General features: G+C 41.2%; 32 protein-coding genes, 1 tRNA gene and 1 pseudogene. 20 read left to right on the top strand and 14 right to left on the bottom strand.

Features of this window, described 5'->3' with window-relative positions; all coding sequences use genetic code 11:
* Positions 1 to 139 precede the first annotated feature (139 nt).
* A complete protein-coding gene (locus L6773_RS18515; protein WP_439653434.1) occupies positions 140 to 1417 on the bottom strand; it encodes a glucose-1-phosphate adenylyltransferase in 1278 nt (425 codons plus the stop codon).
* A gap of 4 nt (positions 1418 to 1421) precedes the next feature.
* Entirely contained in the window at positions 1422 to 2858 is a 1437-nt protein-coding gene (locus tag L6773_RS18510) for a glycogen synthase (protein ID WP_237856022.1), read from the bottom strand.
* Positions 2859 to 3301: 443 nt separating this feature from the next.
* On the opposite strand from L6773_RS18510, the gene L6773_RS18505 reads away from it, so the two are divergent.
* Positions 3302 to 4228: an ABC transporter ATP-binding protein gene (locus L6773_RS18505; protein WP_237856021.1), complete on the top strand. Its 927-nt coding sequence runs from the start codon at positions 3302 to 3304 to the stop codon at positions 4226 to 4228.
* On the top strand, positions 4225 to 5517 hold the full coding sequence (locus tag L6773_RS18500) for an ABC transporter permease (protein ID WP_237856019.1): 1293 nt from the start codon (positions 4225 to 4227) through the stop codon (positions 5515 to 5517). Before L6773_RS18505 ends, L6773_RS18500 begins: the two co-directional genes overlap by 4 nt.
* A gap of 74 nt (positions 5518 to 5591) precedes the next feature.
* Here the strand turns inward: L6773_RS18500 and L6773_RS18495 are convergent, their stop codons facing one another.
* Both L6773_RS18495 and hisN read right to left on the bottom strand, forming a co-directional pair.
* Complete coding sequence (locus L6773_RS18495; protein WP_237856017.1) at positions 5592 to 7898, bottom strand: hypothetical protein; 2307 nt, start codon at positions 7896 to 7898, stop codon at positions 5592 to 5594.
* Between the two features lies 1 nt (position 7899).
* A complete protein-coding gene (hisN, locus tag L6773_RS18490; protein ID WP_237856016.1) occupies positions 7900 to 8676 on the bottom strand; it encodes a histidinol-phosphatase in 777 nt (258 codons plus the stop codon).
* 178 nt (positions 8677 to 8854) lie between these two features.
* On the opposite strand from hisN, the gene L6773_RS18485 reads away from it, so the two are divergent.
* From L6773_RS18485 to argJ, 9 genes are all read left to right on the top strand, one after another.
* Entirely contained in the window at positions 8855 to 9616 is a 762-nt protein-coding gene (locus L6773_RS18485; RefSeq protein WP_237856015.1) for a hypothetical protein, read from the top strand.
* Between the two features lie 113 nt (positions 9617 to 9729).
* Positions 9730 to 11904: a Tex family protein gene (locus L6773_RS18480; RefSeq protein WP_237856014.1), complete on the top strand. Its 2175-nt coding sequence runs from the start codon at positions 9730 to 9732 to the stop codon at positions 11902 to 11904.
* Between the two features lie 146 nt (positions 11905 to 12050).
* Positions 12051 to 12245 carry a hypothetical protein gene (locus L6773_RS18475; RefSeq protein ID WP_237856013.1) on the top strand — a complete coding sequence of 65 codons (195 nt, stop codon included), beginning with the start codon at positions 12051 to 12053 and terminating at the stop codon, positions 12243 to 12245.
* Positions 12242 to 12676, top strand: a complete 435-nt coding sequence (locus L6773_RS18470; protein WP_237856012.1) for a type II toxin-antitoxin system VapC family toxin — start codon at positions 12242 to 12244, stop codon at positions 12674 to 12676. Before L6773_RS18475 ends, L6773_RS18470 begins: the two co-directional genes overlap by 4 nt.
* Positions 12677 to 13570: 894 nt before the next feature.
* On the top strand, positions 13571 to 14470 hold the full coding sequence (gene argB / locus L6773_RS18465; protein WP_237856011.1) for an acetylglutamate kinase: 900 nt from the start codon (positions 13571 to 13573) through the stop codon (positions 14468 to 14470).
* Positions 14471 to 14663: 193 nt separating this feature from the next.
* A complete protein-coding gene (locus L6773_RS18460; RefSeq protein ID WP_237856010.1) occupies positions 14664 to 15914 on the top strand; it encodes an aspartate aminotransferase family protein in 1251 nt (416 codons plus the stop codon).
* Positions 15901 to 16938 (top strand): N-acetyl-gamma-glutamyl-phosphate reductase, encoded by a 1038-nt coding sequence (gene argC / locus L6773_RS18455; protein WP_237856008.1) that lies wholly within the window; start codon positions 15901 to 15903, stop codon positions 16936 to 16938. The genes L6773_RS18460 and argC overlap by 14 nt, the downstream gene beginning before the upstream one ends.
* Before the next feature lie 59 nt (positions 16939 to 16997).
* The gene (locus L6773_RS18450) at positions 16998 to 17234 is read left to right on the top strand and encodes a hypothetical protein (RefSeq protein WP_237856007.1); all 237 of its coding nucleotides are present in this window, start codon (positions 16998 to 17000) and stop codon (positions 17232 to 17234) included.
* Positions 17228 to 18439, top strand: a complete 1212-nt coding sequence (argJ, locus tag L6773_RS18445; RefSeq protein ID WP_237856006.1) for a bifunctional glutamate N-acetyltransferase/amino-acid acetyltransferase ArgJ — start codon at positions 17228 to 17230, stop codon at positions 18437 to 18439. Before L6773_RS18450 ends, argJ begins: the two co-directional genes overlap by 7 nt.
* 195 nt (positions 18440 to 18634) lie before the next feature.
* Here argJ and L6773_RS21515 read toward each other — a convergent pair whose 3' ends face one another.
* The 3 genes from L6773_RS21515 to L6773_RS18435 all read right to left on the bottom strand — a co-directional run bounded on the left by L6773_RS21515 (position 18635) and on the right by L6773_RS18435 (position 20903).
* Positions 18635 to 18763, bottom strand: coding sequence for a hypothetical protein (locus tag L6773_RS21515; protein ID WP_255727794.1), 129 nt, complete (start codon positions 18761 to 18763; stop codon positions 18635 to 18637).
* 125 nt (positions 18764 to 18888) lie between these two features.
* A complete protein-coding gene (locus L6773_RS18440) occupies positions 18889 to 19905 on the bottom strand; it encodes a threonine aldolase family protein (RefSeq protein WP_237856005.1) in 1017 nt (338 codons plus the stop codon).
* A gap of 149 nt (positions 19906 to 20054) precedes the next feature.
* Positions 20055 to 20903 (bottom strand): 3-hydroxyacyl-CoA dehydrogenase family protein, encoded by an 849-nt coding sequence (locus L6773_RS18435; RefSeq protein ID WP_369431600.1) that lies wholly within the window; start codon positions 20901 to 20903, stop codon positions 20055 to 20057.
* Positions 20904 to 21023: 120 nt separating this feature from the next.
* On the opposite strand from L6773_RS18435, the gene L6773_RS18430 reads away from it, so the two are divergent.
* From L6773_RS18430 to L6773_RS18395, 8 genes and pseudogenes are all read left to right on the top strand, one after another.
* On the top strand, positions 21024 to 23468 hold the full coding sequence (locus tag L6773_RS18430) for a penicillin acylase family protein (RefSeq protein WP_237856003.1): 2445 nt from the start codon (positions 21024 to 21026) through the stop codon (positions 23466 to 23468).
* 22 nt (positions 23469 to 23490) lie between these two features.
* Positions 23491 to 26394, top strand: a complete 2904-nt coding sequence (locus L6773_RS18425) for a serine hydrolase domain-containing protein (RefSeq protein WP_369431599.1) — start codon at positions 23491 to 23493, stop codon at positions 26392 to 26394.
* Positions 26352 to 26519: pseudogene (locus tag L6773_RS18420) on the top strand (hypothetical protein); the annotation flags it as partial. The gene L6773_RS18425 and the pseudogene L6773_RS18420, both read left to right, overlap by 43 nt.
* A 72-nt stretch (positions 26520 to 26591) precedes the next feature.
* Positions 26592 to 27095 (top strand): cytidine deaminase, encoded by a 504-nt coding sequence (locus tag L6773_RS18415; RefSeq protein WP_237856024.1) that lies wholly within the window; start codon positions 26592 to 26594, stop codon positions 27093 to 27095.
* A gap of 14 nt (positions 27096 to 27109) precedes the next feature.
* Positions 27110 to 27712 carry a hypothetical protein gene (locus L6773_RS18410; protein ID WP_237856002.1) on the top strand — a complete coding sequence of 201 codons (603 nt, stop codon included), beginning with the start codon at positions 27110 to 27112 and terminating at the stop codon, positions 27710 to 27712.
* A gap of 144 nt (positions 27713 to 27856) precedes the next feature.
* Positions 27857 to 28039 carry a BF3379 family histone-like protein gene (locus L6773_RS18405; protein ID WP_237856001.1) on the top strand — a complete coding sequence of 61 codons (183 nt, stop codon included), beginning with the start codon at positions 27857 to 27859 and terminating at the stop codon, positions 28037 to 28039.
* Between the two features lie 275 nt (positions 28040 to 28314).
* Positions 28315 to 28389 (top strand) — tRNA-Asn (locus tag L6773_RS18400).
* A 791-nt stretch (positions 28390 to 29180) separates the two neighbouring features.
* Positions 29181 to 31010, top strand: coding sequence for a hypothetical protein (locus tag L6773_RS18395; RefSeq protein ID WP_237855999.1), 1830 nt, complete (start codon positions 29181 to 29183; stop codon positions 31008 to 31010).
* 911 nt (positions 31011 to 31921) lie between these two features.
* Here L6773_RS18395 and L6773_RS18390 read toward each other — a convergent pair.
* Complete coding sequence (locus tag L6773_RS18390; RefSeq protein WP_237855998.1) at positions 31922 to 32359, bottom strand: hypothetical protein; 438 nt, start codon at positions 32357 to 32359, stop codon at positions 31922 to 31924.
* 172 nt (positions 32360 to 32531) lie between these two features.
* Here L6773_RS18390 and L6773_RS18385 point away from each other — a divergent pair, with 172 nt between their 5' ends.
* Positions 32532 to 32804, top strand: coding sequence for a GIY-YIG nuclease family protein (locus L6773_RS18385; protein ID WP_237855997.1), 273 nt, complete (start codon positions 32532 to 32534; stop codon positions 32802 to 32804).
* A gap of 982 nt (positions 32805 to 33786) precedes the next feature.
* Here the strand turns inward: L6773_RS18385 and L6773_RS18380 are convergent.
* The 6 genes from L6773_RS18380 to L6773_RS18360 all read right to left on the bottom strand — a co-directional run bounded on the left by L6773_RS18380 (position 33787) and on the right by L6773_RS18360 (position 41005).
* Positions 33787 to 34311 (bottom strand): contractile injection system tape measure protein, encoded by a 525-nt coding sequence (locus L6773_RS18380; RefSeq protein WP_237855996.1) that lies wholly within the window; start codon positions 34309 to 34311, stop codon positions 33787 to 33789.
* A gap of 118 nt (positions 34312 to 34429) precedes the next feature.
* Positions 34430 to 34663: a PAAR domain-containing protein gene (locus L6773_RS21825; protein ID WP_369431598.1), complete on the bottom strand. Its 234-nt coding sequence runs from the start codon at positions 34661 to 34663 to the stop codon at positions 34430 to 34432.
* A 45-nt stretch (positions 34664 to 34708) separates the two neighbouring features.
* Entirely contained in the window at positions 34709 to 36493 is a 1785-nt protein-coding gene (vgrG, locus tag L6773_RS18375; protein ID WP_237855995.1) for a type VI secretion system tip protein VgrG, read from the bottom strand.
* A gap of 2 nt (positions 36494 to 36495) precedes the next feature.
* Positions 36496 to 36972, bottom strand: a complete 477-nt coding sequence (locus L6773_RS18370; RefSeq protein WP_237855994.1) for a phage tail protein — start codon at positions 36970 to 36972, stop codon at positions 36496 to 36498.
* Positions 36973 to 37817: 845 nt separating this feature from the next.
* Positions 37818 to 39797, bottom strand: a complete 1980-nt coding sequence (locus L6773_RS18365) for a trypsin-like peptidase domain-containing protein (RefSeq protein ID WP_237855993.1) — start codon at positions 39795 to 39797, stop codon at positions 37818 to 37820.
* Between the two features lie 785 nt (positions 39798 to 40582).
* Entirely contained in the window at positions 40583 to 41005 is a 423-nt protein-coding gene (locus L6773_RS18360; protein ID WP_237855992.1) for a hypothetical protein, read from the bottom strand.
* Positions 41006 to 42018 lie beyond the last annotated feature (1013 nt).

The raw sequence follows: 42018 nt of genomic DNA, 5'->3' as shown, positions 1-42018 counted from the left end.
GTAACCAGTAACCAGTAACCAGTAACCAGTAACCAGTAACCAGTAACCAGTAACCAGTAACCAGTAACCAGTAACCAGTAACCAGTAACCAGTAAAAGTTTAGTTATTTAGTTCTCTACTCCAAAACTCCATTCGAAGCTTAGATACTGTACCCATCCGGTATCACTTCGCCCTTTTGGATGATGACGATGCCATCAACGACAGAGTGTTTATCATATTCTCCATCTTGGAGGTGATGTCCACCCGTGATTTTTACATCGTTACCAATCCGGACGTTTTTATCGATAATGGCCCGGCTGATAAAACATCGTTGCCCGATTCCCATTAGTGGTCGATTATCAGATTGATGATCGATATCATCTTTTGTAGCAAACGTATCATTCCCCATCACAATGGAATTTTCGATGGTTGTACCTTTACCAATTCTAGCCCGGATTCCGATGACGGACCGTTCAATTCGGCTGGCCTCTATGATACATCCTTCTGCAATCAATACTCGTTCCAGGTTGGTTCCCGTCAATTTTGATGCCGGCAAATACCGAGCACGGGTATAGATCACCTGGTCATTATCATAGAGATTGAATTCAGGGACCGTTTTTGTAAGATCCAGATTTGCATCAAAGAAAGAACTGATGGTTCCGATATCTGTCCAATAACCGTCAAAAGAGTAGCTGGACACTTTGCTTCCTTCACCGATTGCTTTGGGAATAATTTCTTTTCCAAAATCTGTAGCATCGGGATTTTCATCAAAAAGCCTGAGCATAATTTCTTTACTGAACACATAGATACCCATTGATGCCAGGTACACGCGGCCCTGTTGCTGCATTTCAGGTGAGGTTTCAGAGGACCATTCGCTTAACTCATCATAAGAGGGTTTTTCGACAAAACTTTCGATCATTCCCTCTTCGTTGGTTTTCATGATGCCAAATCCGGTAGCTTCATCTGCTGTCACCGGCAAGGTGGCGATGGTCACATCCGCATCTTCCTCTTTATGAACATTCAATAAATTTCTGTAGTCCATTTGGTAAAGCTGATCGCCCGATAAAACCAAAACCTGGTCGTAGTCATAGTTTGACAAGTGATGCAGTGATTGACGAACCGCATCGGCCGTACCCTGGAACCAGTTTGTACTTTTGGGTGTCTGTTCAGCGGCCAGGATATCAACAAAGCCGTGAGAAAACAGGTCGAAATTGTACGTGTTCTTAATGTGTCGATTTAACGATGCTGAATTAAACTGGGTAAGAACGTAAATCTTTCGGATCCATGAGTTCAAACAGTTGGAAATTGGAATATCAACCAACCGGTATTTGCCTGCTATAGGCACCGCCGGTTTACTTCTGTGGCGTGTTAACGGATCCAAACGGGTTCCTCTCCCGCCCCCTAAAATAATCGCAATAGTTTTGTTTTCCATACTCATAGTTCTACGATTTCATTGATTTATACATTGAGATATAATTTTCTGCGGCTTTTGTCCACGAAAAATCTAATTTCATTATGTGTCTTCTTTTGCTTGCAAATAAGCGCTTTTTGGAAAATAATTCCACTGCTCTTTCCACGGCTTCAACTGCTTCCTGTAGTTTAAAATCTTCAAAAACAAATCCATATCCATCCTCTTCATCTACATCTATCACCGTATCTGCCAATCCACCGGTTTTACGAACCACCGGTATTGTTCCGTATCTCATACTATAAAGCTGGTTAAGGCCACAGGGTTCCACTCTTGACGGCATTAAAAGAAAATCGCTGCCTGCATAGATTAGATGAGCCAACCCCTCATTGTACTCCAGCCGGGAATCAAAATAACCGGTGTATTGATTTTCAAGATTTTCGAAAATTTCATGAAGACGCGGATCGCCGGTTCCCAGAACGATAAAATTTGCATCTATTCCTTTCTCATGGGCTTTCATGATCAGGTCCGGCAGCAGATCTGCCCCCTTCTCACGAACCAATCGCCCAATAAAAGAGAACAGAGGGTTATCCGGGTTCAAATCAAATTCTTTACAGAGCTCTTCCTTATTTCTTGATTTCCCCACCTTGTAATTTCTCAGTGAATAATGCTCTTCCAGGTAAGTATCGGTTGAGGGATCCCAAATTTCCGTATCAATACCATTCAGAATACCGGTTGTTTTAGCACTTTCAGCCAATAACAGATATTCTAACCCGTGACAAAATTCCTGGAGCTCATCCATATACCCTTCTGAAACAGTTGACACTTTCCATGCTGTTTTGATCCCGGCAGCTAAAGAGTTCAGCTTTCCGTCCCAGTCAAGCAGTCCGGTTTTGTAATGATCAAAATCGGGCAGGAGTTGTGCACTTTCAATATCGTATTTACCCTGGTATTCCCCGTTGTGGATCGTCAGAACAGTTGGAATGTTTTTTAGCAATTCGTACCGAAAAGATTGAGTCATCATGAAGGGAACCAGTGCAGTATGATGATCGTGGCAATGAACCACATCCGGCTTCTCTTCCTGGTGATTGATCCAGTCCAGTGCTGCAATCTGAAAACTAAAAAACCGCTCTTTTTCATCCCAGTAGCCGTGTCCCGTCCACGGATCAAGGTAAACACCGGGCCGATCAAACCGGCCGGGAATGTCTACCAGGAAAAGGTCGAAGCCCAAACCGGGGTTTACAAGCTTACTGATCCTGTATGCAAATGATGCCTGGCCGAAGGGTGCGCGCTCTTCGTACAACAATTCAGTTTCGGCATCCTGCAACCAATTATTGTGATAGTGAGGCATGATAACCGAAGCTTTATGCCCGGCTTGGTTAAGATATTTAGGCAACGCCCCAACAACATCCCCTAACCCACCGGCTTTCGCTACCGGGTAACACTCCGCGGAAATGTGAACTATTTTCATATATTTTTTTTCTCCAAGTAACAATAAATCAGGTTCTTCGTACTCAGAAGAAATAAAAAGATCGAGTCACCTGCAACGAAGTTTATGGTTTGATAACACAAAAAACATCAACATCGTAAATTCATGAAAAACTAAGGTTACCTATACAACTAAATATTCATCTCAATAGAATAATCTCCTTGCGCATATTTCATTGCACAATTCTTTTTAACGGGGACTTTTTGGGTACTTGAACATTCCAAAATTTCAATTTATCGCCCCGTTTACCCGGATTAAATCACCAAATTTATATGTATTTAATTTATTCAAAATTGCAAAAAATGAGTAGATATTAATTGTTTTTCACTTTAGCTGGCTTTTAATAAATTCAGATTCTTCCTATAGTAACTGCTTCAATAAAAGCAGTTTCAAATCTTCAACAAAAACATGACTCTACATTAGAGATGGCTACAATAGAAGTAGAAAATTTAAGTAAGACATTCGGAAAAACTGTTGCGGTTGATGACGTGTCTTTTGAGGCACAAAGAGGGCGCATTTTTGGGCTATTGGGTCCAAACGGGGCCGGTAAAACCACCACGATCCGCATGATCAACTATATCATTCCTCAAGACTCCGGTAAAATTACCATCCAGGGAGTACGAGTAAGTCCGAAAACTCAAAAAATGATTGGCTACATGCCGGAAGAGCGCGGACTCTATAAAAAAATGAAAGTTGGCGAACAGTTGATGTATCTCGCTCAACTCAAGGGGCTCGACGCCTCAACCGCTAAAAAGCAGATCCGTTATTGGCTGGAGCGGTTTAGTGCCAGTGACTGGCACTCAAAGGTGGTGGGTGAACTTTCAAAAGGTATGAGCCAAAAGATCCAGTTTATCTCAACAATTGTTCATGATCCTGAAATTTACATTTTTGATGAACCCTTCAGCGGTCTCGACCCCATCAACAGTGAATTATTAAAAGAGATCATAATTGAGCTCCGTGAGAAAGGGAAAACAATTCTCTTTTCTACACATCGAATGGAGCAGGTGGAGCAGATGTGTGATGATATCTGCCTGTTTAATAACGGGAAAGTAGTTTTGACCGGGAACCTGAGAAGTATCAAAAAAGAGTTTGGAAAAAACACTGTACTCCTGGAGTTCCAGGGCGACGGTACTTTTTTGGATGAATTGGATGATATTCGCATCAACAACCGGTCGACCAATTTTGCTGAGATCAGAATATTAAACGGGTTGGATCACCAGGAGATTCTGAAAAAAGCGATGGAACGAGCTGAAATTCACAAATTTCAACTGGTTGAACCTTCTCTCAATGAGATTTTCATCTCTACGGTAGGCGAAGACAACATCAAAAATAAAGAAGAATTACAAGCATGAGTTGGCGACAAGTATATTTGGTATTACGAAGGGAATACATCACCCGTGTTAAAAGTAAAGGATTTATTGCAGCAACGATTTTGGTTCCTGTTGGCTTTGTAGTCTTGTTTGGAATCGGAATTTTGATCTCAGTTTGGGAAAGCGATATTACGTTCGAAATTGGGGTTATTGACCAGACTGAAGTCTTGGCCCCCTCGCTGGAAGAAATGAATGAAGAAAGATACACCGACTATTCAGATCTGGCTGAAGATTCTCTCCGAACACTCGTTCAGCAGGAGCAGATTACAGGATATATGATACTGGACGAGGAGCATATCACTTCGGATAAAACCCTCGAACTGATCTACAGCGGAAGTGGTGGAATTCAGCTCTTGAATTCTATTCAGTCTGACATGAGAGAGGTTATTCGCGAAGAACGCCTTCAGAGGGCAGAAGTATCTCAGGATATCCAAAACATATTTGAAACGAGCGTCTCACTGAATTCCCGGAGATTAACAGCCGAAGGTGAAGAGACTGAAGACGATACGGCATTTTTTACAATTGTAGGGATGGCGATGGGCTTCATCATCTTCTTTGCAATTTTTGGATATGGCGGTTATATCATGCGAGGTGTTATTGAAGAGAAAACCAATCGAATAGTTGAAGTTATTACCTCATCCGTTAAACCCATTGAACTTTTGTCGGGGAAAATGGTGGGTGTTGGGGCACTTGCCATCACTCAATTCGGAATATGGATTATTGCTCTTGTCGGATTGTCGAGCATTGCCGGGCCGTTGGCAGCTTCGATGATGAGTGATCAGTCAGCACAAATGCAAGCGATGGGTGCACCCGAACAAGCAGAATTACCTGCTTTTCTGGATATACCAACCATTGAAACGTCCCTGATTGTTTACTTCATACTGTTTTTCCTATTAGGGTACATTCTTTACAGCTCTCTTTTTGCTGCAATTGGATCGGCCGCTGATTCAGAAACAGACACTCAGCAGTTGATGATGCCTGTTACCATTCCCATTATGCTGGCCTATTTCATCATGTTCCATGCATGGAGAAGTCCGGACAGTATGTTGTCGGTGATCAGTTCACTTGTTCCGTTCTTCTCTCCTATCGTCATGATTACGCGGATTGCAATCACCGAGGTTCCCTTCTGGCAAATTGGGTTATCGATGCTTTTGATGGTGCTTACATTTGTTGGGACGATGTGGCTGAGTGCTAAAATCTACAAAGTGGGAATCCTCAGCTACGGGGGTACAGCCAGTTTCAAGGATATTGCGAAGTGGATTCGCCAGTAATAATAATTTAGCCTCAGAAACAGATAGATTTAAGGTTAAATCTGAGCCTTCTGTGTTTCTGGGGCAATCCTAATTTAATTCATAGCACTTTCAAGTACTCTTCTCACTCTCTCGTCATACTCTTCCATCATAAACTGCTCTGCGAGATCGTTTCGCGTTCCTGAATTCACATATTCAAGGGCTGAGGCCGACATATACCGAATTCCGGGATGAATATCAGAAAAGAGTTCAGGCAATCTCTCCTCCCAGTTCGATGAGGATCGATCGTAATCCAGCACAATAGCAAGGGCTTCTTTTCGAATTTCATATGGAAATTGATCCGTTATAAATGTAGAGGCCATCTCCACAGCGGACTCGGTTTCGCCCTTTTCAGCAAGTAATTCGAGCAATAGCGGCACATTGTTTAAAACCGGTTCGCGTGAAACGAGATTTCCTGCAATTATATTAAAACGATCTGCTTCAGTAACTTCCGCAAGAGATTGAATGGCTGCTTTTTGAAGATTTGAGGGGCCTGACTGAACAATAATATTCTGCAGCCGACCAATAATCTGTTCATTATTTGGAAAATCAGCCAAAGCTTCAACAGCAGCTAAACGAACTTCAGAGTGTCTCTGAGAGGATGAATACTCCAGGAAACGCTGATCCATCCCGGAGGCGCCGGCCGTTAACCTGGAAAGTGAACGGACAATTTCTGCATAGACCTGCGGGTTAGATTCTACTCGTAGAATATCATCTAAAGCAAGTTGCAGATCTGGATTTTCCGTATAGTTGGCAAGACCTTTTGCTGCTTCGACCCGCTCATCCGGCTCCATATCGTTTCGCAGTTGATTGATCCAGAACATGAACGGTTTTTGAACATTTAAATTAATGTCATCCCGTTCCTCGATCGTCAGTTTAAAATTTTCAATTCCGGATGAAACACTGATCACGGAACTCTCGGATGCCCCGGTAAATGTTACTTCATGTTGATTTGTGCCCTGGAATGTGATCTCTTCAACAGCAACGGTCACTAATTCGTCTACCATTTGATCAGCTGCCTCAAAATTGATCTGCACAGTATTATCCGTCTCATTCCACTCTACTTCGGCCGTATACTCAATAGTATCCTTTTCAGATACTTCGAGTTCACCGGGTTCGAATCCTTCAAAAAATGGTTGGCCGGATTCATTATAAATGATTTCTGAAAGATCACTCCACCCCAAAATATTTTGTCCATTGTTCAAGATATTATTCAGAGAAGATTGAAGGGATGCTTTAAAACGTGGCAATTGATTTTCAGCAAAGAAATCAGACCATTTTGAAAAGCTGTGGAGAGTAAAAACATTATATGGCTCTTCCCCGGTTTCAGTTACCGGCTCAAATTCAAACATCTGGTTTGCCAGGATTGCATGGGCAGCATGAATGGCATCGGCATCGCTCCACTGCTCTTCCCTTATTTGGGTACCTATCCACTGACTCAACACACCTCTTTGTATCTGCTGCTCAAAATCTCCATGATCTCTATACACAAAAACTGTACCGGCTGCGTATGATTTAGTCTCCCAGAAATCATTATCCAGTACAACTATACTCAAATCCTGGTACGGATAGGCTGTGCGTTCTTTATCACGAATTGCCTGAAGAGTATTCGCACCCAATTCAGCCAAATTGGTTTCAGTATTCAATACCGACTCCGTGTAGACCCGTACACGGATGGGAGCTTGAGTTCCGCTTGTTCGACTCCGATTAACCGTAGCCGATGAATGCTCAGTCAATTCCCCCAGGACCCAACTCAGTGATGTAGCCGGTATAGGGTTGCTCGACGTGTAAGTGGTTCTCTCTTCCTCTACACTTACAACTTCAGATTCAACTCTTTGGCCATTTGCTACCAATATTTGACCCGAAGGATGTGTAACAAGTAACTCTGTAGTAAACTGGACCCGGGGATGATCCATCACCGGAAGCCAGTGTCGTGTAGTTTTTGGAAGTTGGGAGGTCCATGTGGTTCGATTTACATTTCTCAAGACCCCATATTTAGGATTTGCTTCATATTGAATCCTGATGTTCAGTACAGATTCCTCAGCAAAAACTTCATCCAGGTAGATTACAAGCTGATCATTTGACGCGGAGAACTCTTTTTCAGTCTCATTCACTGAAACCCCCAGTATATTCAGTCGGCTCGCATCAAAAACCAGGGAATCGGGATCATCGATGTTAACCGTTGCCCGGTACAAAACATCTCCTTCAATAGCACCAAATTCATCAATATGAAGGTCTGCATTTAAATGCTGAAGGGTAACATCCATTTTTGGGTATTTTGGATAATCCCAATCTTGTGCATGTAAGAGGTTTGCAATCCCAAAATAGAGAACAATAAAAAAGAGTAGATTTAATTTTTTCATATCAGGATTCTTCATCAAATAATTGAATAATTTTCTTCGCTAGCGTTGTATTGGTAGTAATAGCATTTCCTGTTTCGATGGTTTTTTCACCGTGTACATCTGTAAATGAGCCACCCGCCTCCGAAACAACAGGCAACAGTGCCGCCGCATCCCAAATACTTAGAATGGGGTCAATCATAATATCAGCTCTTCCGGATGCAACCATCATATGTCCATATGCATCCCCCCAGGTGCGGTGAATGCGAGTCGATTTCAATAAAGATTCAAGTGGTTTTTGGAATCCATGTTCCTCGTAGGTTGTAACATCCGTACTCAAAAATGTGGCTTTAGACAGATCTTTACACTCTCTAACCTCTATCTCAGAACCATTCAACGTACATCCTAAATCCGTAGCAGCTGCAACCATTTCATCCAAAGCTGGAGCGTAAATCACACCAACCTCAGGCTGACCCTCCACCAGGATACCAATAAGCGTGGTATAGAAAGGAATACCGTGAATGAAAGATTGGGTACCATCAATAGGATCGAGAACCCAAACCACATCGGCATCTTCATTTTCAGTGCCAAACTCCTCACCGATTATGCCGTGCTCCGGGTAGTACTTGTTGATCTTTTCACGAATTACTTTTTCCGCATTTCGATCGGCATTGGTTACCGGCGTGTCGTCTGACTTGAATTCAAGGTCAAATGATTTCTTATAATATTTAAGCGTTGATTTTCCACCTTCTTCGGCAAAATCAACAGCAGCGCTCTGTAGTTCTTGTAGTGATATTTTCATACTTCAATTGTTAGCTTGCCTTTTCATTTGGGCAATTTTAATATATACTTAATTTTAAAAATGATCAGGTTTAAGCATCACCAATTAAATCACACCCGAACTCCCTTCCATTCAAATCAAAAAATAATCTATTCATCTCAAAACATCTCTCTAAATCCATAGTCAAGGTTATTTAATTATGAAGAAATTACACACCATTCCATTATCTATTTTTCTCTTAATTCTTTTCTGTGTTGATTTGAAAGCACAAGTAGGGCCTGAGGAAACAAGTGCTTATGATCTTTCAGAGATGACTCATCTTGGAGGGACTCGAATCTACTCAGTCAATTCAACCGATATTGAAGGTACCCCACTTTTAAATGATGAATTTAAAAAGGGCCGTTTTCTTTTTACCTCTGGCAACCAAAGTGAAATAGTACCCATCAATTATGACCTTGAACAGAATCTAATTTTATTCAAAAAAGATGACCAGATAATGATTCTTGAGAACGTAGATGTAAAAGGCTTCTCTTTTGAACCGCCCCGGGATTATGATCGATCTGAAAACGTTCAGGAAAAATACACGTTTCGAGTTTCTGACAGCGAATTTGATTTTACCGAACCCACCCCTGTTCAGGTGTTGTACGATCAAAACGGGGCCATTAAACTTTTTGCCATCCACAAAGTAAAATTTGTTAGAGGAAACAGGCAAGATCCATTCACGGGAAAAATAACCAACCGGTATAAAAGTGATACTGAGTATTTTCTAAAAATACCTGGCAATGAAATGCATAAACTGCGTAGGTTACGAGCAAAAGAGATTATAAATGCACTCGGTGGCGATTCCAAAAAAGAGTTATATACGTTTATTGATGAAAATGACCTTGATGATAAATCAGAAAGAGATTTAGTACGACTTCTTGCCCATTATGAATCAAAAATCACTGCCGGCAACGAGTAATCAATATTCGAATATTTCTTTATGAGATTAACTCGCCAGATGTTTAATTTCCCTCCCTTTCAAATCACGAAATCAACAGAAATTTTTTTTAGAAGAGAAGTGATATAATTTTTATGACAGAAGCCCAGATCATTAAACAAATTTCCAATACGCTTTCCCTTTCCGAGAAACAGGTAAAAACAACAGCAGATTTAATTGATGAAGGAGCCACCATTCCTTTCCTCGCACGATACAGGAAAGAGGCCACTGGCGGCCTGGATGAGGAGCAACTACGTTCCATACGAGACATGCTTGAATTCCATCGAACACTTGAAGATCGCAAGAAAACGATCCTGAAGGCGATCAAAGAGCAGGATAAACTCACACCGGAACTTGAGGAGAAGATTAAAGCCTGTAAAGACATGCAGACTCTCGAGGATCTTTACCTTCCCTACAAGAAGAAGCGAAAAACAAAAGGTGATATGGCCAAAGAGAAAGGTCTTGAGCCGCTTGCAGAGCTGATTTGGGCTCAGGAGATTGAAGATGGAAATCCGCTTGAATATGCCCGAGAGTACATCAGCGAAGATAACGAAATTCCGGATGCAGATACAGCTTTAACGACATCGTTAGATATTGTGGCCGAATGGATCAACGAGTCTGTGGATGTGCGTGATACTCTTCGTGTAATTATGAGAAAACATGGTGTGATCAGCTCAAAGAAAAATCCGGCTGTAAAAGAGCGAACAAATTTTGAGGATTACTACGAATTCAACAATCGTGTGCAGTACATCAAACCGCACCAAACACTGGCGTTAAATCGCGGTGAAAGGGAAAATGTTCTTTTTGTGAATGTGGAGTTAAATACAGATCGAACACTGGATAATCTGGATGATGTAGTGATCGAAAATGATCTTTCCATTTTTACTCCCTATTTGCAGGATGCGGTCGAAGATGCTTACAAGCGGCTGCTGTTTCCATCACTTGAACGTGAACTTAGAAATGAACTCACCGAACAAGCAGATGAACACGCTATTCAAACATTCGCAACCAACCTCAAAAACCTGTTGATGCAGCCTCCCCTGAAAGACCAGGTTGTAATGGGGGTCGATCCCGCGTACAGAACCGGCTGTAAGGTGGCTATCGTCAATGAAACGGGCCAATACTTGGAGGGATCAACCATTTATCCAACACCACCGCAGGAAAAAATTAAAGAGAGTGCCGAGGTTGTAAACCGGTATATTAATAAGCACGATGTTACACTCATTGCCATTGGAAACGGAACCGGCAGCCGTGAAACAGAAAAGTTCATTGCTGATGTAATCCGGGAGCGAAAAGAGAAAAATCCGGATGAAACGCTGAACTACCTGATTATCAGTGAAGCCGGTGCATCTGTCTATTCTGCATCAAAGATTGCCCGGGAGGAGTTTCCTGACCTGGATGCCGCCCAGCGAGGAAATATTTCGATAGCCCGGAGGGTTCAGGATCCGTTGGCAGAGCTTGTAAAAATCGATCCGAAATCGATTGGTGTTGGGTTGTACCAGCATGACATCAATCAAACCGCACTCTCCAAAAAACTGGATGATGTGGTGGAGAGCTGTGTAAATGATGTGGGAGTGAATTTGAATACGGCAAGTTCGGAGCTGCTTACTCATATTTCGGGTTTGAGCAGAAGAGTCGCAAAGAATATTGTGGAATATCGCGAGAAAAAAGGGCGGATTGGAAATCGGGATGAGATTAAAGAAATTAGCGGTGTGGGTGATTTTCGGTTTCAGCAGGCAGCAGGATTTTTGAGAATTCCCGAAGGCGAGCACCCCCTGGACAACACAGCCATTCATCCCGAAAGTTATGAGTCTACAGAAAAACTTTGCAATCTTTTTGGAATCCATGTAGAAAGTCTGTCTAAAGAGCAGAAGAAAATTGAAGCTGCTTTGTCAGAGATCAACAAAAAAGAGGTAGCAGGGCAGATTGGGGTGGGCATCCCAACGTTAGAACTGATCATCGAAAACCTTCAAAAACCCGGTCGCGATCCTCGTGAATCACTTCCTAAACCGTTGTTAAGATCAGATATTCTCAAAATGGAAGACCTCTCCCCCGGTATGAAACTGGAAGGCACCGTTCGAAATGTGGTCGATTTTGGAGCATTTGTAGATATCGGTGTAAAGCAAGACGGACTCCTTCACATATCAAATATGGCTAAAGACAAACGAGTCAATGACCCCCATGATGTAGTTGCCGTTGGAGATATCATCGATGTAGAAATCACCAATTTAGACCTGGAACGCGGACGGATTGGATTGGCATTGGTTTAGTTTCACAGTCATCGGTTGAGTGGTTTTGATAATATTTAGAAATCCAGCTTATACACTCATCCAATGACTCTTTCAATATAATTTTTAGATGATAAATCTGTTTATCTATATTGCATTAAACCGGTGAAATAAAAAAAAGCTTCGTGATGAGTAAAGCACAAAAAGAAAAATCTGAACCTAAAGTGCATAAGAAGTCACAATTTTCTGTTAAAAAAGATCCCAAAACAGGTCTTTTTATGCTTTCGGGTCCATCTTTTAAAAAAGAAGATATCGACAGATCATTTCCGAAGGATCACGAAGACAGAGTCTCCACAGTTATGCGACGATCTGTTGGATTATGAAGATTTTGTTTGATACGAGTGCACTTCTATCTCTATTTGTGATAAAGCATCCGAATCATCAACCCATGGTTGATTTCTTTCTGGATAAATCAAAAGCCGGAGATCAACTTTTTATTTGTAACCATTCGATAGCTGAGTTTTTCCGTCACATCACAAGTGGCCGCCGGTATTTGAGCTATAACCCCACCCAAGCAAATAAACTGCTTAGAAAAAGTATAAAAGAAAATTTCAAATCTGTCTCACTTGACTCAGAAGACTATTATAACGTTATACAGACGATGAAAAAATTATCACTTCTTGGAGCCATTGTTTATGATGCTTTGATCGCTAAAGCAGCTGATAAAATTGATGCAGACCAAATTGTTACGTATAACATTCAGGTTTTCCAACGAGTTTGGTCTTTGTCTTCAGCTGAACTTGTTGAGCCTTAATGTTAATAACGAGTCGAATATCCCATAATAATTTGTTTGCTGTTCGAGATATCATCGATGTAGAAATCACCAATTTAGATCTGGAATGCTGACGGATTGGGCTGGCTTTGGTTTGAGCCGATTGGTCATCGATTAAGGAAATAAGTTTGGAAATCCTGGTATTGGATAATGCCATCTAATCATTTAGATGACTGTTTGATCCCTAAACCTCACATCTCTAAATGCTGAATGAGATAAACTCTCTGCGTTCCTCAGCGTCACAGCGGTTTAAACTTAACCGCAGTGTTCGCAGGGTTACGCTGAGAAAAACTGCATTTCACCTCTTTACTTTCTCATGTCTAAAGTCTTTTATTTTATAGGCTTAAAAACATTTTAACCTGTAATTGAATTATCAACTTGTCTGAAAATCAGAACAAAATCGACAACGTACTTTCATCTCTTTCATTTGAAGTAGATGATCAATGTCTGCAATCACTCAAAGGCCAACTCCGTGGAACGCGGACGGATTGGGCTGGCTTTGGTTTAAGCCGGTTGGTCATCGATTAAGGAATTAAGTTTGGAAATCCTGGTATTGGATAATGCCATCTAATCATTTAGATGACTGTTTGATCCCTAAACTTCACATCTCTAAAAGCTAAATGAGATAAACTCTCTGCGTTCCTCAGCGTCACAGCGGTTTAATCTTAACCGCAGTGTTCGCAGGGTTACGCCGAGAAAAACTGCATTTCACCTCTTTACTTTCTCATACCTAAAGAAATTTACAACTTTAAATTGTTGCTGGATGTGAACACTCATCCGATAACACTTCTTATCAAAACTTCCATAAGACATTTGCCTAAAGTCTTTTATTTTACAGGCTTAAAATCAATTTTAACCTGAAATTGGATTATCAAATTGTCTGAAAATCAGAACAAAATCGACAACGTACTTTCATCTCTTTCATTTGAAGTAGATGATCAACGTTTGCAATCACTCAAAGGCCAACTCATTCTTATCAAGGCCGGGGGAAATGCTTTAACCGATGAAGAGACTAAACATGAAATCGTTTCTCAGATCTCTATCCTTAACCAGCTCGGCGCAAAAGTGGTGGTTGTGCATGGCGGTGGAATTGAGATTAAACAGCTTTTGGATGATGTGGGAGTCGTTTCCGAGTTTGTCGGCGGACATCGAAAAACGGATGCAAAAGCGATGGGTTATGTAGAAATGGCCCTCAGTGGTATGGTGAATAAAGAGTTGGTTGGAATTCTGAATGCAAGTAATGTTAGAGCCGTCGGAATTTCGGGACGAGATGCCTCCATGGTGCGTGCCAAAAAACGATTTCACATTGTTGAAACTGACGGATCTGAAGAGAAGCACGACCTGGGTTTTGTCGGCGATGTTGATGAAATCGACACCAAATTGATCAAAACGTTGGTAGATGCCGATTACATTCCGGTCCTCTCTCCTGTGTCATCCGGTAAAAATGGGAAAAGCTATAATATCAATGCCGATATGTTTGCCGGTCATATGGCGGGTGCATTGAAAGCGGAGAAATTTGTAGCTCTGACAAATATTGATGGATTACTGGAAAATATTGATGACCCGGATTCGATTATTTCTAAACTTACCTCCGATCAAGCGCGCGATCTGTTTGGATCAGTCATACAGGGAGGTATGATCCCAAAAATTGAAGCCTGTCTCATCGCCATCGAAAAAGGCGTAAAATCATCTCACATAATTAACGGTACGAAAACGGAGCTTTTATTACGTATCTTACTGACTGATGATAAACTTGGAACTGAGATCAAAAACTAAGATTTTTCAAAGTCTTAACATCGAAGTCTGAGAGTCATCAGATGAGTGTATGTTGAGACATTGTATTTTCTCTTGCTGTCATATAATTACTTTAATGAGTTATCGGATGAGTGTTTAAATTAAAAATAAATGTTTGCTCTATACACTCATCCGATGACTACCAATTATTAAAAATTTCAATTTCTATAAAACCATGGCCAAAAACATCCCCGGAAAAGTTTTCAAAACTGTGAAAAGCATTTTCGGTAAAGAACCCGCTCAAAAGAAAGCCGAAAAATATCATTTTGACCTCTATGGACGCTACCCTATCGCTTTGGTAAAGGGAAAGGGCTCCAAAGTTTGGGATGACGAGCACAATGAATATATCGATGCACTTGCGGGAATCGCCGTAAATAGCCTTGGCCATTCCCATCCACGAATTGTGAAAGCGATTCAGAAACAGGCTGAAAAACTGATTCACGTCTCCAATTTTTACTACAACGAACCGCAGAGTAACCTCGCGGAAATGCTGGTGAAGCTTTCAGGCCTTGACAAGGCATTTTTCTGTAACAGCGGTGCTGAGGCCGTTGAGGGTTCCATCAAACTTGCCCGACGCTATTCATACAAAAAAGGTAAGACCGGAACGATCATTAGTATGCAAAATTCGTTTCACGGACGAACTCTTGGAACCATAGCGATGGGGAAAGAGAAATACCAGGAAGGTTACAGTCCAATTCCTCCCGGCTTCAAACATATTCACATGAATGATGTGGAAGAACTGGAAAATTCTGTTGATGAAGAGACTGTAGCGATTATCATCGAACCGATCCAGGGAGAAGGCGGTATTGTTGAGGCAACTCCTGAATATTTGAAAACGGCCAGGAAGCTCTGCAATCAGCATGAAATTCCGTTGATCTTTGATGAGGTACAATGTGGTATCGCGAGAACTGGAAAGATGTTTGCCCACGAGCACTATGGAATCAAACCAGATATTATGCCTCTTGCAAAAGCGTTGGGATCCGGGTTCCCAATTGGTGCAGTAGTGGCCAAGGAGGAATTCGCTAAAGCGTTTGATCACGGCAGCCATGGCACCACATTTGGCGGCAATCCGCTGGCTTGTGCCGCTGCTGTTGAAACGTTGAAAACAATCTTGGATGAGGATATCTGTGAGAAAGCCAGGGTTCGCGGAGATTATGTTAAAACGCGACTCTCTGATCATTCAAGTCACTGGAACGCTATCCGTGAGGTTCGCGGTAAAGGATTGATGATTGGCGTTGAACTGGCATTTCCCGGCGGCGATGTTGTAAAAGAGATGCTCAACAGGGGAATCCTCTCAAACTGTGCCTCAGGAAATGTGATTCGGCTGGTCCCACCACTCATCATCAACAAAGATGAATTGGATAAAATTGTAGACGTACTCGTAGAATCGATTAAAGAAGTAGAAAAGAAGAATGGCCAAGCATAAAGTAGGAATTGTAGGAGCGTCCGGTTACACAGGATCAGAATTAGTCAGGCTCCTTACGCATCATCCCGATGTAACTCTTGAATTTGTAACCAGCGAGAGCTATACCGGCAAAAAAATCACAGATATACATCCACATTTCCAGGATCTCGTAGATATCACACTGGTTTCGATTGATGATGTACATGAGTATGAACCAGATCTTGTTTTCCTCGCACTCCCCCATGGCGTGTCGATGAATTTCGTAAAAGAACACGGTTTGGATGATTTTATCATTATCGATCTATCCGGTGATTTCAGATTTTCATCACAAAGCGTTTATGAAAAATGGTACAAAAAAGATCATGTATCTGCAGAGTATATGGAGCAATCTGTATACGGACTCCCTGAACTCTTTCGTGATAAGATTCGAAATGCACAATTGATTGCTAATCCGGGTTGTTATCCGACATCAGCCATTTTAGCACTTGCACCGCTGATCAAACAGGGATATATCAACCCATCTTCCATTGTGGTTGATTCAAAATCCGGTGTAACCGGGGCCGGGGCTAAACCTAAAGAGGGTCTTCATTTTCCGGACGTATTTGGTAATTTTTCTGCCTATTCATTAGTCAACCACCGGCACACACCCGAAATTGAACACACACTTCTAAATTACAGTGGATATACAACAGAGGTGTTATTCACCCCTCATCTGCTGCCAATTGATCGTGGCATTTTAACGACTACCTACAGCACTCCCAAGAAAGAAGTAAATAAGGAGATGGTGGAAGAACTTTTCCATTCAGTATATGAGAAGGAACATTTTGTAAGAGTTTTCGACTCTCCGCCGTCGCTAAAGAATATTCGTGGATCCAACTATTGTGATATTCACGCAGCTTATGATGAACGCACACACAAAATCATAACGATTTCGACCATCGACAATCTTGTGAAAGGTGCAGCCGGCCAAGCGGTCCAAAATATGAATATCGTATTTGGACTCATTGAATCGACCGGATTGAAGCAAATTCCGCTTAACCCATAAGATGGTTTGAACCTGTTTTTCTTCGACAAAGAGAAGAGAACAAAAAAAGCTGAATTTAAATGGATTTTTTTCTTATCATCACGGAAGCTAATGCAAGACAGTCCATTCAACATATTGCCAGTGAACCAAGATTTAGGAAATTCTTTCCTCAATCCAACACCACCGGTACGTACAGCTCCTCCCGGCAGGCGGGTCTAAACTCTTCTCTTTTGGAGAAGGCAGATTATGTCTTCTCTGTTTCGCCTACCAATCAATCGTTTTCCCAAAATAATTTTTATACACTAAAACTATGTTAAATAACATTACTCACGTTCGTGGATTTACTTGCTGGGGTGCCCATATGGGGATCAAATCTAAACGACGAGATATCGCCCTGATCTACTCAAAAGTACCGGCATCAGCAGCGGCCGTTTTCACCCGAAACATAGTGGCCGCGGAACCGATAAAACTGAGTCGCCAGCACATTAAGGATGGAATGGCGCAGGCTTTTATCATCAATTCCGGAAATGCAAATGCATGTACCGGGAAAGAAGGCTGGAAAGGAGCGGTTGCGATGGCTGAGACAACTGCCAAAGAATTAAAAATCAAAAAAGAAGCTGTATTGGTTGCTTCCACCGGTTTGATTGGCGAGCCCTTTCCTACCGAAAAAGTTGTGAAGGGAATCAAGGAATGTGTAAAAAAATTGTCAGACCGGGTGATTGCAGGGTCACTGACCGCAAACGCCATTCTTACAACCGATACATTTGCCAAAGAAGGCTTTACCTCTTTTTCTGTGGATGGAAAAGAGATCAACATGGCCGGAATTGCCAAAGGTTCCGGTATGATTCATCCAGATATGGGTACGATGCTGGGTTTTATAGTCTGTGATATTGCCATCAGCCCGGAACTTCTTGATGAAGCACTTCGAACTGCCGTGGATAAATCTTTCAATATGATTACAGTGGATGGTGATACCTCTACAAACGACATGGTTTCGATCATGTGTAATGGAGAGGCCGGAAATGAGAAGATCACCGAAAAAGATGCAAATTATGATCTGTTTCTGGCCAATCTTGAACAGCTCTGTACCCACCTTGCTAAACTCATTATTTCTGATGGCGAAGGTTCCACGAAGCTGATTGAATATCACACGGAAGGAGCCAGAACAGAGAAAGAAGCACGACAGGTTGTCCGAACTGTATCTAACTCCAATCTTGTGAAAACAGCCATTTTTGGATCAGATCCAAATTGGGGACGAATTATCGCTGCCGCCGGCCGATCCGGTATTGAGTTCGATCCAGAAAATGTAGACCTCTACATCGGTGCTGAAATCAATAAGATGGAACAGGTTGTAAAAGAAGGGCAGCCGATCGATGGTGTTCGGAAGAAGCTCAAAAAAGTGATGAATGAATCAAACATTATCATCATGATCGACTTGAACCAGGGCGATGAAAAAGCGGTCGGCTGGGGATCTGACTTCTCTTACGAGTATGTAAGAATTAACGCAGAGTATACAACCTAAAGTAAAACGGGTCGCCGACCCGTTTCATCCCAACCCCCGAACTGGTTCAAGTCTGTAGTTTAGGCTTATTCAACCAGCACAAGTTGCAAACTTGCGCCAGGCACAGTCCAAAATTCGAGTTTGTGGTGTATACATGACCCAAACTGGTTCAAGTTTGTAACTTGGACCCATTCAACCGGCACAAGTGTATAAAACCTAAAGTAAAACGGGTCGCCGACCCGTTTCATCCCAACCCCCGAACTGGTTGAAGTTTGTAACTTGGCCCCATTCAACCGGCACAAGTGTATAAAACCTAAAGTAAAACGGGTCGCCGACCCGTTTCATCCCAACCCCCGAACTGGTTCAAGTCTGTAGTTTAGGCTCATTGAACCAGCACAAGTTGCAAACTTGCGCCAGGCAGAGAATTTGGCAGCCGATTCAGTAAATGGTAAACGGCTCAGCGAACCGTTTTACGAGTATTCTTCAACTACTTTTAGCACCTTCTTTAAATCTTCATCATCCACTTGAAAATGGAAAGTTGCGCGTATGGTTTTTGGGCCGAAAGGTACGAACACAATTCCCTGATCTGAGAATTTTTGAATAGCCTTATCCGCCGTTTCTCCCACCACATCAAACAGAACAATGTTTGTATCGACAGTTGAGAGATCAATTTTAAAAGCCGGATTTTTTGAAATTGCTTCTGAAAACTCTTTGGCCCGTTTGTGATCATCATCTAAAAGCGGCCAGTGATTCTCTACTGCAAAATCCGCTGCCTCTGCCAGCAAACCAATTTGTCGCATACCTCCTCCCCACATCTTTCGAATCCGTCGTGCCTTTTTAATTCTATCTTTTGAGGAAAGTATCATTGAACCAACAGGTGCCCCCAATCCTTTACTGAAACAGATTGAAATGGTATCCGCAATGGTGCTGAAAAATTCTGGCTGAATTCCCGATGCGGTCATCGCATTCCAAATTCTTGCCCCATCAAGATGAACAGACAAATGATGTTCATCGGCAAGTTTATGAATTTCAATGAGTTCATTCTTCTTGTAGTATGCTCCTCCCCCTTTATTTGTTGTGTTTTCAATCGCTATAACCCTGGTATGTGGATCCCAGTCATTTTTGGGCCGAATCGCCGGTTCTATCAATTTTCTGTTTAGCTTCCCCCGATCTCCTTTCAAAGGCCTTAATTGAATAGAGGAAAGGTGAGCTGCTGCACCGGATTCGTAGTTAAACACATGCCCCGTTTCATCGATAATTACCTCATCGCCGGGCTTGGTGAGCAGATGAAGAGAGAGCTGATTTCCCATCGTTCCACTCGGCACAAACAGCCCGGCCTCCATCCCGAACAGATCAGCCATTTTTTGCTGAAATTTATTAACCGTCGGATCCGTCTCAAACACGTCATCCCCTACTTCCGCCTGGGTCATCGCCTCCAGCATTTCGGGTGTTGGGCGTGTTATGGTATCGCTTCGTAAATCTATCATTCTTTTGAATTGTAGAATTTTGATTGATAAATGTTGATTTAATATTTGGGTTTTTCACCCCTAAGGTTCTGGGCTGAAAGAGTCACAAATCGACCGCCAATTCGAACTCTGCAAGGACCTGACGGACATTCGCAGGTTCTCTTTTTAATTTAATCGTATTTAAAAAATCCTTCACCCGTTTTATCTCCTAATTTTCCTGCATCTACCATTTTTACTAACAGCGGACAGGGACGGTATTTCGGGTCTTTAAACCCATCATACAAAACATTCAAAATATCGAGGCAGACATCCAGTCCGATGAAATCAGCGAGTCGCAGCGGCCCCATCGGGTGAGCCATTCCCAGTTTCATAACCTGGTCGATATCTTCCGGTTCTGCTACTCCTTCATACACACAGAAAATAGCTTCGTTGATCATCGGCATGAGAACACGATTCGATACAAAACCGGGTGAATCATCAGCCGAAACAGGAACTTTTCCAAGTTTTTCGGCCAGACCCATAACAGTTTGAGTGGTCTCTTCACTCGTTTCCAATCCGTTGATTACTTCAACCAGCTTCATTACCGGGACGGGATTGAAAAAGTGCATCCCGATGAATCTATCAGGACGTTTGGTCTGAGCCGCCAATTTTGTGATGGAAATAGATGATGTATTCGAAGCTAAGATCGTGTGTTTTGGTGCATTTTCATCTACTTCCTGAAATACCTTTTTTTTAAGGTCAAACTGCTCCGGAATTGCCTCTACGACAAGGTCTGCTTTCATCACTCCTTCTACCGTGTTCAGAGTAGAATGAATTCTTTGAAGTGTGGCTTTCTTATCATCATTCGAGATCTTCTGCTTCGAAAGCATTCTGTCCAGATTTTTTTCGATCGCATCCAGTGCTTTATCAAGAAATTGCTGTTTCGCCTCAACCAGTGTCACCTCAAAGCCACTCATAGCGAAGACATGAGCAATGCCATTTCCCATTGTTCCTCCGCCAATCACAGATACATTTTTTATGTCATTCATCTTCGCTCCAAATTTTCAATTGATTATCATTACTTTCGGTTCTGAGAGTATGTATTTTGTGATGAATTTTCAATCTTACACCAAACTTCATTTTCACACAGAAGCTATTACATGAAATTTATTTTAAAACTTCTGATTTTTATTGGAATCTTATTCATCGGGGTCGCAATCCTGTCCGTTTACTGGACATTTTATTTACCACTTCCTGAATACAACTCCAATGTACAACTTGACGGACTTCAACAACAAACCGAAGTGCATTGGGATCCATATGCGGTTCCCTATATTTATGCTGAAAATGAAGATGACCTGTATTACACGATCGGGTATATCCACGCACAGGAGCGATTGTGGCAGATGACACTCTCCCAGATCGCGGCTGAAGGTAGATTTGCCGAATTTTTGGGTGAGGACCTGGTTGAGTATGATATCTATCAACGGACTCTTGGATTTTGGGAAACGGCAAAACGAATTGAGGCTGAAGCCCCGGATTCACTGATTCATATCATGGAACAGTATTCGGCAGGTGTAAATGAGTTCATACGTCAAAATGAAAGCAATCTTTCGGCTGAATTTACACTTCTTGATGTGAAACCAATCGAATGGACACCTACCCATTCATTCGCTCTTTTACGTTTGATGGCGTGGGATCAAAACATCCATTGGTGGAGCGAGTTAACATATGCATACCTGGCGGAGCAGATGGACTTTTACAATTTTCAGCAGCTTGTTCCGGTGTATGATAATCAATATCCAACCACACTTTCAGAATCTGAATCATCAGGCTTCGCTTCGGCTGCTATACCCTTCTTAGAAACCGAATTGGAATTCAGGAGGTTTCTTCAGAAGAAAGGAACTCAATTCGGAAGTAATGCTTGGGCTGTAAATGGAAGTAAAACAGATTCCGGCCTTCCTATCCTCGCAGGCGATCCGCACATGGGTTTAAATATTCCCGGTTTTTGGTACGAGGCTTCCTATCATACACCCAATCATCAGATTTCAGGAGCCACAATTCCAGGTTTTCCTTTTGTGGTTTTGGGACAGAATGAGCATCTGGCCTGGTCGATGACCAATATCATGTCGGACGACACAGATTTCTTCTCTGAGCAGGTCAATCGCGAAAATCCGAATGAGTACATTGTTGACAGCGTAACCGATTCGATAACAACATATCAAGAGTTCCAGACACGCAAAGAAATTATTGAGGTAAAAGGCAGTGATGATGAATTCCATATCGTTCGAAGTACAAAGCACGGGCCTGTTATTAGCGACATTCATCCGGACTCCTCTCTCGGTGATAAAGTGATCAGCTTAGAGTGGATGGGACACGAAGTCAGCCAGGAACTCTGGGCTGTCTATAAGATGAATCACGCAGAAACGATGGGGCAATTTCAAGATGCTGTAGCGTTGTTCCATTCACCCGGCATGAATTTTATCTATGCAGACAGAGAAAATAATATCGCAATATTTACAGGAGCCAATTTACCGATTCGTGATTACAACCCGCTCATGTTCAGAGATGGTTGGGACCCTTCATATGACTGGCAAGACACCATTCCTTTTGATCAACTTCCTCACAAGATTAACCCGGAGGAAGGATTTGTGGCTCATGCCAACAATAAAATGCACACCGACAGCTATCCGTACTATATCTCCACATTTTGGGAGCCACCCTCAAGAATTATGAGAATTAATCAGTTACTGGAAACGAACAACAGCCTGAATGTTGAAAATTTTGAGACAATACAAAATGATGTTTACTCTGAACACGCCCGTGAGACAACTGAAATGATTCTACCGATACTTCGAAGCGGCGAAAATGCAGACCAAGTACAAACCGCTCTCTCCTATCTTGAGAACTGGAATTTCGAGTATACGTCAACCTCCACAGCAGCCTCAATATTTGACCTGTTTTTCATCAATCTATCCAGAAACATTTTGGTAGATGATATCGGTGAAACAGTGTTCGATAATTTAGCACGTCTTGAACATCTGCCGGTAACTATTATCTCTGAGATGCTCAAAAATAACAGCACCTATTTTGATGATAAAAACACATCCCAAACAGAAACCCGGGATCAGATTGTACGTGAGAGTATGGTTCAAACGCTTCAACAGTTGAACAGCGAATTTGGCTCTGAACCGTTTGAATGGCGATGGGAAAATGTACTTGATTTCACACTAAGGCCGCCATTACTTGGAGAAGCAAGCCAAAACCCGGACTCACCCGGCGTTCTAAAAGTGATTGTAAATAATCTGTTCAGCAAAGGCCCCTATACAGTTAGCGGCAATAGCATGTCCATCAACAAAGCCCAGTATAGCTGGGATTTTCCCTTTGAGATGCATTTAGGACCTTCCATCCGCAGGATCGTAGATTTTTCAACTCCCGGTAAATCGCAGAGTATTTTGCCAACCGGCCAGTCCGGGAATCCACTCTCCACCAATTATGGAGATCAAACCAACTTGTGGCTTGAGGGCCGCTACCGATTTATCTATCAAGATAGTACCTTCTTCAGGGAAACCAGCTATCAAACCATGACACTTTCACCGAACTAACTCATAAATTCGTTTTTGAAACATGAAATCAGTCTTTCCATTTGCTCAAAATAACGCAAGAAAAACCAGTTTTTTAACCCTTCTATTCATTTTAATTAGCATTTCAATCTATACTGCGGCAGCAACGATCTCAGGTTCTGAAAATGAGTTGGGCAACACCATCTCATTTGAAGAAAATGAAGATATTGATGTTGAATCTCTGTTGGATGAAATGACTCTTGATGAAAAAATTGGCCAGCTTTTTATGGTTCGGGCATACGGTGAATTTTCAAACGATCGTGACCTGGATTACCTGCGGTTAAAAGAACTGATAACCGACTATCATGTAGGCGGAATCATTTTTTTCCAGGGGGATGTTTATGGCCAGGCAGTGAGAAACAACGAACTTCAAAAAATTGCTAAATATCCCCTCTGGATTGCACAGGATATGGAGTTTGGTGCTGCAATGCGTATTGACGGCACCACCCGGATTACACCGGCGATGGGAATAGCTGCAACAGGTAATTCTTACAATGCCTATCTAAAGGGGAAAATAACAGCACATGAAGCAAAAGCCATTGGGGTACATCAAATCTATGCACCCGTGCTGGATGTAAACAATAATCCCAACAACCCGGTGATTAATGTTCGATCTTACTCTGCAGACCCGGGAATGGTTGCTGAATATGGTGAAGAGTTCATGAAAGGTGTTCAAAGTGAAGGTTTGATCTCAACGGGCAAGCATTTTCCAGGCCATGGTGATACGGAAACGGATTCTCACCTGGCACTTCCCACCATCACACATGATTATGCAAGGCTTGATTCCGTTGAACTTGCTCCCTTCCGTCAGTCTATCAACGAGGGGATGCAGAGCATTATGAGTGCACATATATCATTTCCAAATATCAGTGAAAATGAAAGACTTCCCGGCACACTTGATCCATCTATTCTAAATAAAATTCTTATCGATAGCCTCTCTTTTAACGGACTCATTGTAACAGACGGTTTGGAGATGCAGGGTATTGCGGCACACTACTCACCCGGCCAAGCGGTAATAAAAGCATTGCAAGCCGGAGCGGATCAAATGCTGGTAAGTACAGATGAAAAAGCAGCCATTAATGAGATCAAAAAAGCAGTTGAATCCGGTGAATTATCTGAAGAGCGTATCGATTTTTCAGTTCGTAAAATTCTTCAATTGAAGGCCGATAAAGGAATTTTTTCAAACCGATTGGTGAATATTGAGTCGTTAAATTATAAAATCAATACACCGCAATTTCAGAATACAGCTAATCGAATTGTTAGAGAATCCGTTACTGTTTTAAAAGATGAAGATATTTTACCGATCCGCCAGATAGATTATCCAAATATATTAGTTGTTGGAATATCAGATGGTGAAGAGCATTCCTCCGCAAGAACGTTAAGACGAGAGATCAGTCGGTATCACGAAAATGTGCAGTATCACTCGTTAGATTACAGGACCAGCAACGAAGAGATTCAGGAATTGATGGAAGATGCCCAACAGGCTGACCTGATTATTCTGGGTTCATTCATAAGGGTTCGCTCATATCACTCTCTTCAAATGCCTGAAGAGTACAATCGAATCCTTGAACAACTCTCAGGCTTCGATAAACCGGAAATCCTGCTCTCATTCGGGAACCCATACATTGTTGAAAATTTTTCGGACGCTGATGTTCATCTGATGGCATGGTCGGCCGCAAGTGACCAGGTAAGAGGAACTATTCCGGCCATCTTTGGCGCTTCTGATATCCAGGGCAAATTTCCCGGTGAGGTACCGGGCATGTATGAAATTGGCGATGGAATTGAGATGCCACAATCCACCGTTCGTTATGACGACCCAATTGCCGCAAATATGTCCATCGACTCACTGCTCCAGGTGGATAAAATCATGCAAAGTGCCATCAACGATTCTGTTTTCCCCGGCGGAGTTGTCGGAGTAATGCGAAACGGCGCTCTTGTCTGGCAACAAGCTTACGGATATCACGACTATTCGAAGACAAAAGCGGTCCAAACCAACGGAATTTACGATATGGCCTCCATCACTAAAATTATGGCCACAACAACCTCTATGATGAAATTGGTGGATGAAGGAAAAGTTTCTCTTGATGATCCGATTTCAAAATATATTCCTGAATTTAATGAGGGCTTGAAAAAAGAGATTACCATTCGTCATTTTCTGTTACACACCTCCGGCCTTCCAGCATTTCGAATTTATGTGGATGAATTACGAACCCGCAATGAACTGGTTGAAGCTGTACGAAATGAACCTCTGATTAATGACCCCGGTGAAGAGTATGTTTACAGCGATTTAGGATTCATCCTGCTCGCTGAAATTATTGAAGAGGTGACCGGGAAACGAATCGACGAATACGTGCACGATGAATTTTATGAGCCTATGGGAATGACTTCCACAACCTTCAACCCGGAAGAGATCGGTTCAGTATTGACGAACAGAATTCCGCCTACAGAAATTGATACCGTGTACAACCGGGGTCTCGTTCACAAAAAAGTTCATGATGAACGTGCGTATTTTATGGATGGTGTTTCGGGACATGCCGGATTATTCTCATCCGTCCATGATATGGCTAAATATTTCTTCATGCTATTGAATGACGGGAACTACGGCGGACACCAGTACCTCTCTCCTGAAATTATCGACCTGTTTACGAGTCATCAGTCACCCATTAATCAACGTGGTTTGGGATTTGATCGAAAAAGCGAAGGATTCAGTACTGCAGGAACGCTGACAAGTGAAAATAGTTTTGGGCATACAGGATTCACAGGCACAAGTTTTTGGGTAGATCCGGATGAAAACATCGCAATCATCGTTTTAACAAATCGAACCTATCCCAACAGAAGTTATGGAAGCCGAATCAGTCGAATACGCGCGGAAATTGCAGATGCAGTTATGAAAAGTATCAACTATTGAAAGAACTCAGTTTGGATATATCATCAAACAGTTATACACCTTATTCAAAAAAACCGGAAAGCTGTCTGATTCTGGGCTCCTCAGGGGTTGTTTATCCGGGGGTTAGAGTTGAAAACATCTCCTTCCCGCTAACAATCGCTGCGGTTCAGGCAGGAGTTTGCAGTTGTCTAGGAAATGGAGATGAACCGGTGGCTGTTATGGACGGCAAATCCAACAATGATGGTTTGTCTGAATACTGGACTCAAACATTTCAATTAAAAACACTGGATAGATTACCCGATGACTCAGTGTTATATGATCCGTTGATTGATGGAATAAATGATGTAACCAATCAACTGAAAAACTTATGTGAAAAGAGTGTTTCTGACAGGTCGGGATTTCCGGTGTCGGCTCTGCTGGAAACGAAAGACGGATATATTCCCGGTGTGAACATTGAATTTGAGCAGTGGAATCTGGGCCTTTGTGCAGAGCGGGTTGCCATCGCAAGAGCAATTTCTGTCGGGTTTAATGAATTTAAAGGCATCCATATCTACGCCCCTAAAAGTGAATTTATCAGCCCTTGCGGAGCCTGCAGGCAGGTGCTTTATGAATTCATGCCTGAGCAAGTTGCGCAACTACATCACGATGATGATTCAAAATCAAGACATTTTGTATCACACCTTTTGCCCAACGGATTTACAACAAATTCTCTAAAGAAGTAAGAACTATTATAAAAATGGATTTTTTGGCAGTACTCGACTACGAACATCTCGACAATGGTGTTTTTCTTAATTCATTTGCGAAATCACTTGCAAGGAAAGATAAACGCGGAATCATTATTCACGGTGACAGCGAACACACAGAACGCATCATCCAAACCGGTGTAATGAGAGATCAAGCACAAATCCGAGCTATTAAAGAGTTGAATCACAGATTAGTGGCCCTTTTTGCAGATGAAGGTATTTCAACAATCGCACTGAACGGATTTCAAAAGTCGCTTATTACATTCGACGATTCATCCATAAATATCGACAAAAAACAGATTGAAAATTTACCCGATCACCCGATGGTTTTAATCTCAAATCTTTGTTTAGACGAGAGAACTAATCAATATGCACCATTACCATTATCAAGAATGGCTACGGCCTTATCAGCCAGGTTTGAGATTGAAGAGATAACAATCTTTAGTGTTGATGAATCTTCGGATATTATCAAACAGGATTTTCCTGAAAAAATGAGCATACGGGATATTGATAAATCCTTTATAGAGAAGCATATACCCGAAAATCTCAGAGACCTCGCAACTGACGTTCGGATAAGAACAGGATCTGACTTTTGACATTTCGGGTACGCATATCTTTTTCTATTAAAAAGTGTTCAATTACGAAAAATAACGGCTTTTCATTTGCCAGTTAAGCACTTCTTCAATAGTTTGTGGCAATTGAAGTACGATAAAACATGAACTAACCAACAGGTGTTACTTATGAGTAGAAAAGAAGAACTAAATCAATTAGTAACCGAACTCGAAGAGGATATTGACAAGTTTTACGAAAAAGGAAATAAAGCTGCCGGAACAAGAGCCCGAAAAAAATTACAAGAGATTAAGAAGAAATCTCAAGAAATTCGTTTAGAAATCCAGGACATGAAAAACGCTGGTAAAGTTTAGTTTCCACTATTTGATTTTTTAATAGCCGCTCACAGCAGCGGCTATTTTTTTTATAAAATTTGTACAAGTTTTCCTTGACATCTGAATTCAGAAGGCCTTATATTTGGTACTTCTAAGGAAATCGATAACACGGATTCAAGGAAACATTCTTTGATAGCTCAGTGGCAGAGCAATCGGAGGTTATCCCGACAGTAGTCGGGACGTTGGTTCTCCCAAAGAGACTTCTTCGGAGGAATCCGAACCAACATTTTATTGACACATTTTTTTACTGACACTCCTCGGTAGCTCAGTGGCAGAGCAATCGGCTGTTAACCGATCGGTCGTTGGTTCGAATCCAACCCGGGGAGCCATCTATACCCGACGTGCGAACTTTGATCTCATCAGAGTTCGCATTTTTTATTTCTGACCAGTCTGATTCCAGCTTTTTATCTGCTATATAGCATATTTCAATGCTACCCTGATTTGACGTTTTCATAGTTGAGTTAACAGATCGAACTAATGTTCAGACCAGTTCTATTCTCTCAAATTTAGAACTTTCTTCCCATAGCGATATAAATTCATTCAACAGGGACTTATAAGATTCATCATCTAGCAGCTGATGGTCCTTCAATCGATTACGTTCCTTTTTACAAAATTCGATTTCATCTTCCATCTCTTGTTTTCTCAAGCCTAAATCATCAAGTTGCTTTTGGAATAGATTAACAGATGGGCCCTCTGGATTTTTAGTTAGTAATAATAATGTGTTTTTAATGTCCTTCTTAGTACTCGCCAATTGTCCATTTAATCTGGTAATTTTTGAATTTAAAGCACTCTAGATATTTTAAATAAAATTCTTCATAAAGGATCAACTCTTCGAAACATGGGGGTTATGCAAAGCCCTCTATTGGATGTAATTTTTATTCGCAAATAAAAAATTATTGTTTAAAAATATTAAGATTTGGATGAGATTAGGATGTAGTTATTTGTTAGATGGTATAGGTTTTTAGAACAGCGTTTATGGTTTTCTTAGTTAATTTATAACGATTGAAATGTTCAATAGTTAGAATTTATTTGTTAAACTAGAATTTATTAGCTACCTAATTCATTGCATATCTAAAGCATAGGGATAACCCTGTGCTTAACAAAATCATGGAGTGACAGGATGAGAGATAAACCAACCGATCTAACTAACACAGTACATAAGGGCAGGGCAGATAGCGGGCTGAACCTTTTTAAGGGGTTTACCCTGATGCTAGTCATGACCCTGACGGTGATGGGGTTTGATTCCGTCGTAGACGAGCAAACAGGTGCCAATTTTAATGGGGAGACTTCAACTTTTGATTCGGCAATAGACAAGAAGGACCAGAATTCAAAAGTCCTTGTGAAGGAGATTTATACCGGAGCTCACATTAAAGGTGCCAATGGCATAAACTTCGGACCGGATGGCAATCTTTATATTGCCAGTGTTGCCGATCAGGAAATAATCGTAATGAATAAGCAAAACGGCAAGATCTTAAAGAGACTTGGCCCGACGAATGGAGTGATCTCTCCTGATGATTTGGCGTTTGGACCGGACGGCTCGCTTTATTGGACTGATTTATATACTGGTGAGGTTGGCCGTATGACCCCGGAAGGGGTGGTGACCAAGCAATTTGTTGCACCTGGTGTCAATCCTATTACCTTTAATGAGGAGGGACGTCTTTTTGTTGCGCTCGCTTTTTTGGGAGATGGATTATATGAGCTGGACCCGAACCTTATTGACACACCGAGGCAAATCATTGCTTCCACACCGGCAAATCCATTGCTTGGCTTTTTGAATGGATTCGACTTTGGTCCAGATGGCAAATTGTACGGACCGTCATTTGCAGGTGGCTTTTTGATGCGGGTAGATGTCGGAGAGCCAGGAGATCCAACTTCTACAGATCCTTTTGGTGATGGCACCGCAGAATTCGTAGCCGATGGCTTCACAGTGCCTGCAGCTGTAAAGTTTGATTCCGAGGGAGTCCTTCACGTCCTGGATCAAACAGGTGAAGTTTTCAAATTAAATACCGTGGCAGGAGAAAAAACACTTTTTATAAAAATTCAAGAGGGCCTTGACAATCTGGCCTTTGACTCCAAGGGCACCTTATATATTTCTAATGCCGACTTTGGATCGGTTGTAGAAATTCTACCCAGTGGTCAGCCTCGCACCATCAGTGGTGGAGGGATGATTGCACCTATGGGCATGGCAGTTTTACCTGGGTCAAATAACAGAGATGCTTTGTTTGTTGCCAACTTGTTCCGATTGTACCAATTGAATGGACTCACCGGCAGGGAGGAATATGTTTATAAAGGTGACTTACTTGGTGGTGAAGACAATCTGACCACTCCATTTACTCTTTCTGCGGACGGGGAGAATCTGATTGTGTCTTCCTATTTCGGACAAGTAGTTCAGGTTTGGAATCCACAATCTGAGCAGATCATTGATACTTATCAAATGGGTGTTCCAATAGATGCCATTCGGTTTAAGAATGACATAGTGGTTTCCGATCTGGGCCTTGGCGGCGTCGTACGAGCAAGTGACAAAGCGATGATCTTGCCAATAGACAACACCAATGTATTTGCGCCAAGTGGTTTGGCAACTGATGGAGAAACTTTATGGGTGGCTGACTGGGGTACTGGCATTATTTGGCAGATAGAGTTTGACGGCGATACTCCAAAACCAGCCGTACCTATTGTATTCGGACTTAATAACCCAGAAGGATTGGCTTGGGATAAAGAAGGCGGCCTGCTGGTTGTTGAACCAGGCGAATCACGGTTATCGCGCATTGATTTGGAGAATGGAGATGTGAGCATAATCGCAGATGGCCTCAATCTGAGTGGACCTGCTGTTGGTCTGGACGCCGCCTTACCTCCTACATACTTATTTGATGGGGTGACCATTGGCCAATCTGGCGATATTTATGTTTCGGGAGGAGGCAAGAATGTGATTTACCGTATCTCTAAAAAATGAGGTTCTTCTTCTAAATAAAAACCCCCGCTCCGGATTCCCGGGGCAGGGGTTTTTTGGTTTACAAAAGGGGGGCTCAAACAAAAGCAGAATTGAATCGAAATGGGGGAGTCACGGAAGTATTATAAAAAGAGGCCGCCCTTAATTTGGTAGATTTAAGTTCTTCACACTGATAATATAGCTCAAATGATTTTGCCAAAACTAAGAAAAAACCTTCGTAATCCAGGCTTGACTCACTCCAAATTTACGTGCAGGCTCTGCCCTATTTTTCACCTTCCCAGATTTCAATAGTTTTCTGTAGAGAATAGCTTGCTCCCTCCTACTTTCTTTGACCTTTTTCTTCTTTGTAAAGTTAACAGATTTCTCTGTTAACCGATAGTTCGCACCTTTTAAAAATGGGTATGTTTTCGCGAATTTTTGGCTATCCAATTCAAAAGATATTCCTCTACTTCCATTGTTTATAACCTTTATAGGCCATATTACGCGGTAAACAGTTCGCATATCGCTCCAACCCGGGGAGCCATCAAAAACAAGCCTCAAGATACAATAAACGATGTTTTGAGTCTTTTTTTATGCCCTTCCATAAATTCTGAAAATCAAGAAATTGGAACAATTATTGAATAGTTTTGGGACAATAATGGGAAAAGAAATTAATATCCGTAAAATCTTTTTGTCGCATCAAACAGATCGGAAAAATCAGATTCTTTATTTACAATTTTTATGTTTTAAGAACTTCAACAAAAGAATGGTAATCCTCCATACTGCTATAAAGCTATAAGATTTTTTTTTACGACAATATCGAACTCTCAAGAAAATTAAATAGGCAGATTACTCCTTTTAATACTAAGCTGTAGAAGTAAAATGTTTATCTGTTACAATATCTAGTTAAAAGAGACCTTGAATACACTTTGTTACTATGCGAACTCTTTAGATTCTGTCATCATCCGAATTTTCTTATTCAGTTTATTTCGTACTCTAACCAATGAAGGAAGATAGTTTAGATCCTTTTCTCCAATTTTGTCAATTTTTTGCTCAAAAATTTGGAATATACCTTGTTCTTCAATCGGATCTGACTGATTTTTTTGCAATATAACCCATTTCCCATCCGATTCTCGTCTAATAAAAACGTCAAGAGCATTATTTATTCGATGTTGGTATCCTTCACTGATAGTAGCTGATTCTCTTAGCCATCGACTCATCTGTTGTTGTAAACTTTTGATCCTTTGATTTTCACGTTGAATCTGTTTAACAAGCCATATTTGAGATAAATCTCTCTTTTCTAATATTGCGCTAACTGCATCAGCATATGTTTTATATTCTTTGTTTAGTAAATCTGAACTATTAATTGACATAGTTTATTTATTTTCTATTAATATGTTTAATTAAAATGACAATGATAAAGTAATGATTTTAATTTAAACAAAAAAGTTTAATAAAGATGACATTTGATTACAAACATAAGCACTCCAAGTAAACAATTAAAAACACACGAATGAGCTCAGCTAATTCGTCCTTTTTTTGTTTATGAAATACTCACTGTACATCCTCAAATCAAGCGTCAAAGATACCTATTACATCGGAAGTTCCGATAATCCCAACCGGCGACTCCCCTATCATAACGGAGAAAGCAAAGGATATACACAGCGTTACCGGCCGTGGAAACTGGCTTACACTCATCCATTTGATACAAAACAACAGGCACTACACGCGGAACAAGTAGTAAAAAAGTGGAAGAGCAAGAAGATGATTCGCCTTCTGATTGATGGAAAAATCGATATCCGAACTTATTTGGAGTAAGAGCAATCGGCTGTTATCCCGACAGCTGTCGGTACGTTCGTTCGAACCTGCCTAACTGCTTTAATATCCTTAATTTGAATTCTATGAGAAACGACAGATAGGTCCAACCCGGGGAGCTTTTTTAAAAATAAGGCTTGTAAGACCTCTTGCTGTCTAAGGTTTCTGCCCGGGCATTGATCATGCTGCTGACATCTTACTCTTCAGCACAGAATGGCAGCAACCGCCTACGAAAAGGAAGGATTGTTCTTCGGGCTTCTTCATTCTGCCCCACAACCGGCATAATTTGAGATGGTGATACGCTTTAGCCTGGTTGAAACACATCAAGTTCATTGCGGTCTGCATTAAACCACTTTTCTAACTCTCAAATGTCTTCCCATAAGGTTTATCTACTACACATGTCTTGAGGGATTTAATTAAATAGAGTCGCTGATATCTATCTGAAAGGTGGTATCAAAATTGGAAGGAAGTAAACAAGACATCACACTTTTTCAAAACTCAATAATTAATAACAATCCCGTCCTTTGCCTGCTCCTCAGTAAGACACCAAAAAAGCGTATGCCGGTCCAGCCATATTTCTAAGAAATAATCCTGTTTGGTTCGCACCATGAATTGTTGTAGAAAAGTCTTTCCCTGCCGGTGCTTGGTATGATGGCGTACCTAATCCACATAGCACCTTTTACCTTCCTCTGTTTCTAACCGAAGAGGTTGAATTCTATCAACAGGCCCGGTCTGTGACTTCCCCAAAACGATACATAAAATAGTAAGTGGTGGGTGTTTCTCAGGATTCATAACCTTTTAGCTGTAAGGTAATATCTGCGAATGACAGCGCATGTCATCCAAATCGAACTTTCTTTAAAGATTTCTTACCTGCAAATTTACAATGACAGTTTCTATTGGCTTATCGATTCAATAATTAAGAATTACCGTACTGGTTTTAAGATGGTGTCCATAATCCAACCAAAAGCGGTTTTGATATTTATGTCTATCTCCATTCCACCTTAAGTACGTTTTTCATCCAGGGAAGCTTTATCACGCCGATACTCCAGGGAATGCGATCAATCAAAACATCCACGCTTTTGATCTCAACGCTTAGAGTCCACTGCCCATCCTCTTCTTGGAGACGGCCTTCTCTTTGTAAAAACGTTTCTCGTAGTGCATCAATAGTGGTATGTTCCAAACCAGGCCAGTTGCTTAGTAACGCATTGAGCATACTCTCTGATATTTCAATTTCCTGTTCTGTCAATTCATCAAGTGGATCAACCGGTTTCTGAATCGGCAAGCCTGATAGCAACTTCTGAAGCACAAGAGCATGCTCTTCAACATTCTCATATCCCGTCACAATAAATTCCAAAATATGTACCGCTCGCGATTGAGTGGAATCTTCCACAAAGATTCCATTGATTAGATATCCCAGCCTGTCAAACAGTTTTGGGAAAAACGGGGCAGCAAGAACCAACCCTGCCCTTGAGGTGTAGATAGATTCTCTATTAAACATTTTATCATCCATGCTAAACATCCTCATCTTTTTAATGTGGGAAAATGATATGGAGTGCTTTCCTCATATCTTGCTTCTTTTCAACAATCTCTAAAATATGATCCGTTTTTATTCAGCTGAGCCATTTTTTTTATCCTCCAACCATTACTGTTGATATTCCAATCACGATAATTCCACCATGAGCCTTTGTGTCACCCATCCGTACTGCTGGTTTGCCGCATATCATGACTGTAGCGGACCCTTTAATAATGGAATCTGGCGGACCAACGCAAACGCATGAATCGCCAACATGTGGAATTGGTAGTAATCCTGGTGTAACCATAGGAAACGAATGCATGTCTGTAATTCTTGCTGCTAAAGGCATTTGAGTACTCTTTTAAATGTGCATGGTGCAACTATCGCTCTTCATTTAATTAATCATCACCATTGCACCTTTAACCGTGCAGGTCCCCGATGAAGAGAATTCTGCCGAAGCGTTTCCGCTGGCCGAATACGAGGTATTTGCTGAGCTACTGATAGCCAAACCAGAGATGTCAATATTCTCTGATGCCTTCATGGTAATATTTCCGATAGCTTCTATATTGATGTCTTCAAGAGCTTTTAAATGGATATTCGATTGACTATCTAATACTATTCCCTCGGCGGATAACTCCACTTTATTATTGTGTTGGTCCGTTATTGTGATTGATTTCTCATCGTCACTGAAACGAATAATATTCTTTCCGGGGGTTTCGATAGTGATGATCTTCTTATCATCCTCAAACTCAATTTTGAGCTGGTTTTTCGTGACGATCGCTTTTACTGAGTTCTTGTTATCCGGTATGTAAGGAGCATTAATTTTTTTGCTGTATAAAGATCCAAGAATGACGGGAAAGCTTGGATCATCATTCATAAATCCTACCAATACTTCATCATCAATTTCCGGTATAAAAAATGTTCCGGAATTATTTGATGCGTAGAGTGTGGATAGACGGGCCCATATACCGTCATCATTCTCCATAATCGGCATTGTTAAAAGTACACGAGTTTCACCATCGGGATCTTCATGTATCTGTTTTACTTTTCCATAGTGAAATCCCCGCACTGAAGCGTTCAATCCAGTCACCGGTAGAGATTCGATATTCATCACCTCCTCAGAAAAGAAATCACCACTCATACCTGTTTCAATCTCGGTCAGCCAATCGCCATCCTTTATGATGTGCCTTACACTGCTGATAAATGCCTTCCCATTAAACCGGTCCCCCATTCCGGCAATCTCTATCATTGACCCAACGACTGCTTTTTCACTTCCCTGGAACTTAAAACGGCAGCGATAGGCTGTTAATCCAGACAGCTGCTTTTTGGATGTGGCCCAGCCCTTAAGTTGATCTGTATGAAGACTGCCGGAACTCTGAAGCCTATACTCTTGCGGGCCAACAACGTCTGAAAGAGTCTTTACCTTTATATTTCCTTGATTTGGATAATTGGGAGTATCTCCCTCTGCAGAGATTGTTTTTTGGTCTTCAGAACTCCAACTGTAACCGACAGCATTGACCATCTGAAGTTCCGCATTCATCACAGCATTAAAGTCGATGATATCCATTCCGTATGTCAGTCTAAGGCCGGATTGAACTGAAAAATTTGGCTTTTGCACGCTTACCTTTCCATCTGAAACATAGACGAGCATGCCGTTTATTTCGGCACGAATTAGCATAAAATCCCAGTCAGATACGTAATACTGGACCACTTCCTTGTGTTCTACATTAGTAGAATCAACTTCAGACGTGAGGCCTGTATTGTTGATTAAGGAAGTAATAATGTCACTATCTTTCTGTTTTTTATAGAAGGCGTTTTTACGGTTCGTTGTCATCTTTAACGCCTCATCACGGCACTCTATCACAAGAAAGCTTTTCCCATCTCGCAGCTGCAATTCGTGTTTTATGATAATGCCCTTGAAAAGAGTATTAAAACCAGATTCATACCCGGCTGAAATTTCCATTATTCCGCCTGGTACAAACGTTTGTGTATTACTAATTTCGAAATCCGACTTTGACGCACTTCCATCGTAGATCAAGACATGTGCCTTGGGAATCCGGTTTACCGCTTTCGAGACCTCAATTTCATTTACCCGGTAGGTATCATCAATCTGTTTTCCATCAACGTGGATGGAGAAATGTACATACATGCTTTTATCATTAAGGGGTGAATATGCCATGGTTATCTGCCTATATGATTTTGAGTAATACCTTCGTGAACGATTTCAATCGTATCGACGAGGACCTCGTTTGCGTCGGTTTTCATATCAGTTACCGTGATTTTAGTGGGCCATGCATTGGCAAGTACCCAGGTCATCAACGGAGATGCCGATTCATCCAGCAGGTTTATAGTTATGGTCGTGCGGGCAATTGTATTCATTTTTATTTTCTTGTACCATTCCCAGAATGCTGTGTCATCTTTAAACATCCCTTTTTTCATTATTAGATTGCCCGATTTTACCATCCCGGGCATTTTTACAGTACTAAATCGTTTATCGTTTTCAGCATGGTACTCAATAGTTTGAGACTCTATTTCCATTCCGGAAACTTCTTGAAAAGGCACCTCGCCGACACTGCTGTCTGCCCCCAGGTCTACCGTAAAATAGAACTTGGGTAAGGGCCATTGAGTTGATCGACCTTCTTGTTGTTCGCCTGCCATAACTATAGTATTAGGAGATTAATAACTAAGTGTAAATCACGATTCCTGCATCTTCTGTTCAAAGGTAATGACAATAAACTCTCCCGGTCTTGTAATAGCCAGCTTAACCGTTATTCTTATAATACCATTTTATATATCAACCGGGGTCATTTTTGCACCAATCCCAACCTATTGACATTTTCGGAATTTATTTGATTAAGTGGACTATATCGATCCTCATAATAATTCCGCTCATACGAAAGCCAGTTTTCCGGTTCATTTTCTGCTTGAATAATTCTATCATCACCAACAGATACAGTTACACTCTTTATATATTCAGGAGTCACAGACTCTTGCGGCAAATTGCATCCTAACAAAGTGAATAGAGAACCTATAAAAATGATCGAGGACTATATTCTCGGCCGGCTTACCGAGGAAGAAACTAATCATCTATGAATTCAAATACTACAAGTTCCGGAATGGTTAGGATATTTAGAGGTCGAATTAGACCTAAGAAGAATACTCAAAACTAAAAGAGTTTAAACCAGGTCTTAATTTCTAGGACCCCTAACCTAACCCCCTGATTTCGAGATGCCTCTCCCAGTATTTATACATCATTTTATATATCCACCACACCGATGATTGTCATAACTTCCTTCAACAGATAGTTTGACTCTATCGGCTATATAAAATTTGGATAATTCCCTAATCATTTGCTTTTCTTACTCGATATCTGAAAGAGTCGGCATCTTAATAATATTTTCACAGCTCATATTCGTCTCCAAAGATATATGAAGATCGTGCTGAGTATAAACGAAATGACAATTGGAAATCTACTGCCCACTCTTTCAGACAGTGACTCCAAATCAATCAAAATTAATCGTAATCTGATTAACATCGCCATTTAAATTCAAAGTCACTGAATTTCCCTTTCCTCGCTTCATATTAGTCGGAGTGGACGGTGACGGAGTATGCCTGGTTCTCCCATGACTATCTGAAACATGCTTTGCATCTGTAATATGCTGAACCAAACTCTCAAGCATGGCTGAAGACTCATTATCATTCTCAGTAAGTAAGAAATCAACAATCGCCTTCATCCGCATTCCTTCATTGGTAGCTGAGCCATCTGCTTCGCTCCAGCCGGCGTGATGCAGTGCAACTAAGTTCCACTCGTTATTAAAGACCGGTGAACCAGAAGAACCACCTTCAGTATCTGCTGTATATCGAATACTCACGTCATAAACATAATTAACTTTGTTGTCGTGCAGCGATATCTCTTTTTTCCGCCCTTGTGGGTGTTGAATGATATTGGCCCGTTCACCGCGAGTGATGGTGTCTGGATCTCTTAATAATTCTATTGCTTTAATGTCGGCAGGTAAGGGATCCGGATTGCAAGCAACAATGGTGAAGTCAAGATCTTTATTAGTAATAAAGAAGCGATCCGGTTCTAACGATACGGCATACAATATATCATCTTCATCGTAATCAAATTCAGCTTGGCTACTTTCAGCAGTTTGGGTGTCCGGAATCACATGATTGTTGGTCATAATAAAATTCCGAGAGCCTATCAAAAAACCACTTCCGTAATGACTGTCAGTCGTAATTCGGCAAACCGATTTGGAACGGATAACACCTTTCTCTAAAAAACTACTCGGCAGAAAATTAATCTCTTTATGAATTTTCTCAAAGTGCTCGCTAATGTCTTTCTCAAGCTGCTTGCGCTCATAACGTGTTTTAGGTACTGCTACCTCTTTGCCCATAACAGCTTCTGCACGCTTAACCACTAAATTTAGAAAGTCCTGGTTATCTAACTTAGACAGCTTCGGCAGCGTTACAGGAACCTTTCCTTTGGTCTCCGGTGCATCAGGTGCAATAGCCCTTAGAGGAATAGCTACAGATGGTGCGTCTTCCGCTAAGGCAAGTTTGATGACCTCATCAAACTTTTTAGCAACTTTCAAATAACCTTCGTTCTTGGGGTGTAACTCGTCTTGCCAATTCGACTTCGGACCTACGATCTTTTGGCAATCAACGTGATAGACAGAACCCGGAAAATCGTCAGAGATCTCTTTCAATCGCTCATTAAAACGGCCAATCATCACCGCGACAATTTCGCGTTGCAAATCCTTGTCGGAAATATTTCGTTTCTTCAATGGCTTACCCAACCATTTCCCATCTTGAGGAATCGCGTTGTCATAACCGTGGCAAAGAATCTTCAAGTGTGGCCGGTCAGCAAGTAATCGAGTAAACAAACCTCTATACAATGTCTCAAGCTCTCTCAAAAACAGATCGAACTTATCATTTGGGTAATTCTTAGGCAATCGGTTAGCATCAAATTCATGCACCAGAGTTGCCATGCGATTGTCACCAACCATATCGTTTCCGCCGCCACTGATCAAAAACACATCCGGATTCTCTTTCTCAATCGCCTCGGTAATTTCATCTTCCTTCACAATATTCGAGAGCAGATCACCGGCTTCGCTCAAACCATAGATCGCATACTGAAATTTATCCAGGTCAATCAACTGATCAATCGTGTCTTTTAAAAGCAGTGGATACTGAAACCAGGAATCGCCTTCGGCAACAATCTTCACTCCGGTCCACTTCTTGATTCGCCGGCGGTACTTTCTATTACGCCGCGCCCTGGCCAGGCCATTAAACGCATTGAGAAGAAAAGCGCCCTCAAGGCCATTGTCCTCAACCATCTCCGGGTTTGGTACAACCTTAGGTGCGAACGCCTCACTCGCGTCTTCATCTATTACAAAATATTTCGCCAGTTCTTCATCGCTGATATCGATATCAAGAACCTTGTTAATTAGTTCCTGCTGAGTGATAGTCTTAGCTGCCATATAAACCTCCCAGGTTTTTACTCACTTTATTGATTAGGTAGAATTGTTGTAAATAGTAAAATCCCCATAAACATGCTCGTAATAAATATTACAAATGACAAATAAATCGTACTGCTCCGTCTTATTTCTCTCACTATAATCAATCCAGAGCAGGAAACCAGATGATCATTCATCACCTGCGTATTAAATGAGGTGATGTAGGTTTAATTCTGACAGCTGTTCAATAAATTTACCTTTTCTGTAAGATTTTACGATTTCTCGGATCATACAACTAAGATCACGAATATACAGAAGTGCTTGAGCGCACTTCTCAAATACATTTAGGTAGAATTGCGGTTGATAGCTGTCATTCTTCTTATTAATACGTTGGCAAATACGAATAAATGATATGATTACTACACAAGGGGTACATCAATTTGTAAAGTTATGTAGGAAATGGAAACCCTAAAATGAGTACCGATAAGGGATGTGCCTTTCATTGAAACAAGCACCGGTGACTGCGTTCTGTTTTCTGCTGCATAAAACCATTTTCCTGAAAACCGTTTCACTTTTTTGTAGTGGATTCAGTTTTTTTCGGTTCATACGTATAATGATGAATAGCCAGTCATGTAAGTTGACAGCTTTCATGGCTTTTTTATGCTCCCCTATCTGCAATCCCTGGGGCGTAACTGTGAAACTGAATAGCCAGCCTTTTCTTGTTTCTGTTCATGAACAAAAAAACCGAAAATGCAGTAAAAGAACCCTTTAAGCTGCATAAAGACAGAATTTGAGCGTTTTCAGGCCACCTAAAAAGAGTACCCTAAGCCCAAAAGCGGAAAACCTTCTTCACCGGGTACAAAGGAAAAGCCACCTTTCAGCAAAAATCCTTTCCTACCCATAAATCTGTAATTAACATTGATTACAGCACCAGCGAAACCCCAATAACCCAAGCCAAATTCGCCATAGCTTTTTTTCTTGTGAGCAAAGAAAGATGCTTCTAATATCGGTACAATTGTATCGTAGAAACCAAAACCAATCTTAGAAATGAAACCCACTTTATCATTGACAGGTAAAATTCTGTCAAAGTTAGCCGTTGGAAAGATTATAAAATTTTGAGTGTAGAATGAATTTTTACGTGGGTAGGCGTCTTCTTTTTGATCATTAACATTAAGAGCAAGTAAAGCAGAAGAAGTGAACAAAAATAATATGATCAATATACATTTTTTCATCTCTGTTTAAATGCATTGTTCTTTTAAAATGTATGAAATTTTACACTTTTGAGCCAGACTATAAAAGCTTTAAATGAGAACTGATTTGGGGCCGGACTTCATTAGAAATCATTTCACAAGTGCTTTTTACCTTTGACTGAATGATGCAATTCAACTGAAACCGTTTCACATTTCACTTTTTTTTAAGGAATCCATTTTTTGATTCATACTAATAACAGCTTGATGGATAGCAAGTCATATTAGTTGACAGTTTTCATGGCTTTTTTACCTCCCTATCTTCAATCTCTTCCCAGTCAGGAAACCTGCTATTTACCACACTGGCTTATGAATGCCCTCCTTTATCCATAATACGGTTGTTTGTTTCCTTTCTCTACTTTCCACTCTTTGAAACCAGAGGCTGGCACAGGGCACCTGTTTCTTTAAAAAATAAGGCTTGTAAGATCTCTTTCTGTCTAAGTTTTCTGCCCGTGCATTGAACATGCTATAGCTGGCATCTTACTCTTCAGCCCAGAATGGCAGCAACCGCCAACGAAAAGGAAGGATTGTTCCTCGGGCTTCTTCATTCTCACCCACAACCGGCATAATTTGAGATGGTAATACGTTTTAGCCCGGTTGACATTCATCAAGCTCAGGCAAAGAGACGGGGGAGATAAAGGGTGGTTCCAACCTGGTAAGATGTTCAGATTTAGTTTTGCAGAGAGGACCATATTCACGAACTCGAAGGCTCAGATGAACTTGTACTGTTTGAGTTTCTGAACAAGAAAAAAGGACATAATCACTTTGATAATTTTTTACTATAGAGCGTCTTGAAGCTCAATAAAGTCCAATAAGTAGAATAAATGTAAATTAAATAATACTTTGTCGAAAATTTACCATGAAGTACTTTGTAATAAAATCATTGAAAATAGTTCAAATTTCATGAAAAAGACTGTTTTAACTCTGCTCGCCACTGTTGCCGTTTGTGTCGTTGTTGCATTACTCATTTTAAGGCTATTTAATACCCAGAAAATAAA

Origin of the sequence: Rhodohalobacter sulfatireducens (genome assembly GCF_022012475.1) — a bacterium.
Taxonomy (GTDB): domain Bacteria; phylum Bacteroidota; class Rhodothermia; order Balneolales; family Balneolaceae; genus Rhodohalobacter; species Rhodohalobacter sulfatireducens.
Note: the sequence above shows the minus strand (reverse complement) of the source record. Positions and strands in the feature narration are given on the sequence as shown.

What these genes read in the sequence shown, in the direction of transcription:
- L6773_RS18515 (WP_439653434.1), bottom strand. Translation starts at nt 1,417, where the DNA reads ATGAGTATGGAAAACAAAACTATTGCGATTATTTTAGGGGGCGGGAGA.
- L6773_RS18395 (WP_237855999.1), top strand. Translation starts at nt 29,181, where the DNA reads ATGAGAGATAAACCAACCGATCTAACTAACACAGTACATAAGGGCAGG.
- argJ (WP_237856006.1), top strand. Translation starts at nt 17,228, where the DNA reads ATGTTAAATAACATTACTCACGTTCGTGGATTTACTTGCTGGGGTGCC.
- L6773_RS21515 (WP_255727794.1), bottom strand. Translation starts at nt 18,763, where the DNA reads ATGAAACGGGTCGGCGACCCGTTTTACTTTAGGTTTTATACACTTGTG.
- L6773_RS18410 (WP_237856002.1), top strand. Translation starts at nt 27,110, where the DNA reads ATGGATTTTTTGGCAGTACTCGACTACGAACATCTCGACAATGGTGTT.
- L6773_RS18365 (WP_237855993.1), bottom strand. Translation starts at nt 39,797, where the DNA reads ATGGCAGCTAAGACTATCACTCAGCAGGAACTAATTAACAAGGTTCTT.
- L6773_RS18415 (WP_237856024.1), top strand. Translation starts at nt 26,592, where the DNA reads ATGGACGGCAAATCCAACAATGATGGTTTGTCTGAATACTGGACTCAA.
- L6773_RS18385 (WP_237855997.1), top strand. Translation starts at nt 32,532, where the DNA reads ATGAAATACTCACTGTACATCCTCAAATCAAGCGTCAAAGATACCTAT.
- L6773_RS18485 (WP_237856015.1), top strand. Translation starts at nt 8,855, where the DNA reads ATGAAGAAATTACACACCATTCCATTATCTATTTTTCTCTTAATTCTT.
- L6773_RS18510 (WP_237856022.1), bottom strand. Translation starts at nt 2,858, where the DNA reads ATGAAAATAGTTCACATTTCCGCGGAGTGTTACCCGGTAGCGAAAGCC.
- L6773_RS21825 (WP_369431598.1), bottom strand. Translation starts at nt 34,663, where the DNA reads ATGCCTTTAGCAGCAAGAATTACAGACATGCATTCGTTTCCTATGGTT.
- L6773_RS18425 (WP_369431599.1), top strand. Translation starts at nt 23,491, where the DNA reads ATGAAATCAGTCTTTCCATTTGCTCAAAATAACGCAAGAAAAACCAGT.
- L6773_RS18440 (WP_237856005.1), bottom strand. Translation starts at nt 19,905, where the DNA reads ATGATAGATTTACGAAGCGATACCATAACACGCCCAACACCCGAAATG.
- L6773_RS18470 (WP_237856012.1), top strand. Translation starts at nt 12,242, where the DNA reads ATGAAGATTTTGTTTGATACGAGTGCACTTCTATCTCTATTTGTGATA.
- L6773_RS18495 (WP_237856017.1), bottom strand. Translation starts at nt 7,898, where the DNA reads ATGAAAAAATTAAATCTACTCTTTTTTATTGTTCTCTATTTTGGGATT.
- hisN (WP_237856016.1), bottom strand. Translation starts at nt 8,676, where the DNA reads ATGAAAATATCACTACAAGAACTACAGAGCGCTGCTGTTGATTTTGCC.
- L6773_RS18500 (WP_237856019.1), top strand. Translation starts at nt 4,225, where the DNA reads ATGAGTTGGCGACAAGTATATTTGGTATTACGAAGGGAATACATCACC.
- L6773_RS18480 (WP_237856014.1), top strand. Translation starts at nt 9,730, where the DNA reads ATGACAGAAGCCCAGATCATTAAACAAATTTCCAATACGCTTTCCCTT.
- L6773_RS18405 (WP_237856001.1), top strand. Translation starts at nt 27,857, where the DNA reads ATGAGTAGAAAAGAAGAACTAAATCAATTAGTAACCGAACTCGAAGAG.
- L6773_RS18360 (WP_237855992.1), bottom strand. Translation starts at nt 41,005, where the DNA reads ATGAAAAAATGTATATTGATCATATTATTTTTGTTCACTTCTTCTGCT.
- argC (WP_237856008.1), top strand. Translation starts at nt 15,901, where the DNA reads ATGGCCAAGCATAAAGTAGGAATTGTAGGAGCGTCCGGTTACACAGGA.
- L6773_RS18505 (WP_237856021.1), top strand. Translation starts at nt 3,302, where the DNA reads ATGGCTACAATAGAAGTAGAAAATTTAAGTAAGACATTCGGAAAAACT.
- L6773_RS18450 (WP_237856007.1), top strand. Translation starts at nt 16,998, where the DNA reads ATGGATTTTTTTCTTATCATCACGGAAGCTAATGCAAGACAGTCCATT.
- L6773_RS18430 (WP_237856003.1), top strand. Translation starts at nt 21,024, where the DNA reads ATGAAATTTATTTTAAAACTTCTGATTTTTATTGGAATCTTATTCATC.
- L6773_RS18475 (WP_237856013.1), top strand. Translation starts at nt 12,051, where the DNA reads ATGAGTAAAGCACAAAAAGAAAAATCTGAACCTAAAGTGCATAAGAAG.
- L6773_RS18460 (WP_237856010.1), top strand. Translation starts at nt 14,664, where the DNA reads ATGGCCAAAAACATCCCCGGAAAAGTTTTCAAAACTGTGAAAAGCATT.
- L6773_RS18370 (WP_237855994.1), bottom strand. Translation starts at nt 36,972, where the DNA reads ATGGCAGGCGAACAACAAGAAGGTCGATCAACTCAATGGCCCTTACCC.
- vgrG (WP_237855995.1), bottom strand. Translation starts at nt 36,493, where the DNA reads ATGGCATATTCACCCCTTAATGATAAAAGCATGTATGTACATTTCTCC.
- L6773_RS18380 (WP_237855996.1), bottom strand. Translation starts at nt 34,311, where the DNA reads ATGGATGATAAAATGTTTAATAGAGAATCTATCTACACCTCAAGGGCA.
- L6773_RS18390 (WP_237855998.1), bottom strand. Translation starts at nt 32,359, where the DNA reads ATGTCAATTAATAGTTCAGATTTACTAAACAAAGAATATAAAACATAT.